We start from the raw sequence: 46772 nt of genomic DNA, 5'->3' as shown, positions 1-46772 counted from the left end.
GCATGGTCCACCTGGCGCCGACGCCACCAATACCGAGCCCGAAAATGCCACCAGGCATGGCACGCCTACGCCGACACCAACACATGATCACCGCAGGCCAGAGCCTCAATTACAGCTGCCGTAACTGACTTCGGGTCTTCAACGGGATCTGTCGGCCTTGGCCGGGAGGCGCTCATGTGCACTCACCGGACGTGGCGTTGTGACTTCATAGGAGCCTGGCTAGAGGCCCCATCTCTGTCTTGTCCGCGTTGCCCGGCTGGTGCGTGCCGCCCTGCCCCCGGTCAAGACGACAGGACGACGATGCCCTCCATTACACCCCAGGACGCGGTGACCACCGAAGTCGCCGGTGGCATCGATACCCACCGCGACACCCACACCGCCGCAGTGATCGACGTAGTGGGGCGGGTTCTGGGCACCGAGCAGTTCCCCGCCGATGCCGCCGGGTACGTCGCGCTGCCGGCCTGGATGCGCCGGTTCGGGCAGGTGGGGCCGGTCGGGGTCGAGGGCACCGGCGCCTACGGGGCCGGGCTGGCCCGCCTGTTGCGTGACGAAGGCGTTCACGTTGTCGAGGTCGACCGGCCCGACCGCAAGACCCGCCGGTTCCAGGGCAAGTCCGACCCGATCGACGCCGTTCAAGCGGCCAAGACCGCTCTGGCCGGGGAGCGGACCGGAACTCCCAAGCGGCGTGACGGCCGCGTCGAGGCACTGCGCAATCTGCGGGTGGCCGCCGCTCGGCGGTCGACCAGCGGGCCGACGCCCAGCGCCAGATCAAGGCATTGATCGTCACAGCCCCCGATGACGTGCGCGAACACCTGCGCAGCCGGTCCGTCAAAGAGTTGATCGCCATCTGCGCGAGCCTGCGGCCCGACCGGGCCGACGCCGCGTCCCCCGCCACCGCCGCCAAGATCGCCCTGCGCTCGCCGGCCCGCCGTCACCAGCGGCTCACCGAAGAGATCACCGGCCTGGACGAACTGCTCGACCCGCTCGTGGCCGCGATCAACCCCCGCCTGGTCGCCGCGAACGGGGTCGGCACCGATGTCGCCGGCCAGCTACTGGTCACCGCCGGCCACAACCACGACCGGCCGCGGTCCCAAGCAGCGTTCGCCATGCTCTGCGGAACCGCCCCGATCCCCGCCTCGTCCGGCAGGACCCACCGCCACCGCCTCAACCGCGGCGGCGACCGCCAGGCCAACGCCGCCCTCTACCGCGTGGTGCTGTGCCGCCTGCGCTGGGATCCCCGCACCCGCGCCTACGCCGAGCGGCGCACCAAGGAAGGACTGTCCAAGAAGGAGATCATCCGATGCCTCAAGTGCTACATCGCCCGCGAGCTCTACCAGATCATCACAACAAACGATCTTGAACTCGCAGCTTGACATCCATAGGAGCATCCAGGTCAAGCGCATACACCACCTCCGTGGACGCAACCAGGTGCAATCTCTCTTCCTGGCGTGAGTACCCCAGGCCTCCGGCAGTTCCGTTCCCAGACGGTCGGTTCACCCGAAGGGGGGAGCCTGATCACCCTGGTGGGGGACCCGATGCTGGAGCGTCGATCCCAGGCTTGTGGGGTCGAAGTCTCCCGCAGCTTGATCGGAGCGCACATATGACCAACCGGACTCGCCGCCTGCCCGGCCCACGTTTGACCGTCGCCGCCGGCCTCGCCGCGGCTCTGACGGTGTCGATCTCCATGGGCTCCTGGGCGGCGGCCGACGCCCCCGCCCCTTCCTCGTCCGCCCCGGCGAGCCAGGCCTCGGCCGGCGTCAAGACCTCCCACCTGACCGGACGGGCCAGGATGTACTTCCCGGCCCCCGACAACGACATCCAGGTCACGGTCAACGCGCACGCCACGTTCAACGGCGCATCCAAGCCCACCCGGTCGTGGGGCACCTTCCGGATCTCCCACCGGTTCAAGATGCCCGACGGGACGTGGTTCACCAACTGGGGAGACCTCACCGTCGACTGCCTGACCACCGGCGGCCCCACCGCGACCGTCACCGGCACGCTCACCAGAACCACCCCCGGCGGGCCGTGGGAGGAGATGCTGAAGAACCACGAGCGTTTGGGCGTCAGCTTCTACGTCGCCGGCAAAGGCGCGGGACCCAGCCGGATCGGGCTGAGCGGAGGCCCCGGCCCCGGGGACGGTCCGCTGCGCAAGTGCATGGCCCCCGCAGCCGACGCGCCGGTGCTCGACGGTGGCTACACGCTGATCGACAGGAAATGATCACCTGACGGCGGCCCCTGATCGTGCTCTGCTGCCTGCATCCCTGACGTCTGCGCGCCGACGGGCAGTCTGCCCGGATGGGACTCGCCGGTTGTGATCGCAGCGGCATGCTCCTGGCGTCAGGCCCGCCCTGTAATCGTCGATTCACTTCGTCGAGCTGGCCGGTGTCCGATCGGATGCTCAGGCCGGTTGTGAGCCCGGCATAGGTTGTCGTGCGTGAACTGTTTGGCCGTCTCGGAAGACTTTCCTGCCTAGTGGCTGGGGGACCGTGGTGGACGAAGGTAGGAGGCTGTTCGCCGGTGGTGAGGAGATCACCTGGGAGGAGTTCTGGGACGGTCTCTCGCCCGTGTGGAGGCAGGTGCTCTGCGGCTCCGATGTCCCGGAGCCCCCGCCCCTCGACCCCATCTTGCGCCGTCGCCGCCTCACGACGGACTTCGCCTGGGTGGGGTCGTTCGAGCCCGTCCGGTGGTTGCCCTCGGTCACGGAAGCCCTGCTGTGGGAGGACAACGGCATGGATCTGGGGCCGCTCGCGGGGCGCTCGTGGGAGCTGCTTCAGCTGGCGGGGCCTGCCTCCAACATTGACCTGGGGCAACTGAGCGGGACCCCTGTCCGGCACCTCATCCTGTCGGTTGTGGACGTCGATTCCATGTCCAGGCTTCAGGACATCGTGGGGTTGGAGTCCCTCACCTTGGCACATGGCGATTTCAGGCGGTTGCCGGCTCTGGAAAGCCTCACCGAGGTCGTGCTGTACGCCGAGGGGGAGGTGGACCTGTCTGTTGCCTGGCACCCCGGTCTGCGTGTGACCCGGCGTGACGAGATCTATTTTCCGCCTTTCGGGCCTGACGACGTTTGACGGCGGTCACTCGCCAGTGCGAAAGGAGTGGGCTAGTTGCTTGCCGGCTTTCAGGGTCGGCTCGGCGTGGGGGACGGGGGCCTGAGAGGTCACGATGGCTAGTCGGTCCTGGTCGAGGTCGAGGATGTGGTGGCTCTGGCGCCAGGGGTCTCCTTCTTCGATGTAGGCGAGTTCGACGGAGTTCGATTGTTGGTCGGTGACTTGCTGGCCTGGGCCTACGAGGTCTGAGGGGCCCGTCAGGCGGGTTCGCAGGATCGGGCCCTGGACCCAGATCAGTGACTTGTCCGGGCCCCACAGTAGGAACGGGGCGAACGGGTCGTTCTCTCCGGCGCACTCCAGGGTGAATCCGCTGGGCCACGTGACCGAGTACAGCTGGGTTTCGATTCGCCAGGTCGGACGGTCGGGGCCGGCTGTTACGCCTGGTTGGCCGTCTTCGCCGCATCGAATTACACCCAGGGAAGTCCCGTCGCCGCCCACGTCTGCCGGGTGGATGAACGCGAAGGGCCACTTCGGTTTGATGCGAAGGCCGTAGCCGGTCAGATTAATGTAGACGCCTTTTGTCATGCCTGGAGTCTGCCAGTCGTGAGATCAGGGCGTGGTGTAGGCGCTGGATTGGAGGGTGAAGAGGCGGGCGTATTCGCCGTCGAGGGCCATCAGGGTGTCGTGGGGGCCGCGCTCGACGATCTTGCCTTCGGAGAGGACGGCGATGAGGTCGGCGTCGCGTATCGCGCCCAGGCGGTGTGAGATGAGGACGCTGGTGCGGCCGTGGCGGTGGCGGCGGAGGGATTCGTGGACGGCGTGTTCGGCGTCCGCGTCCAGGCCGGAGCTCGGCTCGTCCAGCAGGAGGAGGTCGCGGTCCTGGCGCAGGAGCGCGCGGGCCAGGGCGAGGCGCTGCCATTGGCCGCCGGACAGGGTGACGCCGATCCCGTCGCTCGGGAAGATCTTGCTGAGCATCGTGTCGTAGCCGCGCGGCAGCGCCCTCAGGGCTTCGTGGACGCCGGCGCGCCGGGCGGCGGCCGTGATCTGTTCGCCGGTGCCGTCCAGGTCGCCCAGCATGATGTTGTCGGACGCGGTCAGGTCGTACTCCATGAAGTCCTGGAAGACCGCGCCGATGTGTGCGCGGAGTTCGGCGGGGTCCAGGTCGCGCAGGTCCACGCCGTCCCAGAGGACGGCGCCCTTGTCCGATGTGCAGGTCGACGCCGCGCAGGATCCAGGGGTGCGCCTCGCTGTAGCGGAACCACTTCCGTTTCCGTGGTGGGCAGGTCCTTTGCGACTCAGCGTCGCCTGTTAGGGTCATGGTACGGACGTGTAGCGCCCCATGTAGCACGTCGTGCGATGGTTTCGATTAGTCCGTTATGTCCCTTTTCTGAATCGCTCGCCTGTTCAATGGCAATGGCGATCCTGGCATCGCGTACGACTGGGGACCAGCGTGCCAGCAGGTCCCACAAATCAGGGACGGCGTCAGTATAAATGTTGTGGACGAATCCATTAGTCTCCATACTGAGTGTGAATCGTGGAGTCTCGGTACGTTCGAAGACCGTGATGGACGGTACGCTCTCGGGAGAGCCGACAGTGAGCGCCTCGACGTACCCGAGTCGGGCCATGACGGCTCCCCGCTCTTCTTCCTCGCCCCAGGCGCTGCTAACGACGTCGGGGCCGTCCTCCCACTGCCCGGACGCATAGTATGGTGCGGTAGGTGCGCCTCGCTTGGCCGGATCGCTCACGCCATTTCTCCCCTGAGAGAGTTTCTGATTATCGCTAGGGTTTCGCCGTGCCGGTGCCGGACTATGAAGCACGTGCGCTCATGAAGATCATCGAACGCACCAGTCTCGACGTTACTCGCGGCTCTGCGGTGCGACTTCCTCTGGCTTGACGGTTGTTTCCTCCCCGACAGCGGGCGGCTTCACCGCCATTGGCGCGCTGGACTTCGCTACGCCGGCGGTGTCGTCCAGCGGCACCACAGGGCAGGTAGTAAAGGCCCTGGCCTACCGTCGGGGTATGCAGCCGTTGATCTCGGATCACCCTCACAAAGGTGGGATCCGCGCTGAACTCCGACCGTCTCCGACGGGCTGAAGTATCTGCTCGTGGACGGCACTCTGACTCCGATCGACCGGGTGTATGAACGCGAAGGGTTACTTCGGGGTAATCCGAATGCTGGATCCCGTCATGCTGATGTGGATGCCTTCGGTCACGCCTGAAGTCTGCCAGTGATCAGGGCGTGGTGTAGGCGCTCGATTGGAGGGTGAAGAGGCGGGCGTATTCGCCGTCGAGGGCCATCAGGGTGTCGTGGGGGCCGCGCTCGACGATCTTGCCTTCGGAGAGGACGGCGATGAGGTCGGCGTCGCGTATCGCGCCCAGGCGGTGTGAGATGAGGACGCTGGTGCGGCCGTGGCGGTGGCGGCGGAGGGATTCGTGGACGGCGTGTTCGGCGTCCGCGTCCAGGCCGGAGCTCGGCTCGTCCAGCAGGAGGAGGTCGCGGTCCTGGCGCAGGAGCGCGCGGGCCAGGGCGAGGCGCTGCCATTGGCCGCCGGACAGGGTGACGCCGATCCCGTCGCTCGGGAAGATCTTGCTGAGCATCGTGTCGTAGCCGCGCGGCAGCGCCGTCAGGGCTTCGTGGACGCCGGCGCGCCGGGCGGCGGCCGTGATCTGTTCGCCGGTGCCGTCCAGGTCGCCCAGCATGATGTTGTCGGACGCGGTCAGGTCGTACTCCATGAAGTCCTGGAAGACCGCGCCGATGTGTGCGCGGAGTTCGGCGGGGTCCAGGTCGCGCAGGTCCACGCCGTCCCAGAGGACGGCGCCCTTGTCCGGGTCGTAGAGGCGGCAGAGGAGTTTGACCAGCGTGCTCTTGCCCGCGCCGTTCACGCCGACCAGGGCGACGCTCTGGCCGAACGGGATGTGCAGGTCGACGCCGCGCAGGATCCAGGGGTGCGCCTCGCTGTAGCGGAACCACACGTCCCGAAGCTCGATGCCCTGGCGCAGAGGTGGGACGGGACGAGAGTGGGGATTCGGAGGCGGGTCGGGTTCGGCGTCGACGATGGTGGTGAAGTGGCCGAACAGCAGCAGGGCGTTGTGCGCGTCGGCCCACCGGTCGACGATCGACGTCAGCGCGGTCTGGACTCCGGCGACCGCCGCGATGAACACCGTCACGTCGCCCGGGGTGAGGGCGCCGGACGCGGCCGCCAGCACCGCCCATATGAGTCCGCCGCCCGCGACGGCGCTGCCGACCAGGGCCAGCAGGCCCTGGCTGCGTAGGGTCTTCAGGTCGATCCGCCGTTCGGCTTCGCTGGTCGAGCGGACCTCGTCGAGCATCCGGGAGCGGAAGTAGCCGCCCAGGCCGAAGAGGCGCACTTCCTTGGCGGCTTCGGGTCTGGTCAGCAGCTCCCCGTAGAAGACTTCGCGTCGCTTTCCAGGGCTGATGCTCCACATCGTCCGGGCGCGTTCGCGGCTCAGGCCGAGCTGGATCCAGACCGACGGCAGCGCCGCCAGGAAGATCACCAGGACGAGGAGCGGGTTGACGACCAGGAGCGTGCCGACGAATCCGGACATGGTGATGGCCGCCTGGCCGATGGCCAGCGCTCCGAGGATCAGCCGGTCCGGGGCGGTCTGGCTGGATTCGTGCGCCAGCCGCAGCGTGTCCTGGAAGGCCGGGTCCTCCAGGCGGCGCAGCCCCGCATGGGCGTTGACCGCGCCGAAGAGGCGGTCGACGACCTGGGCGCGCACCGCGCGGCGCAGCTGGGCCTGGGCGTAGGTGGACGCGTGCGGCAGGACGATGACGCACAGGCCGCAGGCGGCGAGCCCGGCGGCGAGGCCCGGCAGGACATCGCGGTCTCCGCCCTCGGCGAGCGCGTCCAGGACGAGTTTCGTCAGCCACGCGGTCGCGACGGGGGCCAGCCCGGTGAGCACGGCGAGGACCACCGACGCGGCCGTGGCGGTCCGGTGGGCGCGCCATGCCAGGGCGGCGACGACCGCGGTGCGCGCCCCCGGTCGTCTCACGCGCGGGCCGGCACCGGCAGGCCGGCGGGCGAGAGCGTCGAGGACGTCACCACCGCGCCGTCCCCGACGACGTAGAAGCTGGGGGACGCCGGGTGACCGAACGCCGTGTTCACGGGTCCTTTCACCGGCTCGACGACCACGGTGGCGATGGGGGCGAGCGCGGCGGTGAAGGGTGCGGCGTCGTCCTGCTCGCCCTCGATCACCGCCAGGACGCGCCCGGCGTCCAGGCCCTGGATCCGGTCGGTGAATTCGGGCAGCCGTTCCCGGCACGAGGCGCAGGTGGTGGAGAACAGGGCGACGATCGTCGGCTCGGTGAAGAAGGCGCGGGTCACGGCCGTGCCGTCGAGGCTGGACGCACTGAACTCGGGCAGCGTGGTGCCGACGGGCGTGAACGGAACCCGGGTTCGCCCGCCCTCCAGCAGGGCCGCGTGCTCGCGCAGGCGGCGGACGACCGCCAGGGTCAGGATCAGGTCGAAGGCGCAGAGGACGCCGACGAGGACGACTCCCGCGACGAGATAGGGCAACGGTGCTCCCTCATGCTGGTGCCGGACGCGTCATCGCGGAGGGCGTGCGGACGGCGCGATCAGCAGGTCGGCCAGGTCGTCGAAGAAGATGGACAGCAGGGTGAGCACGGCCGCGCCCGCGACGGCGACGGCGGCGCCGGCGGGATGCACCGGGCCGGGCGCCGCGAGGTGCGCGGCCAGGCCGCCCCAGGCGAGCGCGGTCAGGGCAAGGTTGCGCGCGAGGTGCACGCGCCCGGCAGGGGACGGGCGCGTGCCGAAGCAGCGGCAGGTGGCGTGCCTGCCGTCGCGGAGGGCGCGGTGGATTCCCGTGGCGAACGCGAGCAGGACGGCGCCGGCCAGCGCGAGGCCGGCCGGCGCCGTCCGCGGTACGGCCAGCAGTACGACGGCGGCCGATTCCGCGGCCACCACGGCGACGGACGTCGCCGTGGGAGGCAGGCCGGGGGCGAGGCCGGGCACCGACCGCCGGAACTCCCGGAAGGCGTCCCGGTCGCGGATCTTGCCGAGGACCGCGACCAGGAAGACCAGGCCCACGGCGCAGCGGGCGGTCAGCGTGACGTACTGCAAGGCGGACGTCAGATGCCGCAGTAGGTCTTGCCGGCGTAGACGCAGCAGCGGATGCCGGTGTCGGTCCACCAGCAGGGTTCGGCGCGGGCGGTCGTGTTCGGCAGGACGCGGCCGAGCATCCGGTCGCCCAGGCGGTTGAGTGCACGGATCATGAGGATCTCCTCAGGTCGAGCCGGAGCGTTCCGGCTGCGGCGTTTCCGAGCGGCGGCGCGTCGTGCCTAGATGATCACGCTCGCCGGTGCCGAAGCTAATCACGTTGATCATCTACGACAAGGGGGGCGTCGCCGGGCGGTTCCGGCTTGTGCACTCTGCGATCAAGATCTTGATGATCTTGTTGGGATCTGCCACCCGTCCGGCCGTTGACTCGGACGCGGTGTGACGTTCAGGTGGCGGACCACGACGCCCAGTAGCCGGTCGCCGGAGAACAGGCCCCGGTGGCGGGAGTCGATACTGTCGGGGTTGTCGCCGAGGACCGCCAGCGCCCCCGGCGGCACCGTGTCCCCCGAGGCTCCGGGCACGCCGGACGGCAGCTCGTCGCCGGGGAGGGCGGCGGCTCGCTTGACGTTCCAGGTCCGTCCGTCGGGACCCGCGGGGCCGGGAAGGTAGCGCCCGTCACGGGGAGGTTCGAGCACGACGATGTCACCGCGCCTGACCTGCGATAGGGGACGACGCCGGACCAGCACGCGGTCGCCGTCCTGCAATGTGGGAAACATGCTGGTCCCGTGCACGGTGACCACCACCAGGCTTCTCCGCCCCCACCTGAGCGCCAGCAGTGCGCCCGCCGCGGCGATGCCCGCCCCGCCTAGTAGTCGCAATCCCTGGGAAGTCGTTGTTCGCCGCATGATCGACCGATGGTAGCGACGGGCCGCTCAGACGTAGTCCTCCCAGGAGTCTGGGGGTTCGTACATCTGCTGCCGGCGTTCCTCGGCGCGTCGGGCCAGACGGTGCTGCGGAAGGTGGTCTTGGACCTGCCACCACTCCAACCTGAAAAGGCGCCGTTGCTCACCGCAGACGATGAGCGGACCCCCTTCAAAAGCATGGAAGTAGGTGTAGAACTCGCCCCTACGAGCGAGCACCGTCTCCGGAGCTAGGTCGCTCGAAACATGGCCCCTGTCGTTGAAGGCGTAGATCCGGCGGGTGTCGGCGGCGGTGATGTCCCGGTCCGGCGTGAGGACGAAGGGCCAGTGATCGGGGTTGTCGGAGTCATCGACGTCGTCGGGAAGCGGCACGGGCTCGTCCGCCAAGGCCTGCACGGTCCATTCGCCGGCAGAGACCGCCCGGCAGATCTCATCCACGGGAAGCCCCAGCCGGATGGCGGCCAGGGCGAAGTTCTCGGTTTCGGGACGTCCGCCGCGCTGGCGCTCCGCCGACATGGCGGCCTCTCCCGCCAGCCTGAGCCAATGGAAGGGGCCGTTCGACGCCGGGTCCAGGAGATGATCCGTGCAGCGGCTTCCGGGACCGGCGGGGGCGGGGTTCGGACAGAACGCGTGCCCGCACAGCTCGACGACACGTTGCGTGCCGAGGTCAGGGACGAAAACCGTGCACGCGCGGAACGGACGCAGAGGATCGTCGCCGACGGCGGTGAAATAGCGGATCCGGTCGCCGTGGTCACCCCGCTCGACCTGGAAGGTCCTCACTTCCCAGGCGGAGAGCACGTGTGACGCCATGGCGATCGCGAGGGCCGGGAAGGGCCGGAACGGCCGCGAGGCCGCTTCGTCCAGCGTGGGAATCTCGGCGATCGGCCGCCGGGTGTCGTAGTCGTCCAGATGCCGGAGCGCCGTTGCGAGTAGTTCGGCGGCATCGACGATCGTGCCGTCATCGTCGGTCATGACTCCGCCCCCGCTCACCCGGATCTAGCTGGGGTCGATGGTGCCGCAGTGATCGCTGTGACGACGAGTCCGCCACAGCGACGAAATGATTGTCGGCTGACTCCACCCGGTTGGCCAGCGCCGGATCAGGGGAGGCGTTTGCGGACCATCTTCTTGATGTCCTGGGGTAGCGCTTCGGCGGCGAGGAGCTGTGGCAGCAGGTCGGGTTCTCTCGTCATCGCCCGGAAGGCCAGGGAGACCGTTACTTCGTGGTCGGGACGGTGGATGATCTCGACCGGGTCGCCCGCGCTCATCCGGCCTTCCGCGATGACGCGGAGATAGGCTCCCGGCTTGCCCGCCTGCGTGAACGTTCTCATCCAGCCGGTTTGCCGCAGCCAGCCCTGGAACGTCCCGCACGGGATGCGGAAGCAGGAGACCTCCAGGATCACGTCCTGACCTACGCGCCAGCGGTCGCCGATGAGGGACGCGTTGACGTCCAGACCCGTCGTGGTGAGGTTCTCTCCGAAGACGCCGTTGTGCAGGGGCCTGCCCAGTCCGGTTTCCCAGAGGTCGAGATCCTCGCGAGCATAGGCGTAGACGGCCTGGTCGGCACCGCCGTGGTGCTTGGTGTTGTGGACGCGGTCGCCGGCGAGGCCGACGGCGCCCGTGCCTCGGGGGCCTGGATCGCTGACCGCGACCGGGCCGTCCACGGGCCGCTTGTCGATACCCGTCAGGTCGGCGGACATCCACGGGTTCGGTCGCGGCCTGCCGACGTTGACCGACAGCAGTCTCATGCGTCGACCGTACCGGCGGCGGTGGATCAGGTCGTCCAGGCGCGGAGTTTGTCGGGGTTGCGTACTGCCCAGATGTGCTTGATGCGCTCGCCCGCGACGTCGAACGCGATGACCGCGACGGTGACGCCGCCCTGCCGGGCGATCAGGCCGGGGCGCCCGTTCACCGTGCGTTCCGAGATCGTCAGGCCGGGGACGGTGCGGGCGATGTCGACGAAGGTGCGGGCGATCTGCGGGGCGCCCGCGATCGGGTCGAGCCGGGCGCTGACCACGCCGCCGCCGTCGGCGACCGCCGTGGCGTCGGGGTCGAGGAGGCCGATGAGGGCGTTGATGTCCTTGGCCTCCCACGCCTGTTTGAAGTCGCCGACCAGGCCCGCCTGCCGGGCGGTGGGGGCCGGTGCGGTCCGCGCCGAGCGGAGGCGGCGGCGTGCCGACGAGGCCAGCTGGCGGCACGCCTCCGGTGTGCGGCCGACGATCTCGGCCACTTCGGCGAAGGGATACCGGAAGACGTCGTGCAGGACGAACGCGACGCGCTCGGCCGGGGTCATCGATTCGAGCACGACGAGGAACGCCATGCTGATCGACTCGTCCAGGGTGATCCGGTCGGCCGGGTCCGCGCTCGGTTCGCCGGCCCATTCCGTGCGTTCGGGGAGCGGCTCCGGGATCCACTCGCCCACGTAGCGTTCCCGGCGTGTCCGCGCGGACCGGAGCAGGTCGAGGCAGATGCGGCTGGCCACCGTGGTCAGCCACGCGCCGGGGGACTCGATCGCCTCCTGCTCCCGCCGGGACATGGCGTACCAGCGGACGTACGTCTCCTGCACCACGTCCTCGGCCTCCGCCAGGGAGCCGAGCAGGCGGTACGCGAGGTTGATCAGCCGGCGGCGCTCGCTCATGATCGCGGTCAGGGTCGGATCGGCCGGTCCGGGTGGCGTGGTCATGCGTCCTCTCCCTCGGTTGCCCCTTTGACGAGACAGCGCTCCGGAACGTGAGGTCCTTCCACGTCAGGTGAGTTTGGACGGGACGTCCGAGCCCAGGACGATCAGGGTGCCGGCGGCGACGAAGGCCGCGGGGACGAGCCGCAGGCCGTGACGACGGTGCCTGTGATCCCGTCCACGGCCGTGAACCCAGCCGACTTCGGGGCGCGCTTGACCTGGACGTTGCGTCAACGTCTGTAATGAGGCCATGCGGATCGGAGAGCTGGCCGCGCTGGTCGGGGTGTCGACCAGGACCGTGCGGCATTACCACCATCTCGGGTTGCGCAGGAGGCCGAGCGAGGACGGGACGAGCGTCGCCGCGCCCGCCGCCTGCACCACCCGCGCGGCGACGAGCCACCACACCCCCGGCGCGTGGCCGGTCGCCGACGCTCGCCGCGGTGAACCTGTCGGCCGGCGTGACGGACGTCGTGGCCCTCGAAGGCGGTGAGGTGGACCGGCGCATGGAGCGGGTGGTCCGCCTGGAGGTCCCCGTCCACGACGTGGAGTGGCGCAAGGCGCCGGAGCGGGCGGAGACTGGCCGGATGTCGACGACAGTGTTGCCGAGGGGCGCGGCCATCGACCTCCCGCGGGCGGACAGGTGGACGGTCGGCGCCTCCTGGGTCCAGCACGCGGCCTGCGAGGTCGATGTGGTGGCGTTCGCGCTGGACGAGGACGGCCAGGTGTCCTGCGACGAGGACTTCGTCTTCTACGGCGCCGCCGAGACCCCCGACGGGACGGTGCGGCTGGCGGCCGAGGGCCCCACCGGGCAGGCGATCGTCATCGACCTGGCCGCGCTCCCCGAAGCCGTCCGCACGGTCACCGTGGCGGCGGCGATCGACGGCGACCTCACGTTCGGCGAGCTCGGGGCCGTCGAAGTGGTCACCGGCCCCGGCGACGGCGAACGCGCGCACGCGCAGGCGACCCTCGACGCCGGGACCACGGAGCGGACGATGCTGGTCGCCGAGGTGTACCGGCGCGGCCCGGGATGGCGGCTGCGCGTCGTCGGCCAGGGGTACGACTCCGGGCTGGCGGCGCTGGCGCGGGGCTTCGGCGTCGACGTGGAGGAGTGACGGGGCGGTGGCGCGGCAGGTGAGGGTTTTGGTCTAGCTGTCCCGCGCGGGGCGGCCCAGCGGGTAGACCTGCATCCGTGCAGGTGAGTTATGTGAGTGAGGCGACGCCGGGGCGGGAGAACGAGGACTTCGTGGCGGCGGGACCCGGCTGGGTCGTGCTGCTGGACGGGGCGACGGCGCCGCCGGGGGTGGACAGCGGGTGCCGGCACGATCCGGCGTGGCTGGTGCGCAGGCTCGGCGGGCGGATCGCCGCGCTGCTGGCGCTGGAGGACGGCACGCCGCTGCCCGACCTGGTCGCCGAGGCGATCAAGGTGACGGGGGAGGCGCACACCGGGACGTGCGACCTGGAGAACCCCGACAGCCCGTCCGCGACGGTGTCGCTGCTGCGGCGCCGCGGCGGGGCCGTGGAGTGGTACGTGCTCGCCGACTCCCCGATCGTGGTGGACGTCGGCGAGACCAGGGTGTTCCGGGACGACAGGGTCGACCATCTTCCGAGCTACACGCTCGAAGGCGTCAGGAGGTCGCGCAACACGCCCGGCGGGTTCTGGGTGGCGAGCACGAAACCGGAGGCCGCGTATGAGGGGCTCACGGGCGAGGTGCCGGTCGAGGGGCTGCGGAGGGCGGCGGTGCTCAGCGACGGCGCGTCCCGGCTCGTGGAGCGGTTCGGGCAGCTGGACTGGGACGGCCTGCTCCGCCTGCTCGACGAGGAAGGCCCTCGGGAACTGGTCAGGAGGACCAGGGCCGCGGAGGAGGCCGCCCCCGCGGCCAGGGGGAAGCGCCACGACGACGCCACGGCCGTGTTCGTCCGCTTCTGAGGGTCGGCGCAGGGCGCCTCGCCGCTAGCGTGTCGCGGGCTTGATGTGCGGCCACCAGGCGGCGAGGTCCTCCGGCTGGTGCATCCCGTTGACGCGGAGAGCGGCGGGCATGAGCGGGAAGCGCCGTCCGGCCGGGAACGTCCGCTCGTAGGACGGCGGGTCGATCACGACGACGCGGGAGCCGTTCACCAGGGGGATGTCGGCGGGGACGCCCTCGTTCCAGATCGGTTCGCCGTGCGCGTCCGCGAGGTCCCACGGGCTGGAGATGATCGGGCGCCCCGGCGGGACGTCGGCGTTCAGGAAGCAGGCGATGATCTCGGGGGCGGGACGGTCGCCGGTCAGGCCGCCGGGACGTCCGATGAGCGCGCCCGCGAGCAGGACGTGCAGCTGGAAGTTGTCGCCGATCCCGCCGATCGTGACCGTCCAGCCCTGGCGGCTCGCGCGGTCGAGGACGAGGACGCGCTCGCCGTCCAGGACGCGCAGCAGCGCCTGGTAGTGGTCCATCCGCCCCAGGTGCTGGGCGGCCTTGCCCGCGGCGAAGACGCGGAAGTCGCGGTCCGCGAGTCCGGCCCGGACCGACGGCGCCATCTGCAGGACGGTGCATCCGGCCATCGCGAAGTGGGGCAGCGCGAACCACGACATCATCGCGGTCACGGCACCGTCGCCCAGCACCGGAGCGACCGTGTCGAACACCTCCTGGGACGGCTGCTCCTCCTGCATGTCCGGCGGGGGCTTGCCGGCGGCGGCGTCCTCCCAGGCCTTGGCGAAGGCCAGGGCGGCGGCGGTGACCTCGGTGACCCGTTCGATGACGGCCGCGCCGACGGGCGCGGGACCGGCGCCGTACTCGATCCAGGTGCCCGTGACGATGGCGAGCCAGCCGCCGAGGTTCGGCGGCGACTCGGTGACGCCCTCGGCGAGCCGGGGCAGCGCGGCGTTCATCTCGGCGGGGGAGGCGTTCTCGGTCGCCTGCATCAGCTGTGGCAGGAGGTTGCTGAAGGACTGGTCCTCGACCATCGCCGCCTGGACGGTCCGGTCGACGAGGTGCTGAAACGACATGGTCGGTCACCCTGGCACAAGTTGATCAGCTTGGCCACGCCGCCACCAGGGAACCTACGCCGTTTTGGAATCTCGTTCTAGAATGTGCGCATGGAGCCACAGGATTTCGCCGACGTGCTGAAGGCCGTCCGCAGCTTCGTCCGCGAGCAGGTCGTCCCGCGCGAGGAGGAGATCGAGGAGACCGACGCCATCCCGGAGCAGCTGCGCCGCACGTCACAGGACATGGGCCTGTTCGGATACGCGCTGCCCGAGGAGTACGGCGGGCTCGGCCTCTCGCTGAGCGAGGAGGTGCGGCTGGTCTTCGAGATCGGCTACGCCAGCCCCGCGTTCCGGTCCATGTTCGGCACCAGCAACGGCATCGCCGGGCAGGTCCTGGTCAACTCCGGCACGGACGAGCAGAAGGACGCCTGGCTGCCGAGGCTCGCGTCCGGCGAGATCGTCGGGGCGTTCGCGCTGACCGAGGCCGAGGCCGGCTCCGACCCGAGCACGCTCACCACGACCGCGGCGCGCGACGGCGGCGACTACGTCATCGACGGCGCCAAGCGGTTCATCACCAACGCCCCCGAGGCCGACGTGTTCATGGTGTTCGCCAGGACGGGCGGCGCCGGCTCCCGCGGCATCTCCACGTTCCTCGTCGAGAAGGGCACGGACGGCCTGACGATCGGGCCGTCCGACCAGAAGATGGGCCAGCGCGGCGCCCACACCGCCGAGGTCTTCTTCGACGGCGTGCGCGTCCCGGCGACCGCGATGGTCGGGGCGGAGGGAACCGGCTTCCGCACCGCCATGGCGTCGCTCGCCCACGGACGGGTCAGCATCGCCGCCGTCTGCGTGGGCCTCGCCCAGCGGATCCTGGACGAGACCGTCGACTACGCCAAGGAACGCAGCCAGGGCGGCAGGACGATCGGCGAATACCAGCTCGTGCAAGGGCTCATCGCCGACTCCCAGACCGAGCTGTACGCGGGACGCTCCATGGTCCTGGAAGCGGCACGTGCCTACGACGCCGGCGAGGACACCAAGCAGGGTCCGTCCTGCGCCAAGTACTTCTGCTCCGAGATGGTGGGACGCGTCGCCGACCGCGCCGTCCAAATCTACGGCGGGATGGGCTACATGCGCGGCGTCGCCGTCGAGCGCTTCTACCGCGACGTCCGGCTGTTCCGCATCTACGAGGGGACGAGCCAGATCCAGCAGCTCGTCATCGCCCGCAACCTGCTGCGCTGACCAGCGCGGACACCCGGGGGCCAAACCGGTTCGCACCACACGGCCAGGCCGTGTATGGTTTCACTGCGCGAACGACGCAGGCCCCTTTAGCTCAGTCGGCAGAGCGTCTCCATGGTAAGGAGAAGGTCTACGGTTCGATTCCGTAAAGGGGCTCACAGCACACCGGCCGCCATCCGCTCGATCGGACGGCGGCCTTCGTCGTTCCCAGGGACACTGTGTCGGTTCCGGGGACACCGCGTCTTCCTGGGGCACCGTGTCGTTCCCGGGGGCACCCGCCCTGATTCGCTCCATACCGGGGCCTGTGGTACCGTCCCTCCGGTTCCAGTAGGACGTTTCGCAGCTCATCGGCACAGCCGGTAACCTGGGAGACGGTCCGGCGGAACCCGCGAGACCGATTCCCTGTTCGTCACTCGGGGATTTCGCGTTTCCAGGGTTCGGTGGGCATCCGGTATCCTTGCATTCCGGTCCACACCGACCATCGCGGCGGGGTAGCTCAGTCAGGCAGAGCAAGCGGCTCATAATCGCTGTGTCGCCGGTTCAAGTCCGGCCCTCGCTACTACCCATGTCTCTCACCCCCACCCCGGGGGTGAGCAGGCCTGGGTCGGTAAGTTCCTTGTCCCTAGCTCAGAAAGGCACTCCATCGTGGCTGCCACCGACGTCCGGCCGAAGATCACGCTGGCCTGCCAGGAGTGCAAGCACCGCAACTACATCACGCGGAAGAACCGGCGCAACGACCCGGACCGCCTTGAGATCAAGAAGTACTGCCCCAACTGCCGGACGCACCGTCCGCACCGGGAAACCCGCTAACGGCGCAGCGCACCAGACCCGCCGAGCGGCGCGACTTCTTCGCACGCTTGTACTGACGTGATCAGCCCGTCCTCGCACCGAGACCCGCGAGGGCGGGCTGAACGTCGTTCTGTTACCGTCCGTCCGGAGAGACGGAACCAGCGTGCTCAGGCGGGCACCCGGGCACCCGGGCGGCGTGCGAGAGACTGCCGGAGCCCCGTTCGACCTGGAGGGACGTATTGCATGGCACTCAACCGTGATTTCATCGGGCGGACCTTCCCGCCCAGCGACCCGTACGAGGTCAGCCGGGTGAAGATCCGCGAGTTCGCGGACGCGATCGGCGACCGCAACCCGGTCTACCGCGACCAGGAGGCGGCCAAGGCGGCCGGGTACCCCGACGTGATCGCGCCGCCCACCTTCCCGATCGTCGTCTCCCTCGGCAACCCCGGCCTCGCCGACCCCGACCTCGGGCTGAACTACGCGATGGTCGTGCACGGCGAGCAGCGCTTCGCCTACACCCGCCCGCTGCGCGCCGGCGACGTCATCACCTGCACCTCGACGATCACCGAGATCAAGTCGATCGGCAGCAACGAGAAGATGGTCGTCGAGACCGAGGTCAGGACCGTCGAGGGCGAGCTGGTCTGCACGTCCTACAACACGATCGTCGAGCGGGGGGCCTGATGACCGCCAAGGTGAAGCACGCCGACGTCGAGGTCGGCACCGAGATCCCGGCGCAGACGTACGCCGTCGACCGCGCGAACCTCGTCATGTACGCGGGCGCGTCCGGCGACTTCAACCCCATCCACTGGCGCGAGTCCGTCGCCAAGGCCGTCGGCCTGCCCGACGTCATCGCGCACGGCATGTACACGATGGCGCAGGGCGGCCGGTTCGTGACCGACTGGGCCGGCGACCCCGGCGCCGTGGTGGACTACGGGGTACGGTTCTCCTCTCCGGTCGTGGTCCCGGACGAGGGCGGCGCGACCCTGGAGATCAGCGGCAAGGTGGAGGAGAAGCGCGGCGACGGCACGGTCGTCGTGGCCCTCACCGCCCGGTCGAACGACCAGAAGGTCCTCACCCGCGCCAAGGCGGTCGTCAAGCTCGCCTGAGCGCCGCGGCGCACCGGCCGGGCGTCCCCGGCCGGTGCGCGACCGGGGAGGTGCGCGGCCGGCTCGGGCGAGGGCACGCACGGGAGGGGGAGGACGACGTGGCGGTGTTCGCCGAAGACGTGAACCTGGCCGGATACACGACGCTGCGGCTGGGCGGCCCCGCGCGCCGCTTCGTCGAGGCGACGACCGAGGCGGAGGTGGTCGCCGCGGTCCGCGCGGCCGACGACGAGGGCGAACCCGTCCTCGTGCTCGGCGGCGGCAGCAACCTCGTGGTCTCCGACGACGGGTTCCCCGGCACCGTCGTGCACGTCGGGACCCGCGGCACCGAACGCGTCGGCTCCGACGGCGACAGGGTCCTCGTCCGCGTCCAGGCGGGAGAGGACTGGGACCCGTTCGTCGCCCGCTGCGTCACCGACGGGCTCGCCGGCGTCGAGTGCCTCTCCGGCATCCCCGGACGCGTCGGCGCCACCCCCATCCAGAACGTCGGCGCCTACGGGCAGGACGTCAGCGAGACGATCGTCGAGGTCCGCGCGTACGACCGGCGGGCGCGCACCTGCGTCACGCTCGACCGCGACGCCTGCCGCTTCACCTACCGGCACAGCGTCTTCAAGGGCGACGACCGGTACGTCGTCCTGGACGTGACCTACGCGCTGCGCCAGGCCGAGGAGTCGCAGCCGGTCGCCTACGCCGAGCTCGCGCGCAAGCTCGGCGTCGAGCCGGGCGACCGGGTCACGCTGAAGGAGGCCCGCGACGCCGTCCTCGAACTGCGCCGCGGCAAGGGCATGGTCCTGGACGCCGCCGATCCCGACACCCGCAGCGCCGGGTCGTTCTTCACCAACCCGATCCTCGACCCCGGCCGGCTCGCCGACCTCGAACGCCGCGTCGCCGACCGCCTCGGCCCGGACGCGGCGTTCCCGCGGTACCCGGAGGCCGACGGCCGCGTGAAGACGTCCGCCGCCTGGCTCATCGACCGCGCCGGTTTCGCCAAGGGGCACACGCGCGGCCCCGTCCGGATCTCCACCAAGCACACCCTCGCCCTCACCAACCCCGGCGACGGCGTCACCGCCGACCTGCTCGCGCTGGCCCGCGAGGTCCGCGACGGAGTCCGGGACGCGTTCGGCGTCACCCTCGTCAACGAGCCCGTGCTCGTCGGCGTGACGCTGTGACCGGTAGGGTGAACGGAGCCGAGGGGGAGTAGTCCCAATCGCGTGATCGACACACTGGCGTCCCCATGGGCGCCCGGTCACGCGGGCCCGATCGCCGATCGCGGCGGACGAGACCTTCGGCCCGGCAGTCGTGCCGGGCCGAGGTCGCGCATGCTCGAACCCCCCGCCCTCGCCCGGCCTCCGAGCGAGAGGGAACCGGTGTCCGCCTTCCTCATCAGCCTGGCCGTGATCTTCGTCGCGGAGCTGGGCGACAAGAGCCAGCTCATGGCCATGACCTTCGCCGCCCGCTTCCGGGCCCTCCCGGTACTGATCGGCATCACCGCCGCGACCGCGATCGTCCACCTCGCGAGCGTCGCGCTCGGCGCGGCCCTCGGCGCCGCGCTCCCGACCGGCCCGATCTCCATCCTCGCCGGCGCGGCCTTCCTCGGCTTCGCGCTGTGGACGCTGCACGGCGACGAGCTCGACGACGACGAGCGCGACCGGGCCCGCCGCGCGACGGGATCGGCGATCCTCGCCGTCGGCGGGGCGTTCTTCCTCGCCGAACTGGGCGACAAGACGATGCTCGCCACCGTCACCCTCGCCGCCGACCACGGCGGCCTCCTCGGGCTGACCGGCGTGTGGCTCGGCTCGACGGTCGGGATGGTCGCCGCCGACGCGCTCGCGATCGTCGTCGGCCAGATCCTCGGCCGCAGGCTCCCCGAGCGGGTCATCAAGTACGGCGCCGCGGCCGGATTCGCCGTCTTCGGCGTCCTGCTGCTGATCGAGGGCATCACCGCCTGACGCGGCGGGAACCATGGAGGCAGGGCCCTCGACCGCCGCGGGGCTCGCCGCGCAGGGGCCCGGACGGGAGTACGACCGTGGCCCTACCCGCCCCCCTGCCCCCACCGCCCCGGCGGGCGCTCGGCACGCGGCTCCAGCTGAGCGACGAGGCCGCCGCCCGCATCCGCGAGCTGATCATGGACGGCCGGGTCCGCCCCGGCGACTACCTGCGGCTCGAACGCCTCGCCATGGAGTTCGGCATCAGCGTCACCCCCGTCCGGGAGGCCTTGAAGACGCTGCGCAGCGAGGGGTTCGTGGTCCTGGAGCCGCGCCGCGGGTTCGTCGTCGCGCCGCTGTCGAAACGCGACGTCCAGGACCTGTTCTGGGTGCAGGCCGGCATCGCCGCCGAGCTGGCCGCGCGGGCCGTGCCGCGGATCGGCCCGGCCGCCCTGCGGGAGCTGGACGGCCTCCGGCTCGGGCTGGAACGCGCCATGGCCGCGCGCCGGCCCGACCTGATGGAGGACGGCAACCACCGCTTCCACCGGAAGATCAACCTGGCCGCCGGATCGCCCAAGCTCGCCTGGTCGCTCGGGACGGCGGCCCGGTACGTCCCGCGCGGGCTCTACGGGCGCCTCGCCGGCTGGCCGGACCTCGCCGTCCGCGACCACGCGCTGATCCTGGCGGCGCTGCGGGACGGCGACCCGCGGGCGGCGGCCCGGGAGATGCGCGCCCACATCGTCCAGGCCGGGGAACTGCTCGTCGCCCACCTCGAACGCCGCGGGATGTGGCGGGAGGAGCACTCGGGAGGAGCACTAACGTGAGCCCATGAGCCCGAGGATGAGCGCCGGTGAACGCCGCGAGCTCGCGGTCCGGGCCGCGATGGCCGAGTTCGCCCACGGCGGCTACGACGGCACCTCCACCTGGACGATCGCCCGGCGGATCGGCGTGTCGCAGCCCTACATGTTCCGGCTCTTCCCGTCCAAGCACGCCCTCTTCCTCGCCGCCGCCGAACGCTGCTTCGACGACATCGAGGACCGGCTGGCGGAGGCCGCCCGCGGGCGGCGCGGCCCGGACGCGATGGCCGCGATGGCGGAGGCCTACCGCCGGTTCCCGCGCGAGGACCCGACGCTCCCGCGGCTCCAGCTCAAGATCCACGCGGTCGCCGTCCGGGACGACGACGTGCGCCGGCTCGGCCGGATCCGCTGGGCGCGGCTGTGGCGGCTCGCCGCCGACCTGTCCGGCGAGCCGCCCGCGGAGGTGGCCCGGTTCATGTCGGACGGGCTGCTGGTCAACGTCCTCGCCGCGTACGGCGTCCCGTCCGGGCCCGACCTGCCCCGCTCGGCGGCGGACTGGGCGGAGGGGCTGCGCGGCGTGGAGACCAACGCCGACGGGCCGCAGACCTGACCGGTCGCCGCGCTATCCCTCCAGCCAGGCGTCGACCCCCGCCAGCAGCCGCCCCCGCAGGTCGGAGGGCGCGGCCGAGGCCCGGATCGACTGCCGGGCCAGCTCCGCCAGCTCGGCGTCGGAGAACCCGTGATCGGTGCGGGCCAGGTCGTACTGCCGCGCCAGCCGCGAGCCGAACAGCAGCGGGTCGTCGGCGCCCAGCGCGATCGACGCGCCCGCCTCGAACAGCCGCCGCACCGGCACGTCCGCCGCCGTCGCCGCCACCCCGAGCCCCACGTTCGACGCCGGGCACACCTCCAGCGTCACGCCCCGCTCCACGATCCGCTCCAGCAGCCGCGGGTCCTCGACCGCGCGGACGCCGTGCCCGATCCGGTCGGCCTCCAGCGTCTCCAGGCACTCCCGGACGCTCGCCGGCCCCAGCAGCTCGCCGCCGTGCGGATCCGACAGCAGCCCGCCGCGCCGGGCGATCCGGAACGCCCCCTCGAAGTCGTACGCCCGCCCCCGCCGCTCGTCGTTGGACAGCCCGAACCCGACGACGCCCTTCCCCGCGTACTTGACGGCGAGGCGCGCGAGCGTCTTGGCGTCCAGCGGATGCCGCGTGCGGTTGGCCGCGATCACCACGCCGATGCCGACGCCGGTCGCCTCCGAGGCCTCCCGCGCCGCGTCCAGCACCAGCTCCACGGTCGGCGTCAGCCCGCCGAACCGCGCCGCGTACCCGCTCGGGTCGACCTGGATCTCCAGCCAGCCGGACCCCTCGGCGGCCTCGTCCTCGGCCGTCTCGCGCAGCAGCCGGCGCAGGTCGTCCGGCGTCTGGAGCACCGACCGCGCGATGTCGTAGAGGCGCTGGAACCGGAACCAGCCGCGCTCGTCGGTCGCGTGCAGCCGGGGCGGCCAGTCCTCGACCAGGGCGTCCGGCAGGTGGACGTCGTGCAGTGCGGCGAGCTCCACGAGCGTGGAGTGCCGCATCGAGCCGGTGAAGTGCAGGTGCAGGTGCGCCTTGGGCAGCAGGGCCACGTCCGGGCGGGCGGGGCCGCGCACGGGGACGGGCTCCGCGCGGTCCGCCATGGAACGGTCCGGCATGGGGTGCGCCTCCGCCGGACGGGCTGAAAGGGTACGGGCCTCCATGAGCCAATGTTGCCGGATCCGCGCCCGCCCCGAACGCCGTCCCGGCAGGATCACCACACCGGACTACCTCGCATGACACGCGATGGCCATCCCGCCCATGGGCATCTCCGAAAAAACTTTGGAATCGCGTGCAACCCCTTCTGGCGACCGTGCGTATACGAGGGGCGCCAGAGAGAGACAGGCACCCCCCGCAGAGAAGTAGGGCAGAAGGGATACACCATGATCACGCTGAAGGCCGCCTTGATCGCGGCGTCCGCCATCGGGACCGTGGCCGTCGGTGGCGGCGCGACGTGGGCGATGACCGGCTCCCACGAGGCCGGCCTCCAGTCGCACGGCACCAAGGCCCCCGCCGCCACCCGCCAGGTCCAGGACGCCGCGCCCAAGACCGCCCCGACCTGCCTGCCGGCGAAGCCCGGCACGCCCAAGGTCCCCGACGCCGAGGCCAAGAAGAAGATCGAGCAGCACCTCAAGCAGAACCCGGCCACCGGGCAGCTGCCGCAGGGCCAGCTGCCCCAGACGAAGGTCCCGGCCGAGGGGCTGCCGAAGGCCGGCGTCCCGAACACCGAGGTCCCCGGCGTGAAGGCGCCGGACGGCAAGACCCTCCCGGCGCAGCCCGGCGTCCCGGCCAAGCCCGGCGTGCCCGCCAAGCCCGGCGTCCCGGCCGACCTGCCCACCTGCGTGCCGTCCACCGGCGACCTGCCCGGCGCCCCGGCGACCAAGCCGGACGCGCGCGTCCCGTCCCAGCCCGCCGTGCCCGCCGTGCCGAAGCTCGACTGCAGCACGCTGCAGCCCGCGGTGAAGGTCGGCGGCGCCGCCGAGAAGGCCGTCATGCTGACGAAGGGCCTGCGCTACGTGTCGTCCGTCCCGGGCTCCGCCGAGCTCCGCAAGCAGCAGGTCTGCGCCGTCACCCAGAAGTGGCAGGGCAAGGCCGGCCAGTGGCTCACCGTCGAAACGCTGAAGACCCAGCCCGGAATGACGCAGAATCAGCTGCGGCAGGCGCTGAAGCTTCCCGAGGGCGGCACCCCGATCAGCGTCGCCGGGGTGACCGGCTGGCAGGGCCCGAACGGTAGCGGCGTGCTGCTGTTCGACCCGAACGGCCACTCGCTGTTCGTCAACGGCAGCCCCGTCCTGGCCGGCAACGGGCTGAAGGACGTGGCCACCGCGCTGCACCAGGCGCACTGACGCAGAAGGCGCGGGCGGGCGGCTCCGGCGCGGGGGCCGTCCGCTCTCACTACACCGATCTGCCGGAACCGCTCTAGCCGGGACGGAGCACAGTGGGGCGTCGAGACGACGAGTCGTTCGTGGAGTTCGTGGCGGCACGCGGCGATGCCCTGCTGCGCGTCGCGGCGCTGATGTGCGGGGCCCGGCAGGACGCCGAGGACATCCTGCAGACCGCGCTGGAGAAGGCCTACCGCCACTGGGGGCGGCTGGAGGCAGGCAGCGATCCCGAGCCGTACGTCCGCCGGATCCTGGTCAACCTGGTGATCAGCCGGTCCCGGCGGTGGAAGGTGCTCCGGGAGATCCACATGGCGCGGCTGCCGGAGACGCCGGCCGCGTCCCCGAACCACGCCGTCGAGCTGAGAGGCACCCTCATGGACGAGCTGCGCAAGCTCGGCCCCAGGCAGCGGGCCGTGCTGGTGCTCCGGTTCTGGGAGGACCTCTCCGAGGCGGAGACGGCACAGGCTCTCGGCTGTTCGGTGGGAACGGTCAAGAGCCAGGCATCCCGGGGGCTCGCCAGGCTCCGGGAGCGCCTCGACAAGAACCTGGCGCCACTGGGGAGCTGAGCGATGGATCTGGAGAGTGAACTGCGGAAGGCCATGGCCGAGCAGGTGGCCGGGGCGTCCGCGTCGCCGTCGCTCGTCACCGACGTCAAACGGCGCCACCGGCGCCGCAGAGCCCGCGTCCACGCGGCCGCGGGAGTCGCGGCCGCCTCGGTCGCGGCGCTCGCCCTCGTGCCCACCTATCAGTCGTTCCGGGCCACACCGGCCGGGAGTTCGGAGACGGCTCGTCCCAAGGACACCGTCTCGGCTCTCCAGCTGCCGGAACGACCCTCCGCCCCGGGCCTCCCCGCGTCCCCGTCATCCAAGGGGAGGCCCGGGACGGACTCTTCGCCGAAGCCGGAGGCGCGGGAGTCGTCCGGCGGGGCGCCGCACAAGCCCGGACCCGGCGGCGCCCTCGGCGCGCTGCCGTCCTGGATCACCTACCTGCCGGACGGACTGGCGTCCACCGGGCCGTGCGAGGTGAGCGGGAGCGCCGAGCGCAAGACCACCACCTGCGGGTGGCGCGGCGGATCCGGGTGGGTGGAGATCGCCCTGGTGAAGGGCGGCGGGCTCACCGGCCCGCAGGACCTGACGAAGCCCGCGGGCGTCCCCGGGCGCACGACCGTCCGCGGGATGCCGGCGCTGGTCGGCGACCGGCCCGGCTCGGCCCGCCAGATCTCCTGGCTCGCGCGGCCCGGTGTCGGCGTCACCGTCACCGCGGCCGGCGCCGCCCGGGACCAGCTCATGCGCATCGCCGAGGGAGTGCGCCCCTGAGACCCCGCCCCGGCGGGACGTCGCGCGGCGGAGAGGGGCCGTGCGCGGGACGTCTCGCCGGGCATTCCGGGACGGGACCCGGCGGACCCGTCCCATCGGAAACCGGCCCCGGGCAGTGTGCGCCCGGGGCCGGTCCGTACGTCCAGGCCGAGTGACCGGGAGGGTCAGCCCGCCTCGGAGAGCAGCTTCCCGACGCGGGAGACGCCCTCGACGAGGTCGTCGTCGCCCAGCGCGTAGGAGAGGCGGAAGTAGCCCGGCGTGCCGAACGCCTCGCCAGGCACCAGCGCGACCTCGGCCTCCTCCAGGATCAGCGACGCCAGCTCCACCGACGTCTCCGGACGCTTGCCGCGCAGCTCCTTGCCCAGCAGGCCCTTGACCGACGGGTAGGCGTAGAACGCGCCCTCCGGCTCGGGGCACACGATGCCGGGGATCTCGTTCAGCATCCTCACCATCGTCTGGCGGCGCCGGTCGAACGCCGTGCGCATCTCCGCCACGGCCGACAGGTCGCCGGTCACGGCGGCGAGCGCGGCGGCCTGGGACACGTTCGCCACGTTGGACGTCGCGTGCGACTGGAGGTTCTGCGCGGCCTTCACCACGTCCGCCGGGCCGATCATCCAGCCGACCCGCCACCCGGTCATCGCGTAGGTCTTCGCCACGCCGTTCAGGACGAGCGTGCGGTCGGCCAGCTCCGGCACCACCACGGGCATCGAGTGGAACTCGGCGTCCCCGTACACGAGGTGCTCGTAGATCTCGTCGGTGACGACCCACAGGCCGTGCTCGGCCGCCCAGCGCCCGACGGCCTCGATCTCGTCCCGGGTGTAGACGGCGCCGGTCGGGTTGGACGGCGAGACGAACAGCAGCACCTTCGTCCGGTCGGTGCGGGCCGCCTCCAGCTGCTCGACGCTCACCTTGTAGCCGGTGGTCTCGTCGGCGACGACGTCCACGGGCACGCCGCCGGCCAGCTTGATCGACTCGGGGTAGGTCGTCCAGTAGGGCGTCGGGACGAGCACCTCGTCGCCCGGGTCGAGCAGCGCCGCGAACGCCTCGTACACCGCCTGCTTGCCGCCGTTGGTCACGAGCACCTGCGACGCCTCGACCGCGAGCCCGGAGTCGCGCCCCGTCTTCTCGGCGATGGCCGCGCGCAGCTCGGGCAGCCCGCCCGCCGGCGTGTACTTGTGGAAGCGCGGCACCCTGCACGCGGTCACCGCGGCCTCGACGATGTAGTCCGGGGTGGGGAAGTCGGGCTCGCCCGCGCCGAACCCGATGACCGGGCGGCCCGCCGCCTTCAGCGCCTTGGCCTTGGCGTCGACGGCCAGCGTGGCGGACTCGGAGATCGCGGCGATGCGCTTGGAGATGCGAGGACGGTCGATGCTCATGCCCCCATCGTTACAGATCGGCCCGCGTGACCCGAGCCATATATCCGGGCCGGTCGGACGGGGCGCGGCCGCCGCGTTCCCGCCGATCTCCGGGTATCGGTTCGACGCGGGCCCCTCCGGCACGTAGACTCACCCAGCAAGTGACGCGTCGCCGGTATACGAGCCTGTCCGCACCCGGGCACCTTCGTGAGGCCGTAAGCTGGGACGCGACACCACCCCGGCCCCGCGGCCGGGCTTCTCCTTAGCCGGAGAACGAAGGGCAGTGGCTCAATTGGTAGAGCTCCGGTCTCCAAAACCGGCGGTTGGGGGTTCGAGTCCCTCCTGCCCTGCGAGGTGCGGTGCGCGCACCCGTGCCGGCCGCGCCACGGCGTCGCCGTGGCACTCCGCGGCACGGGACAGCGCGGCAACCACATTGGTGGTTGGATCACGACCTATGAGGTGAACGGCGGCAAATGGCGACTGAGACCGACGAGCGCGACGAGCCCGAGGCCAAGGACGAGGGCAAGACCAAGAAGAAGTCCTCCTCCGGGCGGACCTCGCCCGCCCTCTTCGTGCGCCAGGTCATCGCCGAGCTGCGCAAGGTCATCTGGCCGACGCGGCGGGAGCTCATCACCTACACGACCGTCTCGCTGATCTTCGTTCTGGTCATGGTCGCGATCGTCTCCGGCGTCGACTACGGGCTGCAGAAGGGCGTCTACTCCATCTTCGGCTGACGCCGCGCAGCCGGCGCCGCGCGCCGGGGGAGCCCGCCGTACCATCGCAAGTCCATCACCGCAGACCGAGAGAAGAGTCACCGTGTCCGAGCCCTCACAGCCCTACGACGAGGCCGTTGACGAGGCCCAGTCCGCTGCGGCTGCTGCGGCAGACCAGGCGGCGCAGCCCGCCGACGAGGCGGCCGAGGCGGTCGTCTCCGCCGGCGGCGCCGAGCCGGCGGACACGAAGCCGGAGGGCGAGGGCCCCGCGCCGGACGCGGCCGAGGACGCCGCCGAGCTCGCCGACTCCGTGACGGACGAGGAGCCGGCCGAGGACGAGGAGGCCGCGGAGCCTCCGGCCGACCCGTACGCCGACTTCAAGATGCAGCTGCGCCTCCAGCCGGGCGACTGGTACGTCGTGCACTCCTACGCGGGGTACGAGAACCGGGTCAAGACCAACATCGAGACCCGCACCCAGACCCTCAACATGGAGGACTACATCTTCCAGATCGAGGTCCCGCAGCACGAGGTGACCGAGATCAAGGGCGGCAAGCGCCAGAAGGTCAACGAGAAGGTCCTGCCGGGCTACATCCTCGTCCGGATGGAGCTGACCGACGAGTCGTGGGCCGCGGTCCGCAACACCCCGGGCGTCACCGGGTTCGTCGGCCTGCTGAACAAGCCGTCCCCGCTCAGCCTGGACGAGGTCGCCAACCTGCTGGCCCCCGAGCCCGAGGAGGGCGTCGCCAAGGCCACCAAGGAGCAGGCCAAGGTCACCGCCACCGTCGACTACGAGGTCGGCGAGTCGGTCACCGTCATGGACGGCCCCTTCGCCACCCTCCCCGCGACCGTCAACGAGATCAACGCCGAGCAGCAGAAGCTCAAGGTCCTGGTCTCGATCTTCGGCCGCGAGACCCCGGTCGAGCTGAGCTTCAACCAGGTCTCCAAGATCTGACGGAGCCTTCGCGCTCCGCTCTCTATAGCGGTTCCTACACGGGGGATGCGTCCCAGCCGCCGTGTTGCCCGGGTGACCGGGAGTCGGAACCACCGATAAATGGGACAAAGGGGTTCGCATGCCTCCGAAGAAGAAGATCGCCGCGCTCGTCAAGGTCCAGCTCCAGGCCGGGCAGGCCACGCCGGCGCCGCCGGTCGGTACCGCGCTCGGTCCGCACGGCGTCAACATCATGGACTTCTGCAAGCAGTACAACGCCGCCACGGACTCCCAGCGCGGCAACGTCATCCCCGTAGAGATCACCATCTACGAGGACCGGTCGTTCAGCTTCATCACCAAGACCCCGCCGGCCGCGCAGCTCATCCTCAAGGCCGCGGGCGTGGAGAAGGGCAGCGGCGAGCCGCACAAGACCAAGGTCGGCTCGGTCACCCGCGACCAGATCCGCGAGATCGCGACGACCAAGATGCCCGACCTCAACGCCAAGGACCTGGACGCCGCCGAGAAGATCGTCGCCGGCACCGCGCGGTCGATGGGCATCGAGGTCAAGTAAGTCACCCGGTGGGAGGGCCCGCTTCGGCCCGTACCACGAGTTCCAGTGGAGGAACGCGCATGAAGCGCAGCAAGAGCTACCGCGCCGCGGCGGAGAAGATCGACCGCGAGCGGCTGTACAGCCCGGTCGAGGCCGTCAAGCTGGCCAAGGAGACCGCGGTCACCAAGTTCGACGCGACCGTCGAGGTCGCCCTGCGGCTGGGCGTCGACCCGCGCAAGGCCGACCAGATGGTCCGCGGCACGGTCAACCTGCCGCACGGCACCGGCAAGACCGCCCGCGTGCTCGTCTTCGCCGTCGGCGCCAAGGCGCAGGAGGCCGAGGCGGCGGGCGCTGACCTGGTCGGCTCGGACGACATGATCGAGCGGATCCAGGGCGGCTTCCTGGACTTCGACGCCGTGGTGGCGACGCCGGACCAGATGGGCAAGGTCGGACGGCTCGGCCGGGTCCTCGGCCCGCGCGGCCTGATGCCGAACCCGAAGACCGGCACGGTCACCATGGACGTGGCGAAGGCCGTCACCGACATCAAGGGCGGCAAGATCGAGTTCCGGGTCGACCGGCACGCGAACCTGCACTTCATCATCGGCAAGGCGTCCTTCGACGAGCGCCAGCTGGTGGAGAACTACGCCGCGGCCGTGGATGAGATCCAGCGGCTCAAGCCGTCCGCGGCGAAGGGCCGGTACGTCAAGAAGGCGTCGCTGACCACGTCGATGGGCCCGAGCATCCCGGTGGACCCGAACGCGGTCCGCAACATCACGGCGGAGCTCGAAGAGGTCTGATCCAGCGTCATCGAGCAGGGCGTCCCCGGTTGCGGCCGGGGGCGCCCTGCCGCTTTTCGGGCGGGGCACCGGGGCGGGCGGCCGGATACACGGATCGCGGTCCGGAACCGGACAATGTGGCTTTCGACTTGCTTTGTTACCAATGGGGAACTTGGTGTTGAATTGCCCGGGTGAAGCGTCGAACCGACCGGGCCATCGCCATCTCCGCCGTGACCGCGGTGGCGGTCGTGCCCACGGCGATCCTGATGGTGGTCAAGGTCGGGGGCGACGGCCCGAAGGACGGCGGAGCGCCGCCGGCCGCCGCGAACATGGCCAACCGGGACCCCGCGAACCCGAACGGCTCGGCGTCCGGGACGGTCACGCCGGGCGCGCCCGGCGCGCCGGGCTCCGGGACGGGCGCGGGCGCGCGGCCGGGCACCCCCGGCTCCGGCGGCGGGGGCGCCGCGCACGGGCTGCCGACGGCACCGCCGCAGCCGGGCCCCAGCCTGCACTCCTTCACCCGCACGACGGACATGAAGGTGACGATCGGGTCGAACGGCGACTACCGGCACGCCACCGAGACCGCCACGTTCACGCTGTACCCGAAGTTCGCGATGAAGGCCGTCGGCGTGACGCAGGCGATGCGGGGCGGCGAGCTCAGCAAGATCACCCAGAGGGTGATCGTGCAGGGCAACGACCTCAAGGGCTTCGACGGGCAGAAGTGGACGCGGTCGACGCTGACCGCGGCGCAGCTCGGCACGCTGCAGAGCGGCTCCGACCCGCGGCAGTTCACCTTCATGATCGGGACGCTGCCCGGCATGACCGCGAGCGAGCCGGACGCGTCCGGCAACACCCGCTTCACCGCGCAGGCGCTGATGGGCGGCGTGTACGCGCTGCTGCCGCGGGACGCGGCGGCGGAGATGCGCAAGTGGGTTCCCGACAGCGCCGGCTGCGGGCTCGACCTGTTGGCCGACAGCAAGGCCCGCCCGACCACGATCGCCCTGAACGCGCAGGCGCCGGGCGCCGCCCTCACCGGCACGATGAGCTTCGGTTCCTACCGCTGACGCAGGCGGCGCCGGGTGACCGAACGGCACCTCGGCGGCTACGCCGTTGGTCGTACGGTGCGGGGGGCCGTTCGTACCACCGGGGGATGTGGCGACGTTGGCGCCTCGGGACACTGGGTAACACCAGCAGGGCGACAAGGGAGGCTCAACCCTCATGAATCGACGACTCGTGGTGGCGGCCGGAGGCACCGCCGTGGGTGCCGCTCTCCTCCTGTCCGGATGCAACGGGGACGGGTCGGAGACGAACACCGGCAACATGAAGCTGACCGCCGGGCAGGCGCTGCTGAAGGCGTCCGAGAAGACCGGGAAGACCGACACGTTCAAGGCCGACCTGACCGTGACGGGCACCGGCGACGGCGGCGGCAAGATCCACGCCAACGGGCAGTTCCGGCTGCGTCCCTCGCTGGAGTTCAGCGCGAAGCTGGACGAGTTCAGCAAGAACGGGCAGACCGTCCCGGGTGCCGAGGGGCAGGCGGTCTACAAGGGCAACGTGCTGTACGCCAAGGTCCCGCAGCTCGCCCAGTTCGTCAGCGGCGGCAAGCCGTGGGTGAAGATCGACGTGAACCAGGTCGCGCAGCGCACCGGGTTCGACGTGCAGAGCCTGGTCTCCCAGGTGCAGAAGGTGGACCCGGCCGAGCAGACGAAGATGTTCACCGGTTCCAAGGACGCCCGCCGGGTCGGCACCGAGACGGTCGACGGCGTCAAGACCACCCACTACACCGGGACGGTGACCGTCGACGACGCGCTGAAGCGGCTCGACGCGCAGTCGCGCGAGAAGGTCCAGAAGTGGCTGCCGAAGGACCGCGGGAACGGCAAGATCAACTTCGATCTGTGGACGGACGGCGGCAACCTGCCGCGCAAGCTCGTGTCCAAGGCGACCGGCACCGGGGGCGACAACGGCACCGTGACCGTCCTCTACAGCGACTACGGCAAGTCGTTCGACGTGAACACGCCGCCCTCCGACCAGGTGGGTGAGCTGACGATCGGCAACCTGCTCGGCGGCAACTAGGAACGGATGAACCTCGGCGGTCTCCTTCGCGTCTCATGTACCGTCCGGCCCCATCGTCCGGGCCGCCCAGAGACCAAGGAGACCCCCACGATGATCCGTCGTTTCGCCGCAGGCACGGCGCTGGCCACCGGCCTCGCCCTCTCGCTGACCGGCTGTCTCGGGGACGCCGGGAAGACGGTGGACGAGGCCGGCAAGGGACTCAAGCTGTCGGCCGCGCAGGTCCTCGGCAAGACCGCCCAGAAGACCGGGCAGATCGACTCCTTCCAGGCTGACATGTCGATGGCGATGACCGGTTCGTCCAACGGCAACATGTCGGCGTCCGGCACCATGCAGTACCGCACGAAGCCCGACCTCGCCTACAGCATGAAGTTCACGGAGATGAACGTCGCGGGCCAGTCGATGTCCGGCATGGAGCAGCGGCTGGTGGGCCGGACCATGTACATGAAGATGCCGGCGCTGAACCAGCTCGGCGGCGGCTCCGGCAAGCCGTGGCTCAAGATCTCGCTGGACGAGCTGGGCCGCAAGTCGGGCATGAACATCGAGGAGCTGCTCCAGCAGTCCCAGCAGATGGACCCGGTGCAGAACACCAAGATGCTGACGGCGTCCAAGGACGCGCGCGAGGTCGGCAAGGAGACGGTCGACGGCGTCGAGACGACCCACTACACGGGGACGTACCGGATGGAGGACGCCATCGCGAAGCTGTCCCCCGAGACGCAGGACGCCTACCGCAAGAGCGTCGGCGCGACCGGCATGGACGCCATGCACTTCGACCTGTGGGTGGACGGCCAGCAGGTGCCGCGCAAGATGACGATGAAGTCGCAGCAGACGTCGGAGGGGACGATGACCCTGACGATGAAGTACCGCGACTTCGGCAAGCCGGTGCAGATCACCGAGCCGCCGGCGAGCGAGGTCGCCGACTTCGGCGAGCTGATGAGCCGCCTCGGGACCGGCTCCGGCCTTCCCGGCAGCTGATCGCCCGCCTTCCGCGCCGAGGGACCGCACCCCGCATGGGGCGCGGTCCCTCGTTCGTGTCCGCCGATTTGGTCTCCCCGGGGGACGCACGTATCCTGTTCCGTGCCGAAGACCGCCGGTCGTCATCTCCCTGAGGTGACCGAAGGACCCGACACCCGTTCGGGCGGCCTGCGTAGGTGAGACGAGAGCTTCCCGCATGGCCTCCGTGCCGTGCCTGGACGCCCCGTGCGCCTGCGCCGGGGCGTTTTTTGGTGGACCCGCATCGCCGTCCCCCGGGACGGCCGCGGGTCGGACCACCCAGGTAATCGGAAGGAGGGCTATGGCCAAGGCCCACAAGGACGCGGCGATCGCCGAGCTCAAGAGCGAGTTCGAGAGCTCCAACGGCGCCGTGCTGACCGAGTACCGCGGGCTTTCCGTCGCGCAGGTCAAGGAGCTGCGCGCCAACCTCGGCGAGACCGCGCGGTTCCGCGTGGTGAAGAACACGCTGACCAAGCGCGCCGCGAACGAGGCCGGTGTCGACGAGCGGTTCCGTGACCTGCTCGAAGGCCCGTCGGCCATCGCGTTCGTCCGCGGTGACGTGGTCGAGGCCGCCAAGGGCCTGCGCGACTTCGCCAAGTCGAACCCGATGCTGGTGATCAAGGGCGGCTTCATCGACGGTCAGTCGATGGACGCGGCCGAGGTCACCCGCCTCGCGGACCTCGAGTCGCGCGAGGTGCTCCTCGCGAAGCTGGCCGGTGCGATGAAGGGCTCGATGGCGAACGCCGCCGCGCTGTTCAATGCGCTGCCGACGCAGGCCGCCCAGCTCGCCGAGGCGCTGCGCGCCAAGCGCGAGTCCGAGGGCGAGGCCGCCGAGGCGCCGGCCGCCGAGGCGCCCGCCGAGTAGGCACACCCGCGGTTCCGTAAACACCCCAGTTCTCAAGCCATAGCGGAGGAAACATCATGGCGAAGCTCAGCACCGACGAGCTGCTCGACGCGTTCAAGGAGATGACCCTTCTCGAGCTGTCGGAGTTCGTGAAGCAGTTCGAGGACGTCTTCGACGTCAAGGCCGCCGCGCCGGTCGCGGCCGTCGCGCCCCAGCAGGTCGGCGGTGACGGCGGTGGCGAGGAGGCCGCCGCGCAGGACGAGTTCGACGTCATCCTCGAGGGTGCCGGCGACAAGAAGATCCAGGTCATCAAGGAGGTTCGCGCCCTGACGAGCCTCGGCCTGAAGGAGGCCAAGGACCTGGTCGACGGCGCGCCGAAGCCGCTGCTGGAGAAGGTCAACAAGGAGACGGCCGACAAGGCCAAGGAGGCCCTGGAGAAGGCGGGCGCCTCGGTCACCGTCAAGTAGGACGCTCCAGAGCTCCGGAGCCCGCGCGGCTCCACCGCTCTCCAAGGAGGCGGTCATCCCCGGTCGGGGTGGCCGCCTCCTTCGCGTCCGGTCCGCGGCGCTTGTCGTGGAGCGTGAAGGGTGTGAGGGGTGAGGGGTGTTCGTCCGTTTTCTGTGCCGAGGTGACAAACGCCTGTGGAAAACCGTGCGTCCCGGCGGGTTGTGCGGTTTCCGGTCCCCGGCGTAGCGTCCCGTTCTGACGCTGTGGTCACATCCGGCCGCGCAGGCCCCACCGGTGACGGCGGGACGTCCGGTCGCAGCCGTCGGTCGGCACCTCCCTTGAGACGCCGGTTCTTGGACCACTAGTCTCATTGGCGCTGTAAGTAACGATTGTCTTACGACGTCGCATTTAGCCGCTGATCTGGGCAGGAACCCCTTCCTTTTGGACGGGGGGCCGCTACGGTAGTGGAACCCGTCTCGGCTACCGGACGGTAGCAACACGGCGGACACACGGTGTGACGACAGAAAGAGCCTGAGTGCTACTCGCTCATTGGTTCGGGATTCCCCCGGCCTGGACGAAAGGTGACGAGTGGGCGTCGAGATCAGAGTCGAGGGCCTGACGAAATCCTTCGGCCGCCAGGTGATCTGGCAGGACGTGTCGCTGACCATCCCCGCAGGGGAGATCTCCGTTCTCCTCGGTCCGTCCGGTACCGGCAAGTCGGTCTTCCTGAAGTCGCTCGTGGGGCTGCTCAAGCCCGACCGCGGGCACATCTGGATCGGCGACCGGGACCTGCCCTATCTCCCCGAGTCGCAGCTGTACGACACCCGGAAGCTGTTCGGCGTCCTCTTCCAGGACGGCGCGCTGTTCGGCTCGATGAACCTCTTCGACAACATCGCCTTCCCGCTCCGCGAGCACACCAGGAAGTCCGAGTCCGAGGTCAAGCGCATCGTCCTCGAGAAGATGGAGATGGTCGGCCTCCTCGGCGCCGAGCACAAGCTCCCCGGCGAGATCTCCGGCGGCATGAAGAAGCGCGCGGGCCTCGCCCGCGCCCTCGTGCTCGACCCCGAGATCCTCCTCGTGGACGAGCCGGACTCCGGCCTCGACCCCGTCCGCACCGCGTTCCTGAACCAGGTCTTCATCGACCTCAACGCGCAGATCGGCGCGACGTTCCTGATCGTCACCCACGACATCAACACCGCCCGGACCGTTCCCGACAACATCGGCCTGCTGTACCAGCGGCATCTGGCGATGTTCGGGCCCCGGGAGATGCTGCTGTCCAGCGAGGAGCCGGTCGTCCGGCAGTTCCTCAACGCCAGCAAGGTCGGCCCCATCGGCATGTCCGAGGAGAAGGACGAGTCCGAGCTGGAGGCCGAGGCCAAGATGGGCCTCGACTCCGGCAAGCTGCCCCCCATCCCGCCGCAGCAGATGCCGAGCAACGGGCTGCTGCGCGCCGGGATGCACGCGCCCGGCGCCTGGTGCGCCGCGCACGGCGTCACCCCGCCGCCCGGCTCGTTCATCGACGACCTCGGCCGCAACTGGGTGGAGGAGTGGCCGCGGTACGTGGCGTCCATGGCGCCCGTCGGCGCCCCGGCCGGCGGCGCGCAGGGGTCGCCCGGCGGCCTGCCGCCCGCGGGCCCGCCCCCCGGCGGCCCCGGCCGCTTCCCCGGCAACCCCCCGCCCGGACAGCCAGGGGCGGGTGCTGGCTACTGATGTCCACTCCTGACACCGGCATCGGCGCGGGCCGGCCAGGGGACGGGAAAGGCGGAGGCTCCTCCGTGTCGTTCCGCAAGATCGGGGACGGCGCGGCCAACGTCCTCGTCAAGGAGCCGGGACGGTTCTTCGCCCTCTGCCTGGACGTGGGCCGTGCGCTGTTCAAATGGCCGTTCCAGTGGCGCGAGTTCATCCAGCAGGCCTGGTTCATCGTCAGCGTCACCGTCGTACCGACCATGCTGGTCGCGATCCCGTTCGGCGGCGTCCTGTCGTTGCAGGTCGGCGGGCTGATCCGGCAGCTCGGCGCGCAGTCCTACACCGGCGCGACCGCGGTGGTCGCGATCGTCCGGGAGGCCAGCCCGCTGGTCACCTCGCTGCTGGTCGCGGGCGCCGCCGGGTCGGCGATGTGCGCCGACATCGGGTCCCGGAAGATCCGCGAGGAGATCGACGCGATGGAGGTGCTGGGCATCAACCCGCTGCACCGCCTCGTGGTGCCGCGGATGCTCGCCTGCGCGTTCGTCGCGCTGTTCCTCAACGGGCTGGTCTCGGTGGTCGGCCTGCTCGGCGGCTACTTCTTCAACGTGATGCTCCAGGGCGGCACGCCCGGCGCCTACCTGGCGTCGTTCAACGCGATCGCGCAGCTCCCCGACCTGCTGCAGGCCGAGTTCAAGGCGTTCGTGTTCGGCATCACCGCCGGCCTGGTCGCCGCCTACAAGGGCCTGAACGCCAAGGGCGGGCCGAAGGGCGTCGGCGACGCGGTGAACCAGACCGTGGTCATCACGTTCATGCTGCTCTTCCTGGAGAACTTCTTGATCTCCACCCTGTACTTCCAGTTCGTCCCGTCGAAGGGGATGTGATGGCGAGCGGACGGGCGTCGTCTGGACTGAGGAGCGCGGGGAGCTTGCGACCGGAGCGACGAGGGAAGACGGCGCCAAGGACGGCCGCTCGCAGCCGAGCGGAGGCGAGGCAATGAGCACGGCCCCCGGGAAGACGGGTAAGGCGGTCTCGCGGGTGGTGAGCGCGCCGCTGGACCGGCTGGACGACTTCGGGCACCAGATGTCGTTCTACGCCCGCGCGTTCGCGTGGGTGTTCCGGGTGCTGCGCCGCTACCGCACCGAGGTGCTGCGGCTGCTCGCGGAGGTGAGCCTCGGCACCGGCGGCCTCGCGGTGATCGGCGGCTCGGTGGTGATCGTCGGCTTCATGACGTTCTTCACCGGCAGCCAGGTCGGCCTGCAGGGCTATGAGTCCCTGAACCAGATCGGCACCGCCGCGTTCACCGGGTTCGTCGCGTCCTACTTCAACACGCGCGAGATCGCGCCGCTGGTGTCGGCGCTGGCGCTGTCGGCGACGGTCGGCTGCGGGTTCACCGCGCAGCTCGGCGCGATGCGGATCTCGGACGAGATCGACGCGCTGGAGGTCATGGCCGTCCCGTCGATGCCGTTCCTCGTCACCACCCGGATGCTGGCCGGGATGATCGCGGTCATCCCGCTGTACATCGTGGGCCTGCTCGCCTCCTATGGGGCGACGCGGGTGATCGTGACGATGTTCTACGGCCAGTCGACCGGCACCTACGACCATTATTTCCATTTGTTCCTACCGCCGTACGACATCTTGTGGTCGTTCGGCAAAGTGATCATTTTCGCGGTACTGGTGATGCTGATCCACTGTTACTACGGCTACCACGCGAGCGGAGGGCCGGCGGGCGTCGGCGTCGCGGTGGGCCGCGCGGTGCGGACCAGCATCGTGGTGATCAACGTGGCGGACCTGCTGCTCGGCATGGCCATCTGGGGGACGACGACGACCGTGCGGATCGCGGGGTGACCGGGATGAGCGCAGCGAACCGGGGGGTGTGGGGGGTCGTCCCCCCACAGGAGGCAGGGTCATGAGTCAACGCGTGCGTTACCGGGTGCTCGGTCTCTCGATGGTCATCGTGATCGCCCTGCTGCTGGCGCTGACCGTGGCGCTGTTCAACAAGGCGTTCACGCCGGTGCTCAAGGTGACGGTGAAGAGCGAGCGGGCCGGCCTGCAACTCCTGCCGCACTCGGACGTGAAGGTGCGCGGGCTGATCGTCGGGGAGGTGCGCGACACCGACGCCACCGCCGACGGCGCGACGCTCCACCTGGCGCTCGACCCGGACAAGGCGGAGCTGGTCCCGCGGAACGTCCAGGCGCGGCTGCTGCCGAAGACGCTGTTCGGCGAGAAGTACGTGGACCTGCAGATCCCGGCGCAGCCGGGCCCGCTGGGCCTGCGCGAGGGCCAGGTGATCCAGCAGGACCGCTCGCAGGCCGCCGTCGAGATCGACAAGGTGCTGAACGACCTGCTCCCGCTGCTGCAGGCGGTGAAGCCGGCGCAGCTGAACGCGACGCTGAACGCGCTGGCGACGGCGCTGCAGGGCCGCGGCGACCAGATCGGCCGCAACATCGAGGAGGCGGACGAGCTGCTGCGCAAGGTGAACCCGCAGCTCGGCACGCTGGTGCACGACCTGCACGGCCTCGCGGACGTGTCCGACATCTACCACGCCGCGGCGCCCGACCTGATCCAGACGCTGCGCAACCTCAACGTGACCAGCCGGACGATCACCGACAAGACGGCGACCATCGAGCAGCTGATCCCGGCGACGACCGCGCTCGCGCAGGACGGCGACGTGTTCATGCGGCACAACGCCCCGAAGATCATCGGCTTCAACATCGCGAACCGGGACGGACTGGACCTGGTCGCCCGGTACTCGCCGTCGCTGCCGTGCGTGTTCGCCGGGCTGATGAAGATCAAGCCGGAGGCCGAGCGGGTGGCCGGCGGGGGCGGGTCGAAGACCTTCAACCTGACCGTCGAGATCGTCAAGCCGCGGCCGGGCTACAAGTACCCGCTGGACAAGCCGGAGGCCAGGGACCAGCGCAACCCGCGCTGCTACGGCCTGCCGAACCCGAAGGTGCCCTCGCCCGACTACCTGGCGCTGGACGGGACGCAGGACGACCTGTGGTGGAAGAACCCAGATGACCCGAACGGCGGCGGCCGGGGCCGGGCGCTGTCCAACGTCTTCGTGGACCCGGGGTCGATGAGCGAGAAGGAAAAGATCAAGAGCGTGCTCGGGCCGGTGACGCGGACCCCCGCCGACCAGCTGTCCGACGTCGCCGCGCTGATGTTCGGCCCGCTGCTCGCGGACGGATCGGTGGTGACGGTCAAGTGAGGACGACGAGCGCGGCGGTCAAGTTGGCGATCTTCGTGGTCGTCACCTCGGTGGCCACCGGCACGCTGGCGATGACGATCTCCAACATGCGCTTCCGGGAGACCGCCACCTACAAGGCGATCTTCACCGACGTGACCGGGCTGCTGGACAACGACGACGTCCGCGTCGCGGGCGTCCGGGTCGGCCAGATCGAGCACATCGAGCTGTACAAGGGCACCCAGGCGAAGGTCACGTTCAGCCTGGAGAAGGACGGCGTCTTCAAGGCGGGGCTGCCGACGTCCACGCAGGCGCAGATCCGCTACCGCAACCTGATGGGCCAGCGGTACCTCGCGCTGACCGACGGCGCCGGGCCGGCCAACGACTACCTCAAGCCCGGCGGGACGATCCCGGCCTCGCGGACCAAGCCGGCGCTCGACCTGACGACGCTCTTCAACGGCTTCCGGCCGCTGTTCACCGCGCTGGAGCCGAAGGACGTCAACACGCTCGCGATGCAGATCATCCAGGTACTGCAGGGCGAGGGCGGGACGATCAACAGCCTGCTCGCGCACGTGGCGTCGCTGACCAACACGCTCGCCGACCGGGACAAGGTCATCGGCCGGGTGATCGACAACCTGAACACCGTGCTCGGCACCATCGACGAGCGGCACACCGAGGTCAACCGGCTGATCACGGACCTGCGCGCGTTCGTCAGCGGGGTGTCCGGCGACCGCAAGGCGATCTTCGACTCGGTCTCGGCGATCAACGACCTGACCGGCACCACGCAGGACCTGCTCGCCGACGCCCGCCCGGACCTCCGCGACGACATCGCCGGGCTGCGCAAGCTCACCGGGACGTTCGCCGCGAACGGCAAGGACATCGACGCGGGCTTGAAGCGGAGCCCGAACCAGCTGGAGGAGCTGGTGAACATCTCCTCCTACGGCTCCTGGTTCAACATGTACATCTGCGGTCTCGACGCGCGGGTGCGGCTGCCCGGCGGACCGGTCTACCAGACGCCGGCGATCGTGAACGAGAACGCGAGGTGCAAGTAGATGAGGGTCTCGTTCCGGGAACGCAACCCGGTCCCCATCGCGCTCTCCGGGTTCGCGATCATCATCCTCGCGGTCGCGCTGGCGCTGAACCTGGACAGCCTCCCGCTCGTCTCCGGCGGCAGGGTCCACACCGCCGCGTTCAAGGAGGCGGCGGGGCTGAAGCCCGACGAGGAGGTCCGCATCGCGGGCGTCAAGGTCGGCAAGGTCACCGACGTCGAGCTGGACGGCGACCACGTCAAGGTCACCTTCCGGGTGGACGACGGTGTGAAGCTCGGCGACCGCACCGGCGCCGACATCAAGATCAAGACCGTGCTCGGCGCGCACTACGTGGCGCTGACGCCGCAGGGCGGGGGCAAGCTCGGCCGGCACATCCCGATCGACCGGACGCACGTCCCGTTCGAGATCGTGCCGGCGATCAGCGGGCTGACCGAGCGGATCGAGGACATCGACGTCAAGCAGGTCGCGAAGTCGTTCGACGTGCTGTCGGAGACGTTCAAGAACTCGCCGGAGGAGGTCCGGGCGTCGCTGCAGGGGCTGCGCCGGCTGTCCAACACGGTCGCGTCCCGCGACGACCAGCTGCACGAGCTGGCGGGCAAGGCCAAGGACGTCTCGCAGCTGCTCGCCGACCGCAACCAGGACTTCGCCAAGCTCGTCCAGGACGGCGACAAGGTGCTCCAGGCGGTGCAGGCGCGGCGCGCGGTCATCCACCAGCTGCTGATCAACACGGTGACCCTGTCGCAGCAGGTCAACGCGCTGATCAAGGAGAACGAGAAGCAGTTGCGGCCGATGCTCGACAACCTGGCCAAGGTCAACAGGATCCTGTTGAAGAACCAGAACAACCTGGACCGGATCCTCCAGCTGTTCGCGCCGTTCGCCCGGCAGTTCTCCGACGTCACCGGTACCGGACGGTGGTTCGACTCGTGGATCCAGAACCTCCTCCCCATCCCCGCCTCGATCCAGAACCCCCCGAGCGGCGGCGGGGCCAAGACCGACAAGCAGGGCGGCCGGCAGGGCGGCGGCTCGTCCGGCACCGGCCAGACCGGCAACCGCAGCGACAACCCGTTGCCCTTCCTCCCGTGAGCAGGCAGGTCACCCGTGCGTAGTTCAGCGACCATCCTCCGCCTCGGCGGCGCGATCCTCGCCGTCGCGGTGCTGGCGGCCGTGCTCCTGCTGGTCTTCCAGGAGCCGCAGCAGCGCCACCTGACGGTGTACTTCACCAAGACGGTCGGCCTGTACGAGGGCGCCGACGTCCGCATCCTCGGGATCCCGGTCGGGAAGGTCACGAGCGTCGAGCCGGTGGGCGAGTCGGTGAAGGTCGAGCTGGAGTACGACGCCAAGTACAAGGTCCCGGCGAAGCCGGAGGCCTGGATCGTCAACCAGAGCCTCGTCGCCGACCGGTACGTCCAGTTGACTCCCCCCTACAAGAGCGGCCCGGTCCTCGCCGACGGGGCGACCCTGACCACGAGCCAGACCCACGTCCCGGTCGAGGTGGACCAGATCGGCGGCAGCCTTAACGAGCTGTCCAAGGCGCTCGGCCCGCAGGGCGCGAACGCGCCGGACGCGGACGGCACCGGGTCCCTGTCGCGGCTGCTGCAGGTCGGCGCCGCGAACCTGGACGGGAACGGCGAGGACATCCGGCAGACGATCGCGGACACGTCCAAGGCGCTCAGCACGCTGAGCACCGACCGCGGCGACGTGGCGGACACGATCCGGAACCTGCGGATCATCACCGACGCGATGAAGGCCAACGACCAGCAGATCAAGTCGTTCTCCACCCACCTGAACGGGGTGTCCGGGCAGCTGGCGGGGGAGAAGGAGGAGCTCAGCGCGGCCCTCAACACGCTGGCCCCGACGCTGCGGAACGTGCAGCGGTTCGTCAAGGACAACCGCAGCGAACTGGCCTCCAACGTCCGGCAGCTCGCCCAGATCACCGGCGTGCTGGTGAAGGAGAAGGACGCGCTCGCCGAGATCCTCACGGCCGGCCCGCTCGCCGTGAACAACCTGGCCCGCGCCTACGACCCGATCAGCGGCACCATCCACACCCGCAACAACTTCCGCCAGTTCCACAACCTGGCCGACTGGATCTGCTCGCTGGCGTACTCGGTCGGCACGCCCGCCAAGCAGTGCCTGGACTTCGTCTCGCCGGCGAACGGCCTCGGGAAGGTGCTGACGGGCCTCAGCCTGGACCTGTCGTGGCTCACGGCGCTGACCACGCACTACGACCCGGTGCCGATCCCGCCGGACGCCTACGGCCCCGGCGGCCGGTCCGGCGGCAAGACGAGCAAGAACGCCCGGACGAACAGGACGGCGACGGCCGGCGGCCAGAGCAGGCCGAAGGACATCACCGCGCTGCTGCCTGGAGGTGGCCGATGAGCAGGACATGGGGCGCCCGCCGGCCCGTCCACCGGGCACGGCTGCTCGGCGCCGCCGCGCTCGCGGGCGTGACGGCCCTGTCCGGCTGCACGTTCAACGGCGTGGAGTCGCTCCCGCTGCCCGGCGGCCCCGACCTCGGCTCGAACCCCACCACCGTGAAGATCGAGTTCGCGAACGTGCTCGACCTCGTCCCGAAGTCCGCGGTCAAGGTGAACGACGTGTCGGTGGGCCGGGTCGAGAAGATCGAGCTGGAGGGGCAGCAGGGTGCGCCGGGCGGCGGATGGCACGCCATGGTCACGGTCAAGATCCGCAAGGACGTCCGGCTTCCCGACAACGCCCTGGCGACCATCGGCCAGACCAGCCTGCTCGGCGAGAAGTTCGTGCAGCTGGAGCCGCCGAAGAACGAGGCGCCGTCCGGGAGGCTGGAGAACGACGACCTCATCCCGCTGAACCGCACCACCCGCGGCACCGAGATCGAAGAGGTGCTGTCGGCCATGTCGCTGCTGCTGAACGGCGGCGGGCTGGAGCAGGTCTCCACGATCAGCCACGAGCTGCAGGCCGCGATGGGCGGCCGGGAGCCGACGATCCGGTCGGTGCTGCAGCGGGTCAACACCTTCGCCGGGACGCTGGACCGCAACCGCGCCGCGATCACCCGGGCGCTGGACAGCATCGACCGGCTGAGCGGCAAGCTGGCGGCCGAGCGCAAGACGATCCAGGACACCATCGACGAGACGGGTCCCGCGATCGCCGTCCTCAAGCGCAACCGCGCCGACCTCACCAAGATGCTGGTCGCGCTGAACAAGCTCAGCCGCACCACCACCTACGTGATCAACCGCTCCAAGGCCGACATGCTGGCCAACCTGCGGGACCTCGACACGATCCTGCGGAACCTCAACAAGGCCGGCTCCGACCTGCCGAAGTCGCTGGAGACGCTGATCACCTTCCCGTTCCCGTCCACGTTCCACAACGTCGTCGAGGGCGACTACGGCAACGTGCGGCTGACCCTCGACCTCGACCTCGAGTCCGTCGCGCGGAACCTCCTCGGCGGCACCGACCTGGAGGGCCTGCTGGGCACCGGGCGGCAGATGCGCAACATGCTCCAGGTGCCGAACGTGACGCTGCCGGACACGCCGCTCGGCGTGCTGCCGCAGATGCCGTCCGGCGGCTCCGGCGGCTCCGGGGGAGGGCTGCCGGGCCTGCCCGGCGGCACCCAGGTCCCGGGGCAGGCGCCGTCCGGCACGAACCAGCAGGGGCGCCCGGGGGCGTTCGCCCCGCCATCCGATGACGGCGGTCTGCGGACCCTGATGACGGGGGGCCTGTCGTGATCCTCAAGCGCGGCGTCATCCTCCAGCTGATCGCCTTCGCGGTGATCACCATCGTCGGCGTGACGATCGTGTCGGTGAACTACATCGGCCTCGGCCGCGGCGCGCTCGGCCGGCAGTACACGGCCTACGTCGACCTCACCGACTCCGGCGGCGTGTTCACCAACGCCGAGGTCACCTACCGGGGCGTCCCGGTCGGGCGGGTCGGTCCGATCGAGCTGACCAAGGACGGCATCCGGGTCAAGCTGCTCCTGGAGCGCGGCGAGAACATCCCGCGCGACGGCACGAAGGCCGTCGTGGCGAACCGGTCCGCGGTCGGCGAGCAGTACATCGACCTGGAGCCCATCAAGAAGTCCGGGCCCTACCTGCACCAGGGCGACCCCTACACCATCCCGCGCGAGCGCACCACGCTGCCGGTGTCGACCGCCGAACTGCTGCGCAACGTCGACGCGCTCGTCGGCTCGGTGAACACCAAGGACCTCGGCGTCATCGTGGACGAGCTGGACAAGGCGTTCTCCGGGTCCGCGTCCGACCTCCAGTCGATCCTGGACGACACCGACCGGCTGCTGAAGACCGCGAACGAGGCCTACCCCGACACCGAGCGGCTGCTGAACAACAGCGTGACCGTCCTGAACACCCAGCGCGGGCAGGCCACCAACATCCGCGGCTTCGCCCGCAACCTGAACGAGCTCACCACCTCGCTCCGCAACGACGACCCGGCGCTGCGCAAGACGATCGACAACGCCCCCGGTGCGGTGGGCGAGACGCACAAGGCCATCAACCAGCTCGCGCCGACGCTGCCCGTCCTGCTGGCGAACCTCACCACCACCGGCCAGATCATCGCCTCGCGCAAGGCGGGCCTGCGGTCGCTGTTCATCCTCTATCCGGTGACGGTCGCGGGCGCGTTCACCGTCACCCCCAACGACGGGACCCAGCACCTGGGCCTCGCGCTGAACATCGACTCGCCGCCTCCCTGCACCAAGGGCTACGAGAAGACCAAGCACCGCTGGCCGCAGGACACGTCCAAGAAGAAGCCGCGCCTGGACACCGGGTGCAAGCTCCCCCACAACTCGCAGAGCGCCGTGCGCGGCGCCCGCAACTTCCCGCCCGAGGACCTCGCCCCGTTCCCGCGGGTTCCGGCGGGCGCCACCGCCGGGGCCGGCTTCCCCAAGGGCGGCGCCACCGGCACCGACGGCGACGGCGGCACCGGCGGCTCGGACGGCGGAGGCAAGTCGCAGGCCAAGGGTTCCGGCGACGCCGAGGCCAAGGCCGCCGCCCCGACCGGGCAGCTCTCGGACGGCAACCTGCTCCTGTCGTATCCGGCGGATTCAGTGGAATTCGCTGGATACGATCCAACGACCGGTGCGGTCTACGGGCCCGACGGCAAGCGATACGTCATGCCGCGCAGCGCCGGAACACGCCAGTTGGGAGAGGAATCCTCGTGGAAGTGGCTCCTGCTCGGCCCGCTCAGCCAGTGAGGGGGAAGCGATGAGGCGCAGCCTGCCGATGACCGCCGCGGTCGTCCTCGGCGTCGTCGTGGTCGGCCTCGCCATCGCCTCCGGCTGGCTCGGCGTGTCGTCCCTGCGCAACAAGGACGAGGCCGACCAGCGGGCGAAGGCGATCCAGTCGGCGCGGCAGATGGGCGTCAACCTGATGTCGGTCGACTCGGCACACGCCCAGCGCGACCTGGACCGCATCGTGGCCGGCACCACCGGTGACTTCAAGAACAAGCTGGCGGGCCAGTCGAAGGCCTTCATGGACCAGGTGACCAAGGCCAAGGCCAAGGCGACCGTCACCGACGTCGACGCCGCGCTGGTCTCCATCGACGGTGACAACGCCGAGGTGATGGTCTCCCTCACCGGGACCGTGACCAACGACAAGGTGAAGAACGGCGCACCGCAGGGCTACCGGTATCAGATGGAGCTCACCCGGGTCGACGATCGCTGGCTCGTGTCCGGACTGGAGGTTGTCCCGTGACGATCAAGGCGGAGGAGCGGGCCGCCCGGGCCGCCGAGCGCGCGGCCAGGGCCGAGGAGCGGGCGGCGAAGGCCGTGGAGGCCGAGGAGGCCGCCCGGCTGGCCGAGGAGGCCGCCGCCAAGGCCCGGGAGGCCGCGCGGCTCGCCCAGATCGCCGCGGAGGAGGCCGCCGCCGCGGAGAAGGCGGAGGAGGACTCCGCGGAGGAGCCCGAGGCGCCGTCCGGCGGCAAGTCCCAGAAGGCTCTCAAATCCTCCAGGAAGTCCCGGCGTTCCCGGAAGGCCGCCGAAGCCGCATCCGAGGAGGACGCTGCGGCAGCGGAGGACTCAGAGGCTTCGGAAGCCGTCTCCGTTGACACGGAGGCCGTCGAGGGCGCCGAGAGCGACGCCGACGAGGACACCGGCGCGGAGGACGCGGACGCGGAGGACGCCGACGCGAAGGCGGAGGATGCCGACGCGGGCAAGGCCGAGGCCGCCGAGACCGACGCAGAGGCCGATGAGGACGACGAGTCCGACGACGTGTCCGACGAGGACGACGGTGACGAGGAGGCGAAGGCCTCCCGCCTCCGGTTCCGGAAGGCCGCCAAGGCCTCCGCGGCGGCGGACGACGAGCCCCGCGGCTGGTTCCGGGTGGGGAGCCTTTCGACGGTCCTCGCCGTGCTGGTCGTCCTGACGATCGCGCTCGGCGCCGGCACCACCGCGCTCGCGCTCAAGCTCAGGGAGCAGAACGCGACCGAGGAGGCGTCCAAGCAGGGCGCGCTCGCGGCCTCCCGCGCCGCCCAGAAGCTGTCCACGTACGACTACCAGACGCTCGACGCCGATCTGAAGGCCGCGTCGGCGACGACGACGGGCAAGCTGCACACCCAGTACGACAAGCTCGCCCAGCAGCTGCGGACGGTCGCCGTCCAGCAGCAGGCGGTCTCCAACACGACGGTGATCAAGACCGGCGTGGTGAGCGCGACGCCCGACAAGGTCGTCGCGCTCGTCTACGCCAACCGCTCGTCCGCGACCAAGAACGACAAGCAGCAGCGCCTCCCCGAGCCGCTGCGCATCAAGATGACGATGGTCAAGAAGGACGGCAAGTGGCTCGCATCCGAGCTCACCGTGCTGTCCTGACCTGAGCCGGACCCCGAGTACGACCGAGCGGTCACCCGGTGCGCGGGTGGCCGCTCGATCGGCTTTTCCATGCCGTACCCGGCGGTAGGTGGCGAGTCTCCAAACTATGGCCTTCCTCACTGCAGGTCAGGGCCCGAAAAGTCCATGTCCGCTCTTGACTGAGAGGCGCTGAGGGGCGATGCTCCATGGCAACGTGATGCATACTGCGGCGCTAGAGTTGCGAGCGGTGTACCAGTCGGCTACACTGCCCCTTTGCGCTGCCCTCTGACTATCCGCGTGTGAGAGTACCCCTGTGAAGGTCCGTTTTGGGCCTCTTTGTGCAGGTCTCGGACGTGGATCGTCTGGCGTGCGTGTCGTCAGTTACGCCGCGAGCCCTCGGAAGGACCACTCTTGGCAGCCTCGCGCAACGCCTCGAATACCGCAACCGGTCCGAACCGCGTCTCCTTCGCGCGCATCAAGGAGCCGCTCGAAGTCCCGGACCTCCTTGCTCTGCAGACCAACTCCTTCGACTGGCTGCTGGGCAACGAGAGGTGGAAGGCCCGGGTCGAGGCGGCCCAGAAGGCCGGTAGTAGGAGTGTCCCGACGCAGTCGGGGCTGGAGGAGATCTTCGAAGAGATCAGTCCGAT

Annotated in this window: 49 protein-coding genes, 3 tRNA genes and 2 pseudogenes; 41 read left to right on the top strand and 13 right to left on the bottom strand. The window is 70.3% G+C overall.

The window, feature by feature from the left end; translation table 11 throughout:
• The first annotated feature begins 300 nt into the window (after nt 1-300).
• The 3 genes and pseudogenes from ABGB11_RS40200 (at nt 301) to ABGB11_RS40190 (ending at nt 3071) form a co-directional block, all read left to right on the top strand.
• Nucleotides 301-1373 (top strand): annotated as a pseudogene (locus ABGB11_RS40200) (IS110 family transposase).
• A gap of 227 nt (nt 1374-1600) precedes the next feature.
• A complete protein-coding gene (locus ABGB11_RS40195) occupies nt 1601-2218 on the top strand; it encodes a hypothetical protein (RefSeq protein ID WP_347640825.1) in 618 nt (205 codons plus the stop codon).
• A 271-nt stretch (nt 2219-2489) separates the two neighbouring features.
• Nucleotides 2490-3071: a hypothetical protein gene (locus ABGB11_RS40190; RefSeq protein ID WP_347640823.1), complete on the top strand. Its 582-nt coding sequence runs from the start codon at nt 2490-2492 to the stop codon at nt 3069-3071.
• A gap of 6 nt (nt 3072-3077) precedes the next feature.
• Here the strand turns inward: ABGB11_RS40190 and ABGB11_RS40185 are convergent, their stop codons facing one another.
• The 10 genes from ABGB11_RS40185 to sigJ form a co-directional block, all read right to left on the bottom strand.
• Nucleotides 3078-3635, bottom strand: coding sequence for a hypothetical protein (locus ABGB11_RS40185; RefSeq protein ID WP_347640822.1), 558 nt, complete (start codon nt 3633-3635; stop codon nt 3078-3080).
• Nucleotides 3636-3659: 24 nt separating this feature from the next.
• On the bottom strand, nt 3660-4226 hold the full coding sequence (locus ABGB11_RS40180) for an ABC transporter ATP-binding protein (RefSeq protein WP_347640820.1): 567 nt from the start codon (nt 4224-4226) through the stop codon (nt 3660-3662).
• Nucleotides 4227-5282: 1056 nt separating this feature from the next.
• Nucleotides 5283-7064 (bottom strand): ABC transporter ATP-binding protein, encoded by a 1782-nt coding sequence (locus tag ABGB11_RS40175; RefSeq protein WP_347640818.1) that lies wholly within the window; start codon nt 7062-7064, stop codon nt 5283-5285.
• On the bottom strand, nt 7061-7588 hold the full coding sequence (locus ABGB11_RS40170; protein ID WP_347640817.1) for a hypothetical protein: 528 nt from the start codon (nt 7586-7588) through the stop codon (nt 7061-7063). Before ABGB11_RS40170 ends, ABGB11_RS40175 begins: the two co-directional genes overlap by 4 nt.
• A gap of 30 nt (nt 7589-7618) precedes the next feature.
• Nucleotides 7619-8152 carry a MauE/DoxX family redox-associated membrane protein gene (locus ABGB11_RS40165; protein WP_347640815.1) on the bottom strand — a complete coding sequence of 178 codons (534 nt, stop codon included), beginning with the start codon at nt 8150-8152 and terminating at the stop codon, nt 7619-7621.
• A gap of 8 nt (nt 8153-8160) precedes the next feature.
• On the bottom strand, nt 8161-8304 hold the full coding sequence (locus ABGB11_RS40160) for a hypothetical protein (protein ID WP_347640813.1): 144 nt from the start codon (nt 8302-8304) through the stop codon (nt 8161-8163).
• A gap of 162 nt (nt 8305-8466) precedes the next feature.
• Complete coding sequence (locus tag ABGB11_RS40155) at nt 8467-8994, bottom strand: S26 family signal peptidase (RefSeq protein ID WP_347640812.1); 528 nt, start codon at nt 8992-8994, stop codon at nt 8467-8469.
• A 27-nt stretch (nt 8995-9021) separates the two neighbouring features.
• On the bottom strand, nt 9022-9981 hold the full coding sequence (locus ABGB11_RS40150) for a hypothetical protein (protein WP_347640811.1): 960 nt from the start codon (nt 9979-9981) through the stop codon (nt 9022-9024).
• A gap of 125 nt (nt 9982-10106) precedes the next feature.
• Complete coding sequence (locus tag ABGB11_RS40145; protein ID WP_347640810.1) at nt 10107-10754, bottom strand: MOSC domain-containing protein; 648 nt, start codon at nt 10752-10754, stop codon at nt 10107-10109.
• Between the two features lie 26 nt (nt 10755-10780).
• Nucleotides 10781-11689, bottom strand: a complete 909-nt coding sequence (gene sigJ / locus ABGB11_RS40140) for an RNA polymerase sigma factor SigJ (protein ID WP_347640809.1) — start codon at nt 11687-11689, stop codon at nt 10781-10783.
• 244 nt (nt 11690-11933) lie between these two features.
• Between sigJ and ABGB11_RS40135 the strand changes: the two are divergent.
• From ABGB11_RS40135 to ABGB11_RS40125, 3 genes and pseudogenes are all read left to right on the top strand, one after another.
• A pseudogene (locus ABGB11_RS40135) lies at nt 11934-11984 on the top strand (hypothetical protein); the annotation flags it as partial.
• 139 nt (nt 11985-12123) lie between these two features.
• Nucleotides 12124-12795, top strand: coding sequence for a TerD family protein (locus ABGB11_RS40130; RefSeq protein ID WP_347640808.1), 672 nt, complete (start codon nt 12124-12126; stop codon nt 12793-12795).
• Nucleotides 12796-12887: 92 nt separating this feature from the next.
• On the top strand, nt 12888-13610 hold the full coding sequence (locus ABGB11_RS40125) for a hypothetical protein (protein ID WP_347640807.1): 723 nt from the start codon (nt 12888-12890) through the stop codon (nt 13608-13610).
• A 24-nt stretch (nt 13611-13634) separates the two neighbouring features.
• Here the strand turns inward: ABGB11_RS40125 and ABGB11_RS40120 are convergent, their stop codons facing one another.
• Nucleotides 13635-14666 (bottom strand): hypothetical protein, encoded by a 1032-nt coding sequence (locus tag ABGB11_RS40120; protein ID WP_347640805.1) that lies wholly within the window; start codon nt 14664-14666, stop codon nt 13635-13637.
• A gap of 90 nt (nt 14667-14756) precedes the next feature.
• Between ABGB11_RS40120 and ABGB11_RS40115 the strand changes: the two genes are divergently transcribed.
• The 10 genes from ABGB11_RS40115 to ABGB11_RS40070 all read left to right on the top strand — a co-directional run bounded on the left by ABGB11_RS40115 (nt 14757) and on the right by ABGB11_RS40070 (nt 21105).
• Entirely contained in the window at nt 14757-15884 is a 1128-nt protein-coding gene (locus tag ABGB11_RS40115; protein ID WP_347640803.1) for an acyl-CoA dehydrogenase family protein, read from the top strand.
• An 80-nt stretch (nt 15885-15964) separates the two neighbouring features.
• A tRNA-Thr gene (locus ABGB11_RS40110) sits at nt 15965-16037 on the top strand.
• 329 nt (nt 16038-16366) lie between these two features.
• Nucleotides 16367-16440: transfer RNA gene (locus ABGB11_RS40105), tRNA-Met, on the top strand.
• Between the two features lie 86 nt (nt 16441-16526).
• The gene (gene rpmG, locus ABGB11_RS40100) at nt 16527-16691 is read left to right on the top strand and encodes a 50S ribosomal protein L33 (RefSeq protein ID WP_026404241.1); all 165 of its coding nucleotides are present in this window, start codon (nt 16527-16529) and stop codon (nt 16689-16691) included.
• Nucleotides 16692-16913: 222 nt separating this feature from the next.
• A complete protein-coding gene (locus ABGB11_RS40095; RefSeq protein WP_347640801.1) occupies nt 16914-17351 on the top strand; it encodes a MaoC family dehydratase N-terminal domain-containing protein in 438 nt (145 codons plus the stop codon).
• Nucleotides 17351-17776: a MaoC family dehydratase gene (locus ABGB11_RS40090; protein ID WP_347640800.1), complete on the top strand. Its 426-nt coding sequence runs from the start codon at nt 17351-17353 to the stop codon at nt 17774-17776. The genes ABGB11_RS40095 and ABGB11_RS40090 overlap by 1 nt, the downstream gene beginning before the upstream one ends.
• Nucleotides 17777-17874: 98 nt before the next feature.
• Nucleotides 17875-18942 (top strand): UDP-N-acetylmuramate dehydrogenase, encoded by a 1068-nt coding sequence (locus ABGB11_RS40085; RefSeq protein WP_347640799.1) that lies wholly within the window; start codon nt 17875-17877, stop codon nt 18940-18942.
• Nucleotides 18943-19140: 198 nt separating this feature from the next.
• On the top strand, nt 19141-19722 hold the full coding sequence (locus ABGB11_RS40080) for a TMEM165/GDT1 family protein (protein WP_347640828.1): 582 nt from the start codon (nt 19141-19143) through the stop codon (nt 19720-19722).
• A 77-nt stretch (nt 19723-19799) separates the two neighbouring features.
• On the top strand, nt 19800-20522 hold the full coding sequence (locus ABGB11_RS40075) for a GntR family transcriptional regulator (RefSeq protein ID WP_347640798.1): 723 nt from the start codon (nt 19800-19802) through the stop codon (nt 20520-20522).
• A 4-nt stretch (nt 20523-20526) separates the two neighbouring features.
• Nucleotides 20527-21105 (top strand): TetR/AcrR family transcriptional regulator, encoded by a 579-nt coding sequence (locus ABGB11_RS40070; RefSeq protein WP_347640796.1) that lies wholly within the window; start codon nt 20527-20529, stop codon nt 21103-21105.
• A 12-nt stretch (nt 21106-21117) separates the two neighbouring features.
• Here the strand turns inward: ABGB11_RS40070 and ABGB11_RS40065 are convergent, their stop codons facing one another.
• A complete protein-coding gene (locus tag ABGB11_RS40065; protein WP_347640826.1) occupies nt 21118-22170 on the bottom strand; it encodes an adenosine deaminase in 1053 nt (350 codons plus the stop codon).
• A gap of 279 nt (nt 22171-22449) precedes the next feature.
• On the opposite strand from ABGB11_RS40065, the gene ABGB11_RS40060 reads away from it, so the two are divergent.
• The 3 genes from ABGB11_RS40060 to ABGB11_RS40050 all read left to right on the top strand — a co-directional run bounded on the left by ABGB11_RS40060 (nt 22450) and on the right by ABGB11_RS40050 (nt 24764).
• Nucleotides 22450-23412, top strand: coding sequence for a hypothetical protein (locus tag ABGB11_RS40060; RefSeq protein WP_347640794.1), 963 nt, complete (start codon nt 22450-22452; stop codon nt 23410-23412).
• Between the two features lie 92 nt (nt 23413-23504).
• The gene (locus ABGB11_RS40055) at nt 23505-24014 is read left to right on the top strand and encodes a SigE family RNA polymerase sigma factor (protein ID WP_024934194.1); all 510 of its coding nucleotides are present in this window, start codon (nt 23505-23507) and stop codon (nt 24012-24014) included.
• A 3-nt stretch (nt 24015-24017) separates the two neighbouring features.
• On the top strand, nt 24018-24764 hold the full coding sequence (locus ABGB11_RS40050; protein ID WP_347640792.1) for a hypothetical protein: 747 nt from the start codon (nt 24018-24020) through the stop codon (nt 24762-24764).
• A gap of 164 nt (nt 24765-24928) precedes the next feature.
• On the opposite strand, the gene ABGB11_RS40045 is transcribed toward ABGB11_RS40050, so the two are convergent.
• Nucleotides 24929-26140: a pyridoxal phosphate-dependent aminotransferase gene (locus ABGB11_RS40045; protein WP_347640791.1), complete on the bottom strand. Its 1212-nt coding sequence runs from the start codon at nt 26138-26140 to the stop codon at nt 24929-24931.
• 256 nt (nt 26141-26396) lie between these two features.
• Between ABGB11_RS40045 and ABGB11_RS40040 the strand changes: the two genes are divergently transcribed.
• The 22 genes from ABGB11_RS40040 to ABGB11_RS39935 all read left to right on the top strand — a co-directional run.
• A tRNA-Trp gene (locus ABGB11_RS40040) sits at nt 26397-26469 on the top strand.
• A 123-nt stretch (nt 26470-26592) separates the two neighbouring features.
• Nucleotides 26593-26853: a preprotein translocase subunit SecE gene (gene secE / locus ABGB11_RS40035; RefSeq protein ID WP_347640790.1), complete on the top strand. Its 261-nt coding sequence runs from the start codon at nt 26593-26595 to the stop codon at nt 26851-26853.
• Between the two features lie 82 nt (nt 26854-26935).
• Entirely contained in the window at nt 26936-27784 is an 849-nt protein-coding gene (gene nusG, locus ABGB11_RS40030; RefSeq protein WP_347640789.1) for a transcription termination/antitermination protein NusG, read from the top strand.
• A 118-nt stretch (nt 27785-27902) separates the two neighbouring features.
• Nucleotides 27903-28331 (top strand): 50S ribosomal protein L11, encoded by a 429-nt coding sequence (rplK, locus tag ABGB11_RS40025; RefSeq protein ID WP_347640788.1) that lies wholly within the window; start codon nt 27903-27905, stop codon nt 28329-28331.
• A gap of 59 nt (nt 28332-28390) precedes the next feature.
• Complete coding sequence (gene rplA, locus ABGB11_RS40020; protein ID WP_347640787.1) at nt 28391-29107, top strand: 50S ribosomal protein L1; 717 nt, start codon at nt 28391-28393, stop codon at nt 29105-29107.
• A 170-nt stretch (nt 29108-29277) separates the two neighbouring features.
• Nucleotides 29278-30150 (top strand): hypothetical protein, encoded by an 873-nt coding sequence (locus tag ABGB11_RS40015; RefSeq protein ID WP_347640786.1) that lies wholly within the window; start codon nt 29278-29280, stop codon nt 30148-30150.
• 154 nt (nt 30151-30304) lie between these two features.
• Nucleotides 30305-31159 (top strand): hypothetical protein, encoded by an 855-nt coding sequence (locus ABGB11_RS40010; RefSeq protein ID WP_347640785.1) that lies wholly within the window; start codon nt 30305-30307, stop codon nt 31157-31159.
• 90 nt (nt 31160-31249) lie between these two features.
• Nucleotides 31250-32131: an LppX_LprAFG lipoprotein gene (locus ABGB11_RS40005; protein WP_347640784.1), complete on the top strand. Its 882-nt coding sequence runs from the start codon at nt 31250-31252 to the stop codon at nt 32129-32131.
• A gap of 319 nt (nt 32132-32450) precedes the next feature.
• Nucleotides 32451-33014: a 50S ribosomal protein L10 gene (rplJ, locus tag ABGB11_RS40000; RefSeq protein ID WP_347640783.1), complete on the top strand. Its 564-nt coding sequence runs from the start codon at nt 32451-32453 to the stop codon at nt 33012-33014.
• Nucleotides 33015-33070: 56 nt separating this feature from the next.
• Nucleotides 33071-33460 (top strand): 50S ribosomal protein L7/L12, encoded by a 390-nt coding sequence (rplL, locus tag ABGB11_RS39995; protein WP_347640782.1) that lies wholly within the window; start codon nt 33071-33073, stop codon nt 33458-33460.
• 568 nt (nt 33461-34028) lie between these two features.
• On the top strand, nt 34029-35150 hold the full coding sequence (locus ABGB11_RS39990) for an ABC transporter ATP-binding protein (RefSeq protein ID WP_347640781.1): 1122 nt from the start codon (nt 34029-34031) through the stop codon (nt 35148-35150).
• Nucleotides 35150-36007, top strand: coding sequence for an ABC transporter permease (locus ABGB11_RS39985; RefSeq protein WP_347640780.1), 858 nt, complete (start codon nt 35150-35152; stop codon nt 36005-36007). The genes ABGB11_RS39990 and ABGB11_RS39985 overlap by 1 nt, the downstream gene beginning before the upstream one ends.
• Before the next feature lie 112 nt (nt 36008-36119).
• Entirely contained in the window at nt 36120-36971 is an 852-nt protein-coding gene (locus ABGB11_RS39980) for an ABC transporter permease (RefSeq protein ID WP_347640779.1), read from the top strand.
• Nucleotides 36972-37032: 61 nt separating this feature from the next.
• On the top strand, nt 37033-38334 hold the full coding sequence (locus tag ABGB11_RS39975; protein ID WP_347640778.1) for an MCE family protein: 1302 nt from the start codon (nt 37033-37035) through the stop codon (nt 38332-38334).
• Nucleotides 38331-39362, top strand: coding sequence for an MCE family protein (locus ABGB11_RS39970; RefSeq protein ID WP_347640777.1), 1032 nt, complete (start codon nt 38331-38333; stop codon nt 39360-39362). Before ABGB11_RS39975 ends, ABGB11_RS39970 begins: the two co-directional genes overlap by 4 nt.
• Complete coding sequence (locus tag ABGB11_RS39965; protein WP_347640776.1) at nt 39363-40442, top strand: MCE family protein; 1080 nt, start codon at nt 39363-39365, stop codon at nt 40440-40442.
• A gap of 15 nt (nt 40443-40457) precedes the next feature.
• Nucleotides 40458-41735, top strand: a complete 1278-nt coding sequence (locus tag ABGB11_RS39960) for an MCE family protein (RefSeq protein ID WP_347640775.1) — start codon at nt 40458-40460, stop codon at nt 41733-41735.
• The gene (locus ABGB11_RS39955; protein ID WP_347640773.1) at nt 41732-43060 is read left to right on the top strand and encodes an MCE family protein; all 1329 of its coding nucleotides are present in this window, start codon (nt 41732-41734) and stop codon (nt 43058-43060) included. Before ABGB11_RS39960 ends, ABGB11_RS39955 begins: the two co-directional genes overlap by 4 nt.
• A complete protein-coding gene (locus tag ABGB11_RS39950) occupies nt 43057-44535 on the top strand; it encodes an MlaD family protein (RefSeq protein ID WP_347640771.1) in 1479 nt (492 codons plus the stop codon). The genes ABGB11_RS39955 and ABGB11_RS39950 overlap by 4 nt, the downstream gene beginning before the upstream one ends.
• Before the next feature lie 10 nt (nt 44536-44545).
• Nucleotides 44546-45034, top strand: coding sequence for a hypothetical protein (locus tag ABGB11_RS39945; RefSeq protein ID WP_347640770.1), 489 nt, complete (start codon nt 44546-44548; stop codon nt 45032-45034).
• Complete coding sequence (locus ABGB11_RS39940; RefSeq protein ID WP_347640768.1) at nt 45031-46146, top strand: hypothetical protein; 1116 nt, start codon at nt 45031-45033, stop codon at nt 46144-46146. The genes ABGB11_RS39945 and ABGB11_RS39940 overlap by 4 nt, the downstream gene beginning before the upstream one ends.
• 390 nt (nt 46147-46536) lie before the next feature.
• Nucleotides 46537-46772, top strand: a 236-nt coding sequence (locus ABGB11_RS39935; RefSeq protein ID WP_347640767.1) for a hypothetical protein, incomplete at its 3' end; no start/stop codon positions are given.

Origin of the sequence: Actinomadura sp. B10D3, assembly GCF_039871695.1 — a bacterium.
Lineage (GTDB): Bacteria > Actinomycetota > Actinomycetes > Streptosporangiales > Streptosporangiaceae > Spirillospora > Spirillospora madurae.
This window is presented reverse-complemented; position numbering and strand designations above follow the sequence as displayed.

Coding starts and splice junctions, on each gene's coding strand:
- ABGB11_RS40195 (WP_347640825.1), top strand. CDS start 1,601: ATGACCAACCGGACTCGCCGCCTGCCCGGCCCACGTTTGACCGTCGCC.
- ABGB11_RS40185 (WP_347640822.1), bottom strand. CDS start 3,635: ATGACAAAAGGCGTCTACATTAATCTGACCGGCTACGGCCTTCGCATC.
- ABGB11_RS40160 (WP_347640813.1), bottom strand. CDS start 8,304: ATGATCCGTGCACTCAACCGCCTGGGCGACCGGATGCTCGGCCGCGTC.
- ABGB11_RS40155 (WP_347640812.1), bottom strand. CDS start 8,994: ATGCGGCGAACAACGACTTCCCAGGGATTGCGACTACTAGGCGGGGCG.
- ABGB11_RS40150 (WP_347640811.1), bottom strand. CDS start 9,981: ATGACCGACGATGACGGCACGATCGTCGATGCCGCCGAACTACTCGCA.
- ABGB11_RS40145 (WP_347640810.1), bottom strand. CDS start 10,754: ATGAGACTGCTGTCGGTCAACGTCGGCAGGCCGCGACCGAACCCGTGG.
- sigJ (WP_347640809.1), bottom strand. CDS start 11,689: ATGACCACGCCACCCGGACCGGCCGATCCGACCCTGACCGCGATCATG.
- ABGB11_RS40120 (WP_347640805.1), bottom strand. CDS start 14,666: ATGTCGTTTCAGCACCTCGTCGACCGGACCGTCCAGGCGGCGATGGTC.
- ABGB11_RS40115 (WP_347640803.1), top strand. CDS start 14,757: ATGGAGCCACAGGATTTCGCCGACGTGCTGAAGGCCGTCCGCAGCTTC.
- ABGB11_RS40095 (WP_347640801.1), top strand. CDS start 16,914: ATGGCACTCAACCGTGATTTCATCGGGCGGACCTTCCCGCCCAGCGAC.
- ABGB11_RS40090 (WP_347640800.1), top strand. CDS start 17,351: ATGACCGCCAAGGTGAAGCACGCCGACGTCGAGGTCGGCACCGAGATC.
- ABGB11_RS40070 (WP_347640796.1), top strand. CDS start 20,527: ATGAGCCCGAGGATGAGCGCCGGTGAACGCCGCGAGCTCGCGGTCCGG.
- ABGB11_RS40065 (WP_347640826.1), bottom strand. CDS start 22,170: ATGGCGGACCGCGCGGAGCCCGTCCCCGTGCGCGGCCCCGCCCGCCCG.
- ABGB11_RS40060 (WP_347640794.1), top strand. CDS start 22,450: ATGATCACGCTGAAGGCCGCCTTGATCGCGGCGTCCGCCATCGGGACC.
- ABGB11_RS40050 (WP_347640792.1), top strand. CDS start 24,018: ATGGATCTGGAGAGTGAACTGCGGAAGGCCATGGCCGAGCAGGTGGCC.
- ABGB11_RS40045 (WP_347640791.1), bottom strand. CDS start 26,140: ATGAGCATCGACCGTCCTCGCATCTCCAAGCGCATCGCCGCGATCTCC.
- secE (WP_347640790.1), top strand. CDS start 26,593: ATGGCGACTGAGACCGACGAGCGCGACGAGCCCGAGGCCAAGGACGAG.
- rplK (WP_347640788.1), top strand. CDS start 27,903: ATGCCTCCGAAGAAGAAGATCGCCGCGCTCGTCAAGGTCCAGCTCCAG.
- rplA (WP_347640787.1), top strand. CDS start 28,391: ATGAAGCGCAGCAAGAGCTACCGCGCCGCGGCGGAGAAGATCGACCGC.
- ABGB11_RS40010 (WP_347640785.1), top strand. CDS start 30,305: ATGAATCGACGACTCGTGGTGGCGGCCGGAGGCACCGCCGTGGGTGCC.
- ABGB11_RS40005 (WP_347640784.1), top strand. CDS start 31,250: ATGATCCGTCGTTTCGCCGCAGGCACGGCGCTGGCCACCGGCCTCGCC.
- rplJ (WP_347640783.1), top strand. CDS start 32,451: ATGGCCAAGGCCCACAAGGACGCGGCGATCGCCGAGCTCAAGAGCGAG.
- rplL (WP_347640782.1), top strand. CDS start 33,071: ATGGCGAAGCTCAGCACCGACGAGCTGCTCGACGCGTTCAAGGAGATG.
- ABGB11_RS39985 (WP_347640780.1), top strand. CDS start 35,150: ATGTCCACTCCTGACACCGGCATCGGCGCGGGCCGGCCAGGGGACGGG.
- ABGB11_RS39980 (WP_347640779.1), top strand. CDS start 36,120: ATGAGCACGGCCCCCGGGAAGACGGGTAAGGCGGTCTCGCGGGTGGTG.
- ABGB11_RS39975 (WP_347640778.1), top strand. CDS start 37,033: ATGAGTCAACGCGTGCGTTACCGGGTGCTCGGTCTCTCGATGGTCATC.
- ABGB11_RS39965 (WP_347640776.1), top strand. CDS start 39,363: ATGAGGGTCTCGTTCCGGGAACGCAACCCGGTCCCCATCGCGCTCTCC.
- ABGB11_RS39955 (WP_347640773.1), top strand. CDS start 41,732: ATGAGCAGGACATGGGGCGCCCGCCGGCCCGTCCACCGGGCACGGCTG.
- ABGB11_RS39945 (WP_347640770.1), top strand. CDS start 44,546: ATGAGGCGCAGCCTGCCGATGACCGCCGCGGTCGTCCTCGGCGTCGTC.